The 57,671-nt window shown below is 57.3% G+C and carries 48 protein-coding genes and 1 pseudogene (1 of these 49 running past the window's edge); 5 read left to right on the top strand and 44 right to left on the bottom strand.

The window, feature by feature from the left end:
• A protein-coding gene (locus tag H522_RS0109700; RefSeq protein WP_026962160.1) for a DUF2614 family zinc ribbon-containing protein crosses the window boundary here: on the top strand, window positions 1-82 show its 3' end. The gene continues 221 nt to the left of window position 1, outside the view; 82 of the gene's 303 nt are visible here — the last part of the coding sequence; its start codon lies beyond the left edge, outside the window; its stop codon occupies window positions 80-82.
• A gap of 26 nt (window positions 83-108) precedes the next feature.
• On the opposite strand, the gene nth is transcribed toward H522_RS0109700, so the two are convergent.
• The 4 genes from nth to H522_RS0109680 form a co-directional block, all read right to left on the bottom strand.
• Window positions 109-783 (bottom strand): endonuclease III, encoded by a 675-nt coding sequence (gene nth / locus H522_RS0109695; RefSeq protein WP_026962159.1) that lies wholly within the window; start codon window positions 781-783, stop codon window positions 109-111.
• Window positions 784-837: 54 nt separating this feature from the next.
• Window positions 838-2,304, bottom strand: a complete 1,467-nt coding sequence (locus H522_RS18685) for a bifunctional metallophosphatase/5'-nucleotidase (protein WP_051344142.1) — start codon at window positions 2,302-2,304, stop codon at window positions 838-840.
• A 37-nt stretch (window positions 2,305-2,341) separates the two neighbouring features.
• The gene (locus H522_RS0109685) at window positions 2,342-2,914 is read right to left on the bottom strand and encodes an HD domain-containing protein (protein ID WP_026962158.1); all 573 of its coding nucleotides are present in this window, start codon (window positions 2,912-2,914) and stop codon (window positions 2,342-2,344) included.
• 181 nt (window positions 2,915-3,095) lie between these two features.
• The gene (locus H522_RS0109680) at window positions 3,096-3,722 is read right to left on the bottom strand and encodes a DUF1054 domain-containing protein (RefSeq protein WP_026962157.1); all 627 of its coding nucleotides are present in this window, start codon (window positions 3,720-3,722) and stop codon (window positions 3,096-3,098) included.
• A 260-nt stretch (window positions 3,723-3,982) separates the two neighbouring features.
• Between H522_RS0109680 and H522_RS18680 the strand changes: the two genes are divergently transcribed.
• A complete protein-coding gene (locus tag H522_RS18680; RefSeq protein ID WP_051344128.1) occupies window positions 3,983-7,456 on the top strand; it encodes an efflux RND transporter permease subunit in 3,474 nt (1,157 codons plus the stop codon).
• 77 nt (window positions 7,457-7,533) lie between these two features.
• Here H522_RS18680 and H522_RS18675 read toward each other — a convergent pair whose 3' ends face one another.
• Together H522_RS18675 and H522_RS18670 are read right to left on the bottom strand one after the other, a co-directional pair.
• Window positions 7,534-9,042, bottom strand: a complete 1,509-nt coding sequence (locus H522_RS18675; protein ID WP_051344127.1) for a ribonuclease H-like domain-containing protein — start codon at window positions 9,040-9,042, stop codon at window positions 7,534-7,536.
• Window positions 9,039-11,327 (bottom strand): DEAD/DEAH box helicase, encoded by a 2,289-nt coding sequence (locus tag H522_RS18670; protein ID WP_051344126.1) that lies wholly within the window; start codon window positions 11,325-11,327, stop codon window positions 9,039-9,041. Before H522_RS18670 ends, H522_RS18675 begins: the two co-directional genes overlap by 4 nt.
• A 228-nt stretch (window positions 11,328-11,555) precedes the next feature.
• Here H522_RS18670 and H522_RS0109660 point away from each other — a divergent pair, with 228 nt between their 5' ends.
• On the top strand, window positions 11,556-12,140 hold the full coding sequence (locus H522_RS0109660) for a transcriptional regulator (protein ID WP_026962156.1): 585 nt from the start codon (window positions 11,556-11,558) through the stop codon (window positions 12,138-12,140).
• A gap of 70 nt (window positions 12,141-12,210) precedes the next feature.
• Here the strand turns inward: H522_RS0109660 and H522_RS18665 are convergent, their stop codons facing one another.
• The 8 genes from H522_RS18665 to mutY all read right to left on the bottom strand — a co-directional run bounded on the left by H522_RS18665 (window position 12,211) and on the right by mutY (window position 20,281).
• Window positions 12,211-12,699: a DUF402 domain-containing protein gene (locus tag H522_RS18665; protein ID WP_051344125.1), complete on the bottom strand. Its 489-nt coding sequence runs from the start codon at window positions 12,697-12,699 to the stop codon at window positions 12,211-12,213.
• Window positions 12,696-13,886, bottom strand: a complete 1,191-nt coding sequence (ytvI, locus tag H522_RS18660; protein ID WP_245578073.1) for a sporulation integral membrane protein YtvI — start codon at window positions 13,884-13,886, stop codon at window positions 12,696-12,698. Before ytvI ends, H522_RS18665 begins: the two co-directional genes overlap by 4 nt.
• Before the next feature lie 152 nt (window positions 13,887-14,038).
• Window positions 14,039-14,233: a DUF5325 family protein gene (locus H522_RS0109645; RefSeq protein WP_026962155.1), complete on the bottom strand. Its 195-nt coding sequence runs from the start codon at window positions 14,231-14,233 to the stop codon at window positions 14,039-14,041.
• 236 nt (window positions 14,234-14,469) lie between these two features.
• Window positions 14,470-14,904 carry a hypothetical protein gene (locus H522_RS0109640; protein WP_026962154.1) on the bottom strand — a complete coding sequence of 145 codons (435 nt, stop codon included), beginning with the start codon at window positions 14,902-14,904 and terminating at the stop codon, window positions 14,470-14,472.
• Window positions 14,905-15,008: 104 nt separating this feature from the next.
• The gene (locus H522_RS0109635) at window positions 15,009-15,701 is read right to left on the bottom strand and encodes a FadR/GntR family transcriptional regulator (RefSeq protein ID WP_026962153.1); all 693 of its coding nucleotides are present in this window, start codon (window positions 15,699-15,701) and stop codon (window positions 15,009-15,011) included.
• 4 nt (window positions 15,702-15,705) lie between these two features.
• A complete protein-coding gene (gene leuS, locus H522_RS0109630; RefSeq protein ID WP_026962152.1) occupies window positions 15,706-18,135 on the bottom strand; it encodes a leucine--tRNA ligase in 2,430 nt (809 codons plus the stop codon).
• A gap of 282 nt (window positions 18,136-18,417) precedes the next feature.
• Window positions 18,418-19,059, bottom strand: coding sequence for a Bax inhibitor-1/YccA family protein (locus H522_RS0109625; protein ID WP_026962151.1), 642 nt, complete (start codon window positions 19,057-19,059; stop codon window positions 18,418-18,420).
• Window positions 19,060-19,117: 58 nt separating this feature from the next.
• Window positions 19,118-20,281, bottom strand: coding sequence for an A/G-specific adenine glycosylase (gene mutY, locus H522_RS18655; protein WP_035453359.1), 1,164 nt, complete (start codon window positions 20,279-20,281; stop codon window positions 19,118-19,120).
• 82 nt (window positions 20,282-20,363) lie between these two features.
• Here mutY and H522_RS0109615 point away from each other — a divergent pair, with 82 nt between their 5' ends.
• On the top strand, window positions 20,364-20,582 hold the full coding sequence (locus H522_RS0109615; RefSeq protein ID WP_026962150.1) for a hypothetical protein: 219 nt from the start codon (window positions 20,364-20,366) through the stop codon (window positions 20,580-20,582).
• Between the two features lie 101 nt (window positions 20,583-20,683).
• Here the strand turns inward: H522_RS0109615 and H522_RS0109610 are convergent, their stop codons facing one another.
• The 10 genes from H522_RS0109610 to H522_RS18640 all read right to left on the bottom strand — a co-directional run bounded on the left by H522_RS0109610 (window position 20,684) and on the right by H522_RS18640 (window position 30,238).
• A complete protein-coding gene (locus tag H522_RS0109610; protein ID WP_026962149.1) occupies window positions 20,684-21,208 on the bottom strand; it encodes a ribonuclease FAU-1 family protein in 525 nt (174 codons plus the stop codon).
• 147 nt (window positions 21,209-21,355) lie between these two features.
• The gene (locus H522_RS20530) at window positions 21,356-22,048 is read right to left on the bottom strand and encodes a hypothetical protein (protein WP_051344124.1); all 693 of its coding nucleotides are present in this window, start codon (window positions 22,046-22,048) and stop codon (window positions 21,356-21,358) included.
• A 99-nt stretch (window positions 22,049-22,147) separates the two neighbouring features.
• Complete coding sequence (locus H522_RS0109600) at window positions 22,148-22,405, bottom strand: HPr family phosphocarrier protein (protein ID WP_026962148.1); 258 nt, start codon at window positions 22,403-22,405, stop codon at window positions 22,148-22,150.
• Window positions 22,406-22,523: 118 nt separating this feature from the next.
• Window positions 22,524-23,465, bottom strand: a complete 942-nt coding sequence (gene whiA, locus H522_RS0109595; protein WP_026962147.1) for a DNA-binding protein WhiA — start codon at window positions 23,463-23,465, stop codon at window positions 22,524-22,526.
• A gap of 82 nt (window positions 23,466-23,547) precedes the next feature.
• The gene (locus tag H522_RS0109590; RefSeq protein WP_420535256.1) at window positions 23,548-24,627 is read right to left on the bottom strand and encodes a gluconeogenesis factor YvcK family protein; all 1,080 of its coding nucleotides are present in this window, start codon (window positions 24,625-24,627) and stop codon (window positions 23,548-23,550) included.
• 102 nt (window positions 24,628-24,729) lie between these two features.
• The gene (rapZ, locus tag H522_RS0109585; protein ID WP_155836323.1) at window positions 24,730-25,596 is read right to left on the bottom strand and encodes an RNase adapter RapZ; all 867 of its coding nucleotides are present in this window, start codon (window positions 25,594-25,596) and stop codon (window positions 24,730-24,732) included.
• Between the two features lie 85 nt (window positions 25,597-25,681).
• Entirely contained in the window at window positions 25,682-26,617 is a 936-nt protein-coding gene (locus H522_RS0109580) for an ROK family protein (RefSeq protein ID WP_035453356.1), read from the bottom strand.
• 44 nt (window positions 26,618-26,661) lie between these two features.
• The gene (locus H522_RS18645; protein ID WP_051344123.1) at window positions 26,662-27,174 is read right to left on the bottom strand and encodes an NUDIX domain-containing protein; all 513 of its coding nucleotides are present in this window, start codon (window positions 27,172-27,174) and stop codon (window positions 26,662-26,664) included.
• 336 nt (window positions 27,175-27,510) lie between these two features.
• Window positions 27,511-28,482 carry a thioredoxin-disulfide reductase gene (trxB, locus tag H522_RS0109570; protein ID WP_026962143.1) on the bottom strand — a complete coding sequence of 324 codons (972 nt, stop codon included), beginning with the start codon at window positions 28,480-28,482 and terminating at the stop codon, window positions 27,511-27,513.
• 28 nt (window positions 28,483-28,510) lie between these two features.
• Entirely contained in the window at window positions 28,511-30,238 is a 1,728-nt protein-coding gene (locus tag H522_RS18640; RefSeq protein ID WP_051344122.1) for a tetratricopeptide repeat protein, read from the bottom strand.
• 217 nt (window positions 30,239-30,455) lie between these two features.
• Between H522_RS18640 and argS the strand changes: the two genes are divergently transcribed.
• Window positions 30,456-32,159, top strand: a complete 1,704-nt coding sequence (gene argS, locus H522_RS0109560) for an arginine--tRNA ligase (RefSeq protein WP_026962142.1) — start codon at window positions 30,456-30,458, stop codon at window positions 32,157-32,159.
• Between the two features lie 148 nt (window positions 32,160-32,307).
• Here argS and hprK read toward each other — a convergent pair whose 3' ends face one another.
• The 20 genes and pseudogenes from hprK to H522_RS18620 form a co-directional block, all read right to left on the bottom strand.
• A complete protein-coding gene (gene hprK, locus H522_RS0109555; RefSeq protein ID WP_026962141.1) occupies window positions 32,308-33,249 on the bottom strand; it encodes an HPr(Ser) kinase/phosphatase in 942 nt (313 codons plus the stop codon).
• Window positions 33,250-33,416: 167 nt separating this feature from the next.
• Complete coding sequence (locus tag H522_RS0109550; protein ID WP_026962140.1) at window positions 33,417-34,550, bottom strand: ABC transporter ATP-binding protein; 1,134 nt, start codon at window positions 34,548-34,550, stop codon at window positions 33,417-33,419.
• A 167-nt stretch (window positions 34,551-34,717) separates the two neighbouring features.
• Window positions 34,718-35,830, bottom strand: coding sequence for a PucR family transcriptional regulator (locus H522_RS22120; RefSeq protein ID WP_026962139.1), 1,113 nt, complete (start codon window positions 35,828-35,830; stop codon window positions 34,718-34,720).
• A complete protein-coding gene (gene uvrA, locus H522_RS0109540; RefSeq protein ID WP_026962138.1) occupies window positions 35,830-38,718 on the bottom strand; it encodes an excinuclease ABC subunit UvrA in 2,889 nt (962 codons plus the stop codon). The genes H522_RS22120 and uvrA overlap by 1 nt, the downstream gene beginning before the upstream one ends.
• Before the next feature lie 70 nt (window positions 38,719-38,788).
• The gene (gene uvrB / locus H522_RS0109535; protein ID WP_425387015.1) at window positions 38,789-40,780 is read right to left on the bottom strand and encodes an excinuclease ABC subunit UvrB; all 1,992 of its coding nucleotides are present in this window, start codon (window positions 40,778-40,780) and stop codon (window positions 38,789-38,791) included.
• A gap of 155 nt (window positions 40,781-40,935) precedes the next feature.
• Window positions 40,936-41,925 carry an SPL family radical SAM protein gene (locus H522_RS18635; protein WP_051344121.1) on the bottom strand — a complete coding sequence of 330 codons (990 nt, stop codon included), beginning with the start codon at window positions 41,923-41,925 and terminating at the stop codon, window positions 40,936-40,938.
• Between the two features lie 238 nt (window positions 41,926-42,163).
• Window positions 42,164-43,081, bottom strand: coding sequence for an ROK family protein (locus tag H522_RS0109525; RefSeq protein ID WP_026962136.1), 918 nt, complete (start codon window positions 43,079-43,081; stop codon window positions 42,164-42,166).
• 51 nt (window positions 43,082-43,132) lie between these two features.
• On the bottom strand, window positions 43,133-45,592 hold the full coding sequence (locus H522_RS0109520) for a beta-mannosidase (RefSeq protein WP_342664397.1): 2,460 nt from the start codon (window positions 45,590-45,592) through the stop codon (window positions 43,133-43,135).
• 64 nt (window positions 45,593-45,656) lie between these two features.
• Entirely contained in the window at window positions 45,657-46,592 is a 936-nt protein-coding gene (locus tag H522_RS0109515; protein WP_026962134.1) for a glycoside hydrolase family 113, read from the bottom strand.
• Window positions 46,593-46,831: 239 nt separating this feature from the next.
• A complete protein-coding gene (locus tag H522_RS0109510; RefSeq protein WP_026962133.1) occupies window positions 46,832-47,284 on the bottom strand; it encodes a VOC family protein in 453 nt (150 codons plus the stop codon).
• Between the two features lie 379 nt (window positions 47,285-47,663).
• Complete coding sequence (locus tag H522_RS18630; RefSeq protein ID WP_051344120.1) at window positions 47,664-49,208, bottom strand: DHA2 family efflux MFS transporter permease subunit; 1,545 nt, start codon at window positions 49,206-49,208, stop codon at window positions 47,664-47,666.
• Window positions 49,209-49,696: 488 nt separating this feature from the next.
• Window positions 49,697-50,323 (bottom strand): isochorismatase family protein, encoded by a 627-nt coding sequence (locus tag H522_RS0109500; RefSeq protein ID WP_162143502.1) that lies wholly within the window; start codon window positions 50,321-50,323, stop codon window positions 49,697-49,699.
• Between the two features lie 121 nt (window positions 50,324-50,444).
• Entirely contained in the window at window positions 50,445-51,719 is a 1,275-nt protein-coding gene (locus H522_RS18625; RefSeq protein ID WP_035453352.1) for an MFS transporter, read from the bottom strand.
• A 269-nt stretch (window positions 51,720-51,988) separates the two neighbouring features.
• The gene (locus H522_RS0109490) at window positions 51,989-52,939 is read right to left on the bottom strand and encodes a catechol 2,3-dioxygenase (protein WP_026962131.1); all 951 of its coding nucleotides are present in this window, start codon (window positions 52,937-52,939) and stop codon (window positions 51,989-51,991) included.
• 192 nt (window positions 52,940-53,131) lie between these two features.
• Window positions 53,132-53,998, bottom strand: a complete 867-nt coding sequence (locus H522_RS0109485; protein WP_026962130.1) for an NAD(P)-dependent oxidoreductase — start codon at window positions 53,996-53,998, stop codon at window positions 53,132-53,134.
• 8 nt (window positions 53,999-54,006) lie between these two features.
• Window positions 54,007-54,342 (bottom strand): annotated as a pseudogene (locus H522_RS0109480) (alcohol dehydrogenase catalytic domain-containing protein); the annotation flags it as partial.
• Between the two features lie 110 nt (window positions 54,343-54,452).
• A complete protein-coding gene (locus H522_RS0109475; protein ID WP_026962128.1) occupies window positions 54,453-55,112 on the bottom strand; it encodes a GntR family transcriptional regulator in 660 nt (219 codons plus the stop codon).
• Between the two features lie 202 nt (window positions 55,113-55,314).
• A complete protein-coding gene (locus tag H522_RS0109470; RefSeq protein WP_026962127.1) occupies window positions 55,315-55,992 on the bottom strand; it encodes a 4-carboxy-4-hydroxy-2-oxoadipate aldolase/oxaloacetate decarboxylase in 678 nt (225 codons plus the stop codon).
• Complete coding sequence (locus tag H522_RS0109465) at window positions 55,989-56,708, bottom strand: PIG-L deacetylase family protein (RefSeq protein WP_026962126.1); 720 nt, start codon at window positions 56,706-56,708, stop codon at window positions 55,989-55,991. The genes H522_RS0109470 and H522_RS0109465 overlap by 4 nt, the downstream gene beginning before the upstream one ends.
• 645 nt (window positions 56,709-57,353) lie before the next feature.
• Window positions 57,354-57,671 (bottom strand): RNA-guided endonuclease TnpB family protein (locus H522_RS18620; protein ID WP_035453349.1); only part of this gene is annotated, 318 nt, incomplete at its 5' end.

Here is a 57,671-nt window from a genome sequence, read left to right as displayed (position 1 = left end):
CGGGCGGTACGATGCCTGCGCCGAATGTGGGCAGCCATTGCAGCGAACACCGGCCGGAACCTATGAACCCTATGCCAAATGAGCTATCGGCGCAAAGTGGTCGAAACCCTAGGCCGAGGAAGCTGGTCTTTTACCCGCCTTCTTCTGCTCCTGCTTATAATAGCGACACTCGGCCTGTAGGGGACATGAATCGCATTGCGGCTTGCGGGCCGTGCAGACTCGGCGTCCATGGTGAATCAACCAATGATGCGCGTTGGACCACAGCTTTTTCGGCACCAAACTGCACACCTGCTGCTCAATCTGCAGCGGATTGTCACTGTCCGCCAGGCCAATGCGGTTGGCCACGCGCGAGACGTGCGTGTCCACCGCCAAGGCGGGCACCCCAAACGCGACCGACAACACCACATTCGCCGTCTTTCGCCCCACCCCTGGCAGCTTCATCAGTTCCTCGCGGGAAACCGGGACCTGCCCACCGTATTGTTCCATCAGGATGCGGCACGCCGCTACAATGTTTTCTGCCTTGGACCGATACAACCCCAACTCTTTGATGTCTTCTTGCAGTATTTCCGGAGTCAGAGACGCGTAGTCCTCTGGCGTACGGTATTTTTGAAACAAGCCCTCCGTAACCTTGTTGACCCTTGCGTCGGTAGACTGGGCCGATAGTATCGTCGCTATGAGCAATTCAAAAGCGTTCTGATGATTAAGGGCACAGCGGGCATCGGGATACGCCTGTGCCAGCTTCTCCAACACCCGCTTCGCAGTCTGGCGTGAAATGAGAGTCATGATACAGCGCTCCTGTAGGTCGAAATAGGTTCTAGGCGTAATGGTCTACTAATCCTACGAGTGGGAATCCAGCGCGGGGCGCACGGTCGGCGCACCGGCATCCTGTACGCGATAGCGCGGACGACGAGCCGCCTGTACACAGGCGGGATCGGCCAAATACTTTTGCAACAGCTCGCGCACCAACGGCGGCATCACCTGAATGTCGCGGCCTCGCTGCATTTCCTCAAACACGGGCGACAGCCAGAGGTACTCGCACGTAATAATCCGGTAGTCTTGTTCCCGATGGAGCGGCCGCCCGCCAATCTGAATGGAACGGATGGCAGGTCCCTCTGGCTGCATGGCCACCTCCACCTGGCCACCGGCGATGGCTAGCCACCCGACCACCGCGCCGCGAAAGCCGAACCCAATGCCCGGGCGCAAGTGAAACTCTACACGCAGAGATTTCTCCAACACCTTCCAGATGTCTGCACCGGACAGGGTCATAAACAACGGCCGTGTTGGCGTGGAACAGGCGGCCAGGGTATGTCGACGCGTCACGGGACCGCTTAGCAGGCTAGCCGTGAGCGCCCCCGCCATCATGACGGCCAAATCACAGGGATACTCGTGATAGAGACTGTCGACCAACAGATTGGCAAAGTCCGACTCTCGGTCGTAAGCGACGGCCAAGGGTTGGGGCAACTCGGTAATGACACCCGACAAGGCTTGTTCAGCGACGGGAAGCCATCCACGATAGGCGGAGAGCATGGCCTGGTCCAAGGGACCATCGACATCAACCGGGACGGTCTCGCTAGCAACCTCCACGACTCGGCCTACCGTCTCATCCCAGGTGATTTGGGTGTGCCCGAACGCGAGCGCGTGCTTTCCCACCTGAAAGATGCTCGTCTTTCCCACTCGTTCCGGGGCCTGCATGAAGTGGTGCGTATGGCCCCCCAAAATCACGTCAATGCCAGGGACCTCGAGGGCCAACTGACGATCCGCATATAACCCGAGGTGGGACAACGCGATGATAATCTGGCAGCCCTCCGCCTTGAGCTGCTGAACCTGGTGCGCAGCCGCCGCGAATGGCTCTAATGGGTTGGCAGCCAAGAACTCGTAGGGTTTGGGATAGTCGGGCGTCAATCCAAATACGCCAATCCGCACAGACCCCGCTACAAACACAGCCCGCTCCTGAATGAACGAAAACCGTCCACCGTCGCTACGTTCCAGGTTGGCCACGAGAATCTTAGTTTCACTCCGCTCGAACAAGCGCGGCCAAACCTCAACCGGCACGGTCAACCCCTCGTTGTTTCCGAACACCCAAGCGTCACAGCCAAGGGCAGCCAACAGCGCCGCGTTCACTTCGCCCAGGGTACCTTCACTCTCGGGACGAACCCTGTCCACCAAGTCGCCAAGATCAAACGTTAGCGCAGGCTCGCCACGCCGCCGCACCTCATCCCGGCGCTGGCGAAGTATGGCCCCCAGGCGCATATAGTTTTCGAGTCTGCTGTGCACATCGTTGATATGAAATAGGTGAATCCGCACCATGACACCTCGGTCTCACTTGGCCCGCGCCTTATGTTTATGCACTTTCTGCCCCGTCCAGTCCGAGCCGCGAAGCAACACGAATCAGCGCGGAAATGACCTGTTGAATGTGTTCATCCAGTTCGATTCCCAGTTCTTCGGCCCCCCGATACACATCGTCGCGATTAACGCCGCGGGCAAACGCCTTATCCTTTAGCTTTTTCTTTACACTTTTTACTGACACGTCCTGAAGATTCCGGGTCGGCTTGACCATGGCGACCGCCATGACGAACCCGGACAACTCGTCACAAGCGTACAGCGTCTTCGCGAGTAAGGTGTCACGCGGAACTCCGTTGTGATCGTTATGGCCAAGAATGGCGTGTACGATTTCTTCTGGCCAGCCCTGCTCGCGCAAGATGCGGGCGCCGACCACGGTGTGTTGGCTCAGGTCTGGATAGCGTTCATAATCAAAGTCGTGCAGCAGCCCCGTCATCTCATACGTATCCGGGTCTTCCCCAAACCGCTCCGCATAGGCCCGCATTGCGGCCGCCACAGCGTACGCGTGACGGCGCAGCGATTCACTCTCCGTGTACTCGTGCAGCAGCGCGAGGGCATCTTCAATGGTTTTCACGACCCAACAACCTCCTTTTAAGGTGGTCCGAAAAGGTGTCAGAACTTCCGCCGGGCTATCGCCCGGCCTAAACGGGACAACAGTCCACTGGACTGTTGTCCTGGCGACCAGGCCCAGTTCGCATTTTGGCTAGTTTCCTGGCACTGCTTGGGTCTTACCTGACCCCTTTCCGGACTTACAATCAATCTATCGCGAGTTCGTAGAACGGGATGAGCCGATTAAACGTCTCTTTCACCCGTTCTTCAAAGCCAACCGCGCCCAGTTCCACGGCTTCCTCCCGCGGTATACAGATGCCGACCAGCAATTCTCCCTGCCGCGACTGCCCTAACCGCTCAAACAGTTCCACCAAGCGTTCCGTGTCCACCGAAACGGCCGGCAGGGACGCTGGATTGGTGTGATCCGGTATCCACACGTAATCATCGGACACCCAGGTCTTTACTTCTTCTACCCGCTGCAAAAGCCGCGCCGCGTATTGCGCGCGCCCTGGGCACTCCGAGATCACCCCAAATACGGCAAACGCGTGCGTTCGCCATGCGCCCACTTGAAAGTGAGGGTGTTTTTTATACCCACGACGCTCATGGCAAAAAGCCACCCAACTGTCATCCGGCGGATTCACGGTGCGTCGAGCGTGTTTTGCCACGTGCGCCCACATCGGTCGACCGAGCCGTTGTCTGAGGTATTCGGACAAATCCTGACCCAGCTGCTCCAGTTTTGGCCGCAGGCGAGCTTTCAGTTCTGCCATGCGCGGCTCCAAACCGGGAACGGCGAAGACTTCAAAATCGTCATCGGTAAACCCGCGAAATTCCATACCTATGCCTCCCCACGCACCACCTTCCGCTCTGTCTCCACGGCTTGGCACGGCGACGATGGTTCTCCTTACAACAGTAGACGAGAGCGGGATTGTCCGCAAGTCTGATAGCCGTGGGGCAGGCCATATCGTATCCATGGTCGGTCCTCCATCTCTATTTCACTGTAAAAATGTTTTATAACGTAAAAGGCATTGTCAGCGGACGCACCCTATGCTTACAATGAGGGAAAAATTGACCCTGTCCAACAAGGAGTGCCGACATGCGCTTTTTGACCCGTTTCGCCTTGAACAACCCGGTCGTCATTGCCATCCTTGTCGTACTGATTGCTATCGGTGGTATCCTATCTGGGCGACAGCTGCAGGAAGAACTGATGCCAGACATTTCCTTGCCGATGCTGTCTGTGGTCACTTCCTATCCAGGTGCCGGTCCAGAGCAGGTCGCCAATGATGTCACAGAGCCCCTCGAAAAGGCGGTCAAGGGCCTTGCAGGGGTAGACACGGTCTTATCCACATCCGTCGCCAACGTCTCGGAAGTAGAAATTCAGTTGACGATGGACGCGAATGTGAACGATGTCCAGCAAAAGGTGCAAGCGGCTGTTAACCAGGTCAAACTCCCAGATGGTGCCGGACAGCCAAGCGTGCAAGACTTCTCGTTTGAATCCTCCCCCATACTGTACCTGACCGTATCGGGCAGCCACATCAGCCCAAATAAACTCAAAGACGTGGTCAACAATACCGTGGTCCCCGCTCTGGAAGGGGTAAGCGGAGTCGCCAAGGTGAGCACAGCCGGTGCTGCCGCAGACCAAGTGGTCATGAACTTCCACCCCAAGCAGTTGAAGAAATACAACCTCACACTGGACGAGGTGCTGCAAGACCTACAGGCGGACGACACCGTAATGCCCCTCGGATCCACGGTGATGGGCGGAAAGGAACAGCCGGTGCAACTGGCCAGTTCCGTCGCCTCGCTGTCCGATTTACGCAAACTACGCATCCCTATCCCGCCGAACCCGAACGCGGGTCTCGAAAAGATGGGACAAGGCATGCAACAACTTGGCTCTGCCGTCGGTCAGGTGGCTTCTGGGCTTGGCCAGGTCGGGCAAGGACTTGGCTTGGTACAAACAGAAACACAACTGCTCAGCTCGCTGCAGACGGTGCAGGGTCAGCTGTTTGGGGCCGAGCTCGCCCTGAACCAGGAACTGCAAAAGCCTGCCAACTCGCGCGATCCGCACAAGATTGCGCAACTGCAAGCGGAGATTCAAGGGTTGGAAAAGACCCAGTCGCAGTTAACGAGCCAACTCTCGGCACTCCAAAAGCGGATGAGCGCCAGCTCCTCGGCGCAAAGCCATACAGGTACTGCGGTTCCGACCACGCCTGCAAAAAGCGCGACCGACCAGCAATCAAACACACTCAAAACGGTCGCCTTGAGCACTCTGGCGGATATCCAGCTGCAACCGCCGACAAGCGGCTCCATCAATCGCACCAATGGAAAACCCAGTGTGTTCATTGGGGTCAACAAGTCGCAAGACGCAAACACGGTAGCCGTCAGCCGGGCAGTGGCTGCCGAGTTGGCTCAACTGCAATCGCAGCTGCCATCGGGTGTACGTGTGCACACCCTGTTTGACAGCGCCGACATGATAACAGCGTCCCTGAACGGCACGATACGCGAGGCGGTGTTCGGTGCGTTGTTTGCTGTGCTGGTCATTCTGCTGTTCCTGCGCAGTGTCCGGACCACCGTTATCGCCATCGTATCGATCCCGTTATCTATCCTTATCGCCCTCGTCCTGCTGAACCGTTTCCACGTCACCCTGAACATCATGACGCTGGGCGGGATGGCGGTCGCGACGGGGCGCGTGGTCGACGACAGCATCGTTGTGATTGAAAACATTCACAGAAGGTGGCGCCGCCGCTTGGGAAGCGGAAGGGAGCTCGCCCTGGCGGCGACGGCCGAAGTTGGCCGAGCCATCACCTCGTCCACCATCACGACGGTGGCCGTTTTCCTGCCGCTCAGTCTGGTCGGCGGTCTTGTCGGGAAGATTTTCTTTCCCTTCGCTTTGACCGTGGTCTGTTCGCTCTTGTCTTCCCTGCTCGTCGCCTTGACCGTGGTGCCCTTGATGGCATGGCTGCTCGTCACGCGGCGCACCCCAAAATCCGAGCCAAGCCCGATTGACCAGGAGCCGACCTGGCGTCGGGTGTATCGACACACTCTCAACTGGTGTCTGGAACACAAGGCTGTCGTGCTCGGTTTGACCGGGGTGGCATTGGTGGCCTCCATCCTCGTACTGCCCCTGGCCGGCAGCACGTTCATTCCGCAAACGGAAGAAAAGTTTGCCACCATCTCCATCCAGATGCCGGTGGGAACAGCCCGTTCCGAAACGGATGCCAAGGCTCGGCAGATTGAGGATGTGGTAACCCGGTCCCCGGCCGTATCGCAGATCAACACCCAGGTGGGCGGAGACAGCGGAGAAATATCGATGAGCGGCAGTGTGAGCCAAAGTAATCAAGCCACCATCATGCTCAGACTGCAGCCGGATACCAATGTGGATGCGTTTTTGGCCAAACTGCGCGGTCAGGTCAAACCGTTGGCAGGGCCCGCGCAGATTCAAGTGAACAGCCTCTCGATGGGAGGTACGTCCGGATCGCTCGAGCTGATTGTGACTGGACCGAGCAATCAGGCCATTAAACAGGCTGCGGTGCAAATAACCAAATCTTTATCGCACGTACCCGGACTGGCCAACGTGACGAACAATCTCACCGCCACGCAGCCGCAGATAGAAATTCATACCGACGTCGCCAAGGCGGCCAAATACGGGTTGAGTGCCTACCAGATCGGAAACATCGTCAAGGACTACGTCGGCGGAAACCAGGTCGGTACCGTGCAGCTCGACCAGACCACGTACACGGTCGTGGCAAAACTGCGGCCTGAGAGTCGATTGGATGCGCTGAAGGCGTTGCGGAACCTGCCGATTCAAACCAGCACTGGACAGACCCTGCACCTGGCCGATGTGGCCTCCGTGCGCGTAGTGCAGTCTCCCATATCCGTTCAGCACCGCGACGGGCAGGCATACGCCTCGGTCACCGGGACCTTTACCGGCCAGAATACGGGGCGCACGACGCAGCTGGCATTGGCCAAGGTGCAATCCCTGCACCTGCCGCATGGGGTGAAAACCGAACTGTCCGGGGATAGTCAGCAGAAAAACCAGAGTTTCTCCCAGTTGATTGAAGCGATTGTGGTAAGTGTTGGCATCGTGTACCTGGTCATGCTGATTACGTTCGGGGGTTGGTCCGCTCCGTTTGCCATCTTGTTTTCGATGCCGGCAGCCTTAATTGGCGCCTTCTTCGGGACCGTCGTCACGCACCAGCCCGTGAGCGTGTCCTCTCTCATCGGCATTTTGATGCTGATGGGGATTGTGGTGACGAACGCGATTGTGCTCGTGGACCGGGTGGAACAACGGCGGCGTGAAGGCCAGTCCATCCGCTCGGCGTTATTGGAGGCTGGGGCCACCCGCCTGCGACCGATTCTGATGACGGCCGTCGCCACCGTTTGTGCCTTGCTTCCATTGGCGATTGGATTTACGGAAGGAGCATTGATTTCCCAGGGGCTGGCGGTGGTGGTCATCGGCGGATTAGTGACATCGACGCTGCTCACCCTGATTGTGGTTCCTGTCATGTACGAACTGCTGCATTTGCGCCAACACCGGCGCGAACGGCGGGAGGAGCTACCTGTCGCAGATTGAGCCACCATGTGAATCCGTGCAAAGGTTGCGAGCGATGAAAAACCATGGCCTATCCGGGTGATCTCGGTGCGTGCCGTTCAATCCGCGTTCTGTGCGTCAGGGTGTTTATCCTGGCGCATTTTTCGTTCCAGACGCTGCAAACGATGGAGTAGCTGCCCGCGAATACGTGCGCGCTGCGCATCGTCGTACACCGGCGCCTTCTCGGCTACAACTGCGCGCCAATTCGTCAGTGCGGATACGGTGCGAATGCCGTTTGAAGACAGACCGTGCCCATCCGGGCCCAATCTTGGCTTCTCTAATCTCGCCAGCGCGGTACGCGTCCAGTGCATGGCCTTTGACCAGTCCTTCTCACGGTGCTCCGCCAGTTTGGCCAGTTCCACCAGCGGTGCCACCGCCCAAGAGAATTGCTGCGCCATCTCTGTCCAGACTTCCTGTGCCTCCTGCCACCGCTGCTGCCGTTTCAGCAACAGACTGCGCAGCCAATACGCCTGCCACTCCGCATCCGGACAACCGACGGCGACCGCCAAACAGTGTTCCGCCAAGTCGTATTCGCCCCATTCTCCGTACCAACGGGCCAAGGCGGTGTATTCCGCCGCGGTCTCGACAGTCCGCCCTCCGTTCAGTGTCTCTGCCAGCACCGCGGCCAGACGCGCTAGACTCGACACGTCGGCTGCGTTATGGTCGCAAACCGGCTCCAATCGCGCCGCATCGCGGGTGGATACGAATTCAAAGTACCGCGCAGGGGCCTCATGCCCTGGCAAATCATTGATGCGGCGGACCCCTAAAATCTCCCCCTCGATGGCCGCCAGATTGGTGCGGCCGAGGCGCTTTTTCCACAGGCGACGGCACGGATACATCAAATCCAATTGCCGAACCTCAGTAGGCGCCGACAGCCGGTAGAGGACAAAGCGATTCAACAAAAGCGGCCAGTCAAAGCTGCGTCCGTTGTAGGAAACGACAACTGTTCCAGGCTCAAAGTGTCGCTGATGTAGGGTTGCCAAGAGGGTCGCTTCCTCCGTGTAATCGACCAGCAGGTACTGATGGATAACCCACTCGTCGCCTTCCACCAATCCGATGGCGTGCAAAAACGGAAATGTCCCGGCGCCACTGCCGAGACCGGTCGTCTCGGTATCGTAGAAACGCATCCGTTCCACCGCCGGAACCGGGTCAGACGCCGCCACGCGTTCACTTGACGTCTCGCCGGCGCGCACAGTCAGACGCATGAGACTGCGCAAATCGCACTCCAGGAGGTGGAGAAACCGGCCGTTTCCATGCCAGGTCAGGATGTCGTAGCGCAACTCTCGATGCCAAATCGGACCCAAGCCGTCGTCCTCCCGACAAAACCCGAGCTGCTCTAGGCCAGTTGCGGTAAACGTCGCCGCTCCAGACTGCGCGCCTCCAGCATCCGAGCTGGGTGATTGGTCCAAACCTGTACGGTCCACATCTGGACAATCCGCATCCACATCCGCACGGTCATTCGCATTACGGCCCGCGGACGCCGCAGGTTCCATCTTCCCCGAGGCGGGCGTCGGCCGGCGGACCGACTGTTCCAACGCGGCCAACCGCTCCAACAACGACCGACTCACCGGATGCTCACCTCTGCAGGCGTCGGATGAGTGACTGTAGACAGTAACACCTTCACCCACGCCTTGGCGTCCGGATCGTCCTGACCGGCTCCAATGCAGGACGGACACCCTGTCTCACAGGGGCATGCAGAGACCATGTCCCAGGCGGTCGCAAACACGTCTTCGGCAATTCGATATACGCGCTCGGCCAAGCCCACCCCGCCAGGGTACGCGTCGTATAAATATACGGTCGGACAGCCGGTGTGCGGGTCTTTGATGAACGCCGCCGCGTGCAGGTCCGAGGGCATGCACATGCAGTGCAGGGATGCGGCCTGGCGCAAGACATGGGCGGCGCCCTTCAACGCCGTTTCCCACTGACTGCGCCCTGGCAGCAGTTCCCCCGCCTGCCAGGCACACCAATAGCCGCTGGTGTGCAGCTCGGCCTCCGGCAGGTAAATCTTTCCCCAGCCCAGGTTCTCATGCGTGTCAAACTTGATCTTTTTAAACAGGGTCGGCACCGCGTTGACCATCACCTCCCCGAAGTGATGGCCCGCTGCCTCAGGCTGCGTGGCCTGCCGCGTGTTCAGTTCATCCAGGACCTGCAGGCGCACCGCCAGTTCGGCATCGGTATAGTAATCCACCGCGACTGGACGCACGAACGCCTTGCCGTTCTCCAGGTCCAATTTCTCCACCTGATAGACTTGCGATTGATGGAGATAAATGGCCTCCTCGTGCAGCATTGTCAAGGCGCTGAACCTGTCCATCTCGCCAATGACGACATGGTGCGCCTTTGACACATCGACGATGACCACATTGTCCTGGGCGGCGCTGCGCAAGGAAACCGAATGGCTAGGAAGCGAATCGGCCATCCAGTAATACCGTCCGTCTCCCCCTTTGTGCAGTACACGCGCCGCCTCCAGATAATCCAACAACTCGGCCGTCGTCTCCACACCAAACCGTTCGTCCGTCCGGAACGGCAATTCATACGCCGCGCACTTGAGGTGATCGACCAAGATGAGCAGATTGTCCGGATAGACACGGGCGGCCTCTGGCGTTCCGGCTAAGATGTACTGCGGGTGCGACACCACGTATTGATCCACGGCCGACGCATTGGCAATGAATAGAGACAAAGAGAGACCTTGCCGGCGCCCGGCACGCCCGGCTTGTTGGCGCAGGGAAGCGATGGTCCCCGGATAGCCGACCGAAATCGCCGCCTGCAGCGATCCAATGTCCACCCCCAGCTCCAGCGCATTCGTGCTGACCACACCCCGGATACGCCCGGATCGCAAGTCGCGTTCAATCTGCCGCCGTTCGTTAGGAAGATAGCCCCCGCGGTAGCCCATCACGCGGCCGTCTTCGCCTCCCCGCACGCCCCGTTTCCAATAGGTCGCAAGCAGTTCCACCTGATTGCGAGAGCGAACAAAAGCGATGGTGGAAATATCCTCGTTAATCAGTCGAATGCCAATCCGTCGCGCCTCAGTTAACGCGGATTTGCGCAGACCGAGCTGCTCATTGACCAACGGTGGATTGTAAATGATGGTATGCCGCTCTCCGTGCGGGGCTCCGGACTCGTCGACGAGGGATACCTCGGCTCCGATTAACTTCGCGCCGAGCTCCTCTGGATTCGCCAAGGTGGCGGAGCTGAGGATAAACTGCGGACTGCTCCCGTAAAATTCGCAGATCCGCCGCAACCGCCGCAGAACATTGGCCGTATGGCTACCAAAGACCCCACGATAGATATGCGCCTCGTCAACGACCACGTAGCGCAGGTTCTCAAACAGGCGCAGCCACTTGGTATGATGCGGGAGAATCGCACTGTGCAGCATGTCGGGGTTGGTGACGACGATATGTCCGGCTTCGCGAATCTTGTTGCGCGCGTGAATCGGCGTATCGCCATCATAGGTAAAGGAGTGAACCGTCGTTTTTAGGTGGCGCACCAGGTCGTTCAGTTCCGCCACCTGGTCTTGTGCCAAGGCTTTCGTTGGGAAGATATATAACGCCCGACTCTCCGGATTTTTGCACACCGCATCCAATACCGGCAGGTTGTAACACAAGGTCTTCCCACTCGCAGTGGGTGTTGTGACCATGACGTGTTGACCCAGATGCACCCGCTCCACGGCTTCCTGCTGATGCGAATATAAGCCGCGAATCCCGCGCGCCATCAAGGCGGAGCGGACTTCGTCATGAAGCCAGTCAGGCAGCGGGCGAATCCGTCCGGGGCGAGCCGGTTGAACCTGCCAACTGGCAACCTGGCGCATGAACGCCTCGCTCCGACGCCATTCGTCCAGCAAAAGTGCCAATTCCATGGGTTCCCTAACCTCTTTCAATCATCACCGCGTCTGGTGTACGTTTATACTTTTCTTTTCGCGATCCGCCCGCGAACTCCTGTTCGTACCTCTCTACGACTTTCTGCGGCCAAGGTCACGATTTCCCGACTCTTACATAGCATAGTAGTGGGTTTTTTACCTGACAGGGTATTAATCTCGTACACCTTGGAAATAAATGATAGCAGCCAGTAGAAGGAGGAATTTGTTATGGAAGGTGTAGAACGCTGGTCGACCCGGTCAGACGCCTGGACGCCCAGCGATGACGAACGGCTGGCTGAGATTGTCCTTCGTCACATTCGCACCGGAAGCACGCAGCTGAAAGCGTTCGAAGAGGCTGCAGCCGAACTCGGCCGCACAGCCGCTGCCTGTGGCTACCGCTGGAATGGTGTTCTCCGTAAGGAACGCCGCGATGACATCGAACTTGCCAAAAAGGAGCGTAAGTCGGCACAAAATATGAGCGCGACCAATTCTTCCTACAAAGAACCGACCCCCTTCATGACCATGACCGCATCCGAATCGATGCAGGACGTTATCAAGTTTCTCCAGGCGTTCGACGCCGGATACCAAAAGCTTCGCCAACAGCTGGAACAGGTAGAATCCGAGCGAGACGAATTAGCCACAAAAGTCCGTGAACTGGAGGCGCAGTTGGCCAGAAATCCAGTAGGCGACTTGGGCCCAGTCACGGTAGAACAGTTGGAACAAGACTCGAAGACGTTGTTCGCGATTATGGAACGAGCACGCAAACTGCTCGATCCGGACCTTCGCGGCGGCCAGAAAGAAAACGACGCGTGACATGGCTTCCCGAATGCATCGGGAGGCCGTCAACAAACCGAGCGCCTACCAGCATACTGAGAGGCCGTTGTCATCCGCGACGTTTCAGCCAGGCACGCCAGCGATGAGCAAGGCTAGGGGAAAACGGGCCGCTTTGGGCATAAGCGGCCTCCACCAACCTGTCCCGCGCGGCCAATGCCGCAGCTACCCATGTGGACGGGTACAATGAGCTGCGCACCTGAAACTCATCTTCGTCTGCCACCTTCAGCACGCCCTGCATCCGCAGCACGTCAATATCCAGGTCGTGAAAGCGCACCCCTGCCTGCGGGTCATACACGGGCGGTGTGATCACATTGCAGTAATAATCCGTGCCAGCATCTCGCATCAAGAGACACGCTTGATAGAACTCGCCCGGCCAAAACAGGAGCAAGACCGGATCAGAGTCTGACCAGCAGCGTCCATCCGCCTCCATCACCGGACTGCCTGGAGGAATGAAAAACGCCCAAGGGTCATCCGTCACTTCGGCGCGAAGCCAGGTACGGTGTGGGCGACCGTCGCCGTGCAGACTTGTAATTTTCATTCCTCGTCCCTCCGCGGTTCAGAACCCGACTTCTCGACCTCGGACGTATTCCCAGCGGACGCGTCGACCACCGGTTGAACCAGCGGATCGCCCACCGGCTGCGCTTCGGCCGGCAGAAAATCGACAAACAGTCGAATCCGCAGCAGCGATTTGACGGCGATGAGCGCAATCGGACCGACAAACAAACCTACAACTCCGAGCAGCTTCATTCCTATGTACAGAGCAAACAGGGTTGACAGCGTATCCAAACCGACACTGTCCGCCAGAATCTTCGGCTCAACGAGGTGGCGAATGAACGAAATCACCACTTGAATCAAAAGCACCTTGATGGCCATGGGCAGGTCACCCAGGAGAAGCGCCCCAGCCGCCCAAGGTACCGTCATAACCGCCGAACCGAGAACCGGAATCAGGCCGGAAATGCCGAACAACAGACCGAGAATCAGGGCGTAGGGAATGTTCAGCACCCACATCCCGAGTACGCCCAAGACTGCGGATAGAATCATCAGGATGACCTGTACGCGAATCGTGCCAATGAACGCGCGCACGACGTCGTTGACAACGACCTGCACCTTGCCGGACCAACCGGGCGGGAGGATGCGCAGAAAGCTACCGTACATGCGCTCCCGGCGCACAAGCATAAAAAAGGTGGCAATCAAAGCGATGACAACCACAAACGTCCATTCGGGCAACATGGTGAGTGAATTCAAGATAAAGGTGGCGAGGTTATTGAACCACCCTTCTATCGCTTTCAGGACATGGCTCACTGCGTCCTGGAGTCCCGAGGTAATCTGGGGCGGAAGCTGCCCGTAGGCTGCCATGGCTTGTTGCAGGCGTTGTTGTGCCCACCCTTGCGCCTGCGTGAAATACTCCGGCAGCTTTGCGGTAAGTGTTGTGGCCTCTTTGGCGATAGCGATGGCTAAATATGTAAAAATGAGCAAAAACAAGACGACAATACCCACCATCACGGTAAGTACAGCGACTGTGCGGCCCATTCCCAGGTGCTCACACCAACGCACCAAGGGCAGCAGAATCATCGCCAGCACGCCGCCAATCACGAACGGAAAAATGTAAGGCCATGCGAACGCGAAGGCCGCCAGCAGTACGACCACCAAGGCCAACAGCGACATCACTTCAACGACGCGCCAGAGGTATCGGCGCATTTCCGTTTGTTTCGGGGAAACGCCCACGGCCCAACCACCTTTTCCGTCAAGTGCTGGGACAGTCAACGTGCCACTTCACAGACCGCTCGCAGGGCAATCCATTTCCGACAAAAATGCGCAAAGGGCTTTTTCGTGATGTCCGATCCTATGAAGGCCCACCGCTACGGGCGCGCATGCGGCTACAGCCGCTGGGTACTGTGGCGGAGAATACGCTTGCGCGTTATAAACCCAATCCCGGTTAATAGAATGGCTGCAACGAACAACAGGGCGGCCACTCCGCCGCGTTCCTCAGCCAGCATCACACTACCCACAGCAAAACAAGCCATGGTTATGACCGCCAGACAAAAAAACGTCACTTTTTGCAGCTGCGACATACGGTCACCTTCTTGCCAGGTTCATATCAAGTTGATAATACCATATCCCAACCACAGCCGCCGCACACGGATTCAAAGTCGCCGAAAAATAAAACCTTCCCTACGATGCGGTAGCTAAACCGACCGTCAGAGAAGGAGGTTGTTCACGCTCAATTATGTCCTGGCATCGCCAGCATCTAGGTTAACCGGCCAAGCGTTACGCTTACGTGAGATCACAAGGCGTTTGCTTCGCATGCTCAAGCCGGCATGTGCTTGGGCAAATACCGATACAGTTGCGCCCACGCCGCCTCCATTCCCGAAGCGACTATTACCTGATGGGCCCCCAAGCGGCGAAACATGCGACGGTGCGCCCGGTTGTCTGTAACCACCAGCACCTCCGGTACACCCGCTTGACAAAGGGATTGCACCACCAGTGCGGTGCGAACCAAATCCACGTCCGCGTGTACAATGGCCACATCTAGACCTTCACGCGCTACTGCCTCCCGCACGGCCACACGATTGCCCTCCGTGGTCAAAAGGTTCTGCGCACCGTACGTTTCACGCAGTTGGCGGTGGTATATGTCGAAACAATCCAGGACGCGTACGCGTGCACCAAGCTGCTGGGCCCGTCGTACGTAATCCACACCTACATCCGAAAACGCAACCACAAGTAGTTCGTACTTCCCGTGCATATCCGATCATCTCCCCAGTTGGTGTGGGAGTTCATGATTCTGATAGCGCTTACATCGTTATTATACACCGTTATCCTGAAATTGAAAACGGATTTTGACCTTGTCTAGGATCCGTTTGTCCGCGACTCAATCCGCTGTACCATGGTTTGCCCATACGCATAAAGAATCTCGCGAGCTCTATGGGCGTCTCCGGCCAGCACCGCGTCGTAAACCGCCCGGCAAGTGTTGACCCCACTTTGCCACTCGTCCGCCACAAGGCGTAGGGCGCTGCGCAACGCTTCTTGCGTCACACGCAGTGCATTTTCCAATACCTCGTTACCCGAGCATGCCGCGAGCGTCAAATAAAAGGCCATATCGGCCGCAATCGCATCCTCGCCGCGCGGGTAGGCGCATTCCACTTGGAACATCGCCTGGGTCAAAGGGGCAAAATCTGTCTCCTCGGCACGTGCAGCCGCAACGCTGGCGATGCCCGCCAAGAGAGCGGTCATCGCCTCCAGCAGCTGCCTGATTTCGCCTTGTCCGAGAAGAAGCGCCGCCTCCAGCGGCTCCATCCACATTTGCACCGCTGCCGTGCGGACATAGGTGCCGTTGCCATGGCGAAACTCCACCAGCCCTTGACCGCGCAGGGCACCCAAAGCCTCCCGCACCGTGGCTCGGCTGCAGCCAAACTGCTCCGCCAGCTCGGCCAGAGGGGGCAGCCGGTCTCCCGGCCTGAGCACCCCTTCTTCAATCATACCGCGAATCTGTTGGGCAATCCGGTAGTACAGCTTATGCTCATCGGCCTGGACGGGAGGCATGGTGTCACCCCTTCACAACCAGATTGACCAATCGTCCCGGCACATAGATCTCCTTCACAATCTCTTTTCCAACCAACCACTCGGCGATTTCGGGGGTTTGTCGGACCTGCGCGAGAACCTCCTCCTTGCCCGCCTCCACAGACACCACCGCGTGGCCGCGTACTCGCCCATTTACCTGCACCGCAATCTCGACTTCCTCATCCTTGAGCCAGCGCTCCTCGTAATCCGGCCAGGAAGCATTGAACACCGACTCCGGATGGCCCAGTTGAGACCATAACTCCTCACCCAGATGCGGAGCAAACGGGGCAATCGTCACCGCCATCGTTTCCAATGTGGCTTTGTCCAGTCCTCCGTTGCGCGCCTCCTCAGTAAGGGCGTTGGTGTATTCCATAAAGGCACTGATGGCCGTGTTCAGCTTAAAGTTTTCCATCCGCTCGGAAAGGGTAGCGACAAACCGGTGCCGCAGGCGCGTCAACGATTCGCGCTCCACAGCAGGGTTCTCCCGAGAGGCGGCAAATAACCGATAGTACCGGTTCAAGAAGCGGCTTACACCCTCCAGGCCGTTGGTGCTCCACTCGGCATCGTCTTCTGGTGGACCGACAAACAGCTCATAGACCCGTAGCGCGTCTACGCCGAACTTGTCAATAATGTCGTCCGGATTGACCACATTGCCTTTTGACTTGCTCATCTTCGCCCCGTTCAGCGTCAACATGCCTTGGTTGAACAGGCGCTGGAACGGCTCGTCAAAATCAATCAGGCCCAGGTCATGAATCACTTTCGTAAAGAAGCGCGCGTACAACAGATGCAGAACCGCGTGCTCAACGCCGCCAATATACATATCGACCGGCAGCCAACGGTTGGCCGCTTCCTTGCTGAACGGCGCCGAATCGTTGTGCGGATCGGCATAGCGCAGGAAATACCAGCTCGATCCCGCCCACTGCGGCATCGTATCGGTCTCTCTTCGGGCCGGCCCACCACACTTGGGACACGTGGTATGGACAAACGATTCAATCGCTGCCAGCGGCGACTCGCCCGTTCCAGTTGGCTCATACCGCTCGACATCCGGGAGCGTTACGGGCAGCTGGTCATCAGGTACGGGCACTGTCCCGCACTGGGGACAATAAATAATGGGAATCGGTTCGCCCCAATACCTCTGCCGGGCAAACACCCAGTCGCGCATGCGGTAGTTGACGGTCGCATCCCCCAGTCCTTTCGCCTTGAGCCGTTCAATCATCGCCTTTTTGCCGGCCTCGACATCGAGGCCGTCCAGGTCGCCAGAGTGAATCAGGCGCCCCGGCCCTGTATAAAGGCCGTCTTTGACCTCTTTCGCCACTTCCGGATCAAACGGCTCAATTACCTGGCGGATGGGCAGATGAAACGCTTGCGCAAACTCGTAGTCCCGTTCGTCGTGGGCGGGGACAGCCATGATGGCACCCGTGCCGTAGTCCATCAGAACGTAGTCGGAGATCCAAATCGGCAACGCTTCGCCGGTCAACGGGTGTTCGGCATAGGCGCCGATGAACACGCCCGTCTTGGTCTTGTCGACCACCTGCCGATCAATCGACGACTTTTTCAGCGTCTCTGCCACGTATTCCTCGACCTGCGCGCGTTGTTCCGGCGCCGTTATCCGGTTCACCAGTGGGTGTTCTGGCGCCAACACCATGTACGTGGCCCCATACAGGGTATCCGGGCGGGTGGAGAACACCTCAATCGTCTCCTGCTCATGCCCCTTAACCCGAAACAGGATACGCGCGCCTTCGGAGCGGCCAATCCAGGCCCGTTGCATGCGTTTTACCTTATCCGGCCAGTCCAGCTTGTCTAGGTCTTCCAAGAGCCTGTCCGCATACGCGGTGATGCGCAGCATCCACTGTTCCATCTCGCGTTTGGTGACATCGCTGCCACAGCGGTCACACTTTCCGTCGACGACTTCTTCATTGGCCAATCCGGTTTTACAGCTGGGGCACCAGTTGATGGGCATCTTCTTTTTGTACGCTAAACCACGCTCAAACATCTTTGTAAAAAAGTATTGGGTCCACTTGTAAAACTCCGGACTGCTCGTGTTAATTTCTCGATCCCAGTCGTACATCGCGCCGATTTCTTCAAGTTGGCGCTTAAAATTGGCCACGTTTTCGGCCGTCGAGACCGCCGGATGGACGCCGTGGGAAATCGCGTAGTTTTCGGCGGGCAAGCCAAACGCGTCCCAGCCCATCGGGTGTAGCACCTCATAGCCTTGCAACTTTTTATAGCGGCTCCACACGTCGGAAATCGTATACCCGCGCCAGTGCCCCACGTGCAGACCACTTCCGGACGGATACGGGAACATGTCCAAACAGTAGTACTTGGGCTTTCCGCTCGCTTCGTTCACCTTGTGAGCGCCTTGTTCGCGCCAGCGCTGCTTCCACTTTTTCTCTACCGCTCGTACGTTGTATTCCATATTTCGCGTCGACTCCTTCGGTAAACAAAAAGCCCCCATCCCCGCGCGGACGAGAGGCGAAACCCCATCCGTTTCAAACTGACCGGTGGCGGTCATGTGATATTGCCAGATATTATAGCGAGTGGCGCGGATGCACGCAAATGGCGGATCGCGGCCATCCGGCCAAAAACGACGGTCCCCGACGCGCTAGCAAAGCTTCAGCTGCTCCGTGTTTAGCTTTCTGTGGCCTGGGGAAAAGGTAGCCAGGTGATAGCCTCCTTTTCCGAACAACCCTTGTACACGTCAGTCCCGGGAGGACTGCAGCACCCCCATCAAGCGCAGGATAAACAGGAACAGGTTGATAATGTCCAGATATAAGGAGAGCACGACCCAGGCCACCTGGTCTTCCGCCACGCCGTGATGAGCCATACGATTCACGTCAAACAGGACGTAGCCGACAAAAATGGCGATGCCGAGGACACAATAGATCAGCTCCGCGACCGTTGAAAAACTGATAAACAGCGAGACTATGCCCGTTAAGAGCAGGGCCAACAAGCCAATGAACAAAAAGCCGGCCAAGAATGAAAAGTCGAAGTCGCTACGGGCGGCCACCAAGGCCGAGATCAAGAACGTCGCGGCAGTCACCCCTGCCGCTTCAAGGACCAAGGTCGCTCCGAGCTGGGAGATCTTCACGGAGATAATCGGGTACAACGTCAGCCCAGAAATAAACGTGAAGGCCATGACAAAACCCATACCGATGCGACGAGAGCGCTGAATGAACATGGCCACCACAATCATGACCAACTCCGCGACCATGGCGACCACTATCAAAGCCGGCGGGAGATAGCAACCGACCCCGAGCCCCACAAACGCAGACAATAAGCTCAGAAACAGTCCGAAGAATACCTTGCTCATCAACTGATTGCGACTGAGCGTGAGCTCCATGCGACACCCCTCCAAACGTGGTTTGTCCTTTCGTTTTGGTCGATGGCCATCTCATCGGTTACCCATTCATTCGCACAGGTCCTTTGACATTCCTACCTGCTGGTATCGACTCGAGCAATTTTTCATATACCCGAGGCAAGGCAAACGCCTCGAGGTCATCTAGGTGAGCAAACTCGTATCCCGGCTTCAGACGCCGCGGAAAGCCCACAACAGAGACCGGGCGATAGACAAATACGTCCCACTCGACATGAGAAAAGATGTGTTTATCGCGCCCGACCAGCGCGAATTCGATCTCGTTTGCCTCTGCCACCCGGTCCGCCTTTATGAAGCACTCCGATTTCCCGCCCATGCACGAGAGTTCGGCCAGCTTCACCGCTGCGGCCTGTTGGCGCCCCCGTTCATCCACCCCTTCATCCGTCAGCTCAACCGCCGGTAGCTGCCACATACTCGCGAGTAACCCGGCGTCCGGACGCTGCTCCAGCAACACGCCCCGCTCATCCTCACACCACAGAGCCACAACGGTGACCTGTCGCCGCGGCTTCGCCTTCGTTCTTTGCGGCAACTCGTGCACTCGGTCTATGCGAAGCGCCTCACAGTCAGCTTGTAGTGGACACTTGTCACAACGAGGATTTCTCGGGATACATACCAAAGCCCCCAGTTCCATCAGGGCTTGAGTCAGCTTGGCTGGGGTTGTCTCTGTGAGCCACGACTCGACGGCATCGTGGACCACGCGTTTCGCGGCCTGCGATTGAATCGGCTTATCTACGCCCAAATAGCGCGCCATCACCCGTAGGACATTCCCGTCCACTGCGGGTACTGGCTGGTTGAAAGCGATGGACAAAATGGCTCCCAACGTATACGGGCCTATTCCCGGTAGTGTAGCCAAAAACGCGGCCTCGGATGGAATGGAACCTCCGTACCGCTCCACAACCAGTTTCGCCGCCTTGTGTAAGTTACGAGCGCGGGAGTAGTAGCCCAATCCCTGCCACATTTTGAGAACTTCTGCTTCATCCGCTGCGGCCAGTTGCTGAATCGTCGGGAACCTTGCCAAAAACTCGTGATAATACGGGATAACCGTCTCAACCCGGGTTTGTTGCAACATCGTTTCACTGAGCCAAATGGCGTACGGATCGGTCGTATGACGCCAAGGCAGGTCACGGCAATTTTGCTCGTACCATGTTATAAGTCTATGCGCCGGATGGGGACACTTGTCTGTCTGCACACACTTCCTCCTCACGCACGGTTCCAATTTCATCAATAGCAAATTCCGCGTTTGGGTACAATACGCCCGGGAGGTGCTGGCCATGTGGGACCTGATGAATGGAATGGCTGATGGTGTCCGTCACCGCATGATGCCTAGACGGAGAAACGGCATCAACACGATGACCGCCATGTTGGTAGGTGCAAGTGTCGGAATTGCCGCTTGGGAGGCGTTTCGCAGGGGCGGGCAGCGTCTGATGCAAAGCGGCAGCAATGTAGCGGCCGAAAAGGTCGCTGAACAGGTGATGGAACAAATCGAATAGCCGTATCCGTCCTGTGTCCACGCAGTCAGCAGACAGGGTGCGGCTGAAACGCCGCCTCTGTCTTCCCATCTGCCCTGCCTCAAGTGAGTGGATTTCAACAGCTACGGCCGACGCGGGAGATGGGGTCTGGCGCCATACTTTTGTTTCCAGACCTGATACGACAGGCGGCTGCGCTTGATGCCATCGACAAACCGCTGCGTATTCTCCATCACCCGGCTTGCCTCTGCGGCGCTAATCTGGCGATTGTACAACGCCTCGCCAAACTCCTCTAAATCAATGACATGATAGTATGCCCGCTCAAAAATGAGCACATCGACGTACATGTCCTCGACATAGATGTAGTCCTGGTCTTCCCAGACCTTGACCAAGTCCACGTAGTGGTCAAAATGCAGACGTGGGTGTTTTACTGGTTGTCCATCGACCAGGCATGTACTGACGCCAATCCCCCACTGGGGATAGATTTCACGCATCTGCTGAGTGTAACCGCCCTCCAGGGCAGGTCGGCGGATGGTGATGAGCCCCTGACGGCGTGTAAACCGTTCAATCACAAACGGCTCATTCGTGCGGTCAATACCGCGGTTTTCACGTTTATGGATCCGTTGTACGCGCCCTGGTCTTAGCCCCATCGGCCGCCTCATTCCTCCTGGTTCTGCCTTTTCTCTAGGGTATCACGCTCAAGGCGCAGGGGCAAAATCCCATTGCGAATTCAGTTCAGATAAATAGCCGTCCCGAAGGAGCGGCCGCGAAAAACCGAAACCATATCAGTTGCTCAATTAACGCCGCCAGCGTGCTCTGCGGGTACGGAATCTCCCTGTCTGGCGCGGGGGCAAAACGAGAAAACTCACAAGGCCTTTGAAAACCGGCAGGAATCCAGGTGAGCTGCGCCACCGTTTCGTACGCCAGCGAATCCGTACCGGTTTTGCATTCATCTTGGCCGCTGCGAATCTGGAGCTGGACCGCGAAAGGGCCACGGGTCGCGGCCGCACGGACTTAAACCGGTATTTGCGCAGCGCCTTCCTGCGCTGCCAAACCAGGGCCAGGAAGGCGAGGGCTGCGGTGAGAATACCCACGAGCCAAGTAATCGGAATCGCTGCAAGGGGGTACGCAAACGTCAACGTACTGGCCGTATGCCCCTCCAAGACGACAAAGCGCCCGTCTAAGTCAAGGACGCGGGCACTTGGGGGCAATAAGACGGTCTCGCCGCCTCCCTCCTGGAAGAACTTCAGGTATCCTTCCGGATCTTGCCCTCCATATCGCCAGTCACCAATGACCGTTTGATCAATCGTGACCTCTCTCCACAAAGGGTTGAAGGATTGCGACGGATTGACAGCGCTATACACTTCATAGAATGCAACCAACAGAAACAGGGCGGCTGCAACCCCCGCCCACAACGAACCTCGTTTGCGTACCGTTTGGACCCGAAAGCGGTGCTGCCGGTGCACTGGCCCGCGAGACCGCCCCTGCATGTCGCTCCCCCCATCCAGGTGCCTCATCACCACATCCTATGAGACAAGGGGGTGAGAGAGAACCAACAGGGGGATTATAGGCTATCGGGCATTTACAGTTTATTCCTCGCGGCTGACCATCTCCACCAGGTGCCGCAGCGCTTCCTCAGCATCCGGTCCATCGGCGCGAATGGTGATTTCCTGGCCGTGCGCGATGGCCAAAGACATAATGCCCATAATGCTCTTCGCGTTCACCGATTTTCCGTCTTTCTCCACGAACGTTTCACTGGTGAACCGATTTGCTTCTTGAACAAACAACGCAGCTGGACGGGCCAACAAGCCCGAACGCAGGCGTACAGTAACGGTTTGCTCAACCATACAATGACCTCCCCACCATCCCATTGTAGAAAGTATAGCATGTTCGCAAGTCTGAACCAATTCTCGGCCACCGGAAGCTGGAAGCGCTGTTGGACGACTGTCGACGGTTCGTCACAACCTAACTGGACCATGGCTGCCCCTGGCGCAGTCGGTTAGCGATTTCCTCCAAGCGGCGAAATCGATGGTTGAGCCCCGATTTCGTCACTTTATGCGGCATCCTCGCCGCCAACTCCTGCAGATTGACGTCCGGGTAACGAATCCGCATTTCAGCCACCTCACGCAGGTGGTCTGGCAGCTTGGCGAGGCCGATGCGTTCCTCGATGTAGCGAATGACCTCCAACTGTCGTACCGCCGCACTGATGGTTTTATTCAGGTTGGCCGTCTCACAGTTGACCAAGCGGTTGACCTGATTACGCATTCCCTTTAGAATACGAATATCCTCAAATTTTAACAGGGCCTGGTGGGCCCCGATAATGCTGAGGAATTCGACAATCTTCTCGCCTTCTTTCAGGTAAAGGACAAACCCTTTTTTGCGCGCGAGCATCCGTGCGTGCAAGCCGTATCCGTTCAGTAGCCCTAACAAGGTGTGGGCCGCCCGCTCATCCTGAATCCCAATTTCCAAGTGGTACGAATTACTGCCCGGGTCGTTCACCGATCCGCCCGCAAGAAACGCTCCCCGTAAAAACGCTCGTTTACAGCAAGGTTTGTGCGCCCGAGAAGCCACAAGTTGCACCGACTCCCCAACCTCGGCGGCGAAGCCAAGAGACGCCAGGACTTCTGCAACGCGTACCGAGACCCGCACACAATACACGTTGTTCTTCTTCAGGCGCATCTTACGCCGCACCAGGACTTCCGGCCGGACGCTGAGGACCTCTTTCATCAGCGTATAGATGCGCCTAGCAATTGCCACGTTTTCCGTTTCCACGTCCAGAACCGGCCTGCCCTCAAGCTCAGTCAGGCGACCACTTCCCAAAATCAAGGCCTCCAATTCAGCCTGACGGCAGCAGGCCGGTTCTTGCACTAGTGTCAACTCTTTTTTGGTGCGTGCCGCGAACGACAGGACTCGTCACCTCCTCCCCAGCCGCCGTCAACCTGCGCGAGCTTGCATGGTGAAAGTCTGCGCAGCCCGTGCAAGCCTCGCTTTACGTCGTAACCGGCGCCGGATTTTGCCGCTCATACCCAATCAAGCTGACAATCTGTTCCGCGACCAGGCGGCTGTCGTGGCGAGCGTAGGTTGCATAGTGGACGAAATCACGGGCAATCACTCGCAGCCCCAACCGATGCAAAGCCTCCATATCCACCTGCACTGGATACGCATCCTGAGACTGGTACTTCTCCAGTGCCTCTTTGGGCAACGCGGCGCCATTGACGATGATGTAGTCAAACAACCTCCGCCCAACGTGTTGATAGATGACCTCCACGTGGCGAGAGGCCGAAAACGAGTCCGTCTCTCCCGGTTGCGTCATCACGTTGCAGACGAAAATCTTTTTCGCCGGACTTTCCGCAATCGCGCTCGCCAGCCCGGGTACCAGCAAGTTCGGCAGAATGCTTGTATACAGGCTGCCCGGCCCCACAACAATCGCGTCCGCCTGGGCAATCGCCTCTAACGCTTCCGGCAGCGGCTCCACCTCGGAGGGCACAAGCTCCACCCGCCGTATGGGCCTGTCAGCGTTCGGAATGTTGGATTCGCCATCCACAACCGTTCCATCCTCCAGCACCGCCCGCAGCGTCACATTTTCCTTCACGGCCGGCAGCACGCGCCCGCGTACCGCCAGGACGCGGCTGGTTTCGCGAATGGCCGATTCAAAATCACCCATGATATGAGTCATTGCCGCCAAGAACAGGTTGCCAAAGCTGTGACCGGCCAACCCCTCACCCGTAGGAAAACGAAACTGCAATAGCCGCTCCAACAGCGGTTCGGTATCGGCCAGGGCGACCAGGCAGTTCCGGATGTCCCCAGGCGGGGGCATCGCAAAGTCCGAACGAAGGCGCCCTGAGCTACCGCCATCGTCCGCCACCGTCACAATCGCCGTCAGGTCGACGTCAAACTCCTTCAAGCCGCGAAGGATGACCGACAGCCCCGTTCCGCCGCCAATCGCGACAATTCTTGGCCGCCGCTGCAGGTGTTTCACCCGTTTCCGGCTCTCCAGAATGGACCTCCACCAGCCAAATGCCAAGAGCAGCATGGCGAGTGCCAACACGGCGGAGCCAAGCCAGAACATATCGTTCGGCCCTACCGCCCGCCGCCAGCCCATGGCACCCGCGAGGATACCACAACCAAAAATGCCGAGGGTCCAAGCCAACAACCACCATCGTTTCACATCCTAGCCCTCCCGCCCCGAATCTCGATGGGTCAGGTAAACCTCTGCTTTGGGGCGGATGTGCCGCTCCAAGTGACGGGCCACCGCAACCGAACGGTGCTTGCCGCCCGTACAGCCAATCCCAATCACCAGGTGACTCTTTCCCTCGCGCAGGTATTGGGGAATTAGAAAATCCACCAAATCCTCCATTCGGCGTAAGAACTCCTGTGTCGCCGACCATTGCATCACGTAGTCGTAGACCGGACTGTCCTCCCCGGTATACGGCCGCAGGGCCTCAATGTAGTGCGGGTTGGGCAGGAAACGGACGTCGAAAATCATGTCCGCGTCAATCGGCACGCCATATTTGAAACCAAATGAAATGATATGAACCGGCAATGAGCGCTTGCCTTCGCCGAATCGCTGGACAATTTCATCCTTGAGCTGCGCCGGCTTCCACCCCGACGTGTCAATGATGACATCCGACTCTTCGCGGACCTTGGCCAATGCGGCGCGCTCCGCCTGAATTGCGTCCAGCAGACGGGTGTTTTCGACAAACGGATGCCGTCTGCGGGTCTCCTTGTAACGGCGTACCAACGTCTCGTCGTCGCCGTCAAAAAAGACCAAAGTCACCGCGACATCCGGTTCATTGCGTAACCCCCGCACCGTATCGACCAACGGCTGGAACAAGTCGCCGCCACGCAGGTCGCAGACCAGAGCCGTCTTCCGCAGCGTCTCCCCAGATTGGCGAATGAGTTCGATAAACTTGGGAATCAGTGCGGGTGGCAGGTTATCGACGCAGTAGTAGCCCATGTCCTCCAGAGCCTGCATAGCGAGCGATTTGCCCGCGCCTGACATCCCGGTAAGAATCAGAATCTGCAACGCCGCCGCCACACTCCTGTCCCCCCTTTTCGCACCCATTTTGCCACGTCGGGTCGACACATTCGAAAAGCCCTGGCTCGGCTCTGCCACTTTACACCTAGGCCCCAAACGACTGCGCAGCAAGGCGTGCGGCGCCCACGACCCCGGCGTCATTCTCTAAGGTCGCGAGCCGAATGTCTGTGCCTTCATGGACCCGTGATGCCGAGTATTCCACGAACGCCTCCCGCACCGGCCGCAACAGCTCCTCACCGGCTTTCGAGACGCCGCCGCCGACGACAATCACGTCCGGGTTCATCACCGTCGCCGTGATGGCTAACCCGTATCCTAGCCAATGCCCAGCATCCCAGATGATGCCTGCCGCAACTTTGTTCCCCGACTCTGCCAAGGCAAAGATCGGTTGGGCCCCATCTATCTCCACGTCAGCCGGAAGTTCACCGATAGACTGCAATCGCTTCGCTTCTCGCACCAACGCCGTGGCGGAGGCGAGCGTCTCCATACAGCCGTGGTTGCCACAGTTGCACAGCAACCCGCCCGGCCGTATGACAATATGCCCAATTTCCCCGGCCGATCCGTTCACGCCGCGATAAATTTTCCCGTCGATGACAATCCCGGCGCCAATGCCGGTTCCTACGGTCACGCATAGCGCCGTGTGCGCCCCGGCGCCCGCCCCTTTCCAGGCCTCGCCCAAGCCAGCCACGTTCGCATCGTTGTCGATACAAACGGGTTTGCCGAGGGCCTCTTCTAGGTACCTGCGCAGGGGCACATTGTGCCAACCCAAGTTGACCGCTTCGACAATCACGTCCCCGTCCAAGAATGCAGGTACCCCGACCCCAACGCCCCGTACCTGGTCCGTCGTAATCCCTGCCTGACGACAAACCTCCGCCAAGTTATCCCGCAGACGCTGCGCCAAGTCCTCAAATCCACGTTCCGCCTTGGTCGCGAACTCGCGTTTAGCAACAATTTCCCCATATGCATCTACAATGGCCGTCTTTACTGACGTGCCGCCGACGTCAACCCCATAGTACCAGCTCACCAGTCCCTTCAGACTCCTCTCAACCAACTACTGGTAAGTTCAAATTACCGCAGGCCAATCTCCAAGGCCGCAGCGATATCCGTTTCTGGCAGCAGACGCCAGTCGAGCAGCTGATGTTCTGCTGTGTAGCGGAATTTCCCGTAGAAAAGCGTATCCAAACCTTGCGCGTCAGCCCGCAGAACCGCCTCGACCATACGGCGATCCCCCTCATTCATCGGCTGATGCGCAACTTCCTCCGGTTTGACGATAGCAACATGTCCTTCTTTGGACTGAGTGAGCAGGTTGCCAGTGGCCCGCGCTGCGGAGAATTGAATAATGGCCTGTTCCCGCCCTTCGACGTCCGGCCCCGGCTCAATCTGCACAAGGTGAATCCCGCGCAGACGCAGATCCTGCACCGCCAACCCCGTTTCCTCCAAAACCTCGCGAGCAGCCGCCTCAATCCAAATCTCTCCCGGATCCACCTTGCCTCCCGGAAGGTACCACCATCCGCGGCGCGGCTTTTGGATCATGACAATGCCACCCTGCCAGTACACACAGCAGTTGACGATGATCTGCACGCCCCTCACCCCTCCGCAACTAGCATATCACGGCGCAGTCGGAGGGCTCAAACCATAAACGCAGGGTGAAACCTCGTGATATTTGTTGACGTGTGGCTCTGGGAAGAGTGGGTCTTGACAGCTTCAAACTAGACGGGTTTTCGCTCTGGCTCACCTTGTCCAATGAGCAACAAGCTATACGAAAAAAGCAAAAAAAGCGGCGCCGAAGTCCGGCGCCCAACAAGCATCTATATCAATAAGGGGGTCAAATGTGATGCATCTTTATCCTACAACGGTCATATTTCATGCGTATTACATCCGCTTTAAAAATGTGTGACACCATGAATTTTCTTTTCGTCAATGCTCGGCGGCCACTTCACTGGGCCGTGCGGACGCCTTATCGTCCACATCATTCCCGTCCGCTAGGGACTCCACGTAGTGGTATGCGGACATCGCCGCAATCGCACCGTCTGAAGCCGCCGTGATGATTTGCCGCAGCCCTTTGGCCCGCACGTCCCCGGCTGCGAACACACCTGGAATCGACGTCTTCATGTCCTCGTCCGTGACGACATAGCCCCCCTCATCGAGAATGGGGCTGTCCTTAAGGAACGAAGTGATAGGGTCGAATCCGATGTAGATGAACAAGCCGTCCACGTTCAAAGTCTGCTCTTCGCCGGTCTCGACATGCTGGATGCGGATACCGGTCACCTTGTTCTCGCCCAACACCTCAACGACTTGATGGTTCCAAATGAACTCCATCTTTTCATTCTCAAACGCGCGTTTTTGCAAGATGGGCTGCGCACGCAGTTTATCCCGCCTGTGAATCAGTGTCACCTTCTCGCCAAACCGCGTCAGGAAGACGCCCTCTTCACAAGCACTATCGCCACCGCCAACGACGGCAATCTGCTTATTGCGGAAAAACGCGCCATCGCACACCGCACACCAACTGACACCGCGGCCAGACAGCTTGTCTTCACCCGGAATGCCCAAGCGGCGCGGGGTAGCGCCAGTGGCGATAATGACAGATTTTGCGGTCAGCTCCCCTTCACTGGTATAGACCCGTTTCGGCTGCCCTTCCAGGTCCACGCGTTCAACCTCGGCCATCTTGAACTCAACTCCCAGCGCGTCTGCATGCTCGCGCATCGATTCCGACAGCTCTGGCCCGAGGATCATCTTGATACCGGTGTAGTTCTCCACCTCTTGTGTATTCTGCATCTGTCCGCCAGGCAGGCCGCGCTCGACGATAAGCGTCTTCAGATTCGCGCGTGCCGCGTACACACCCGCAGAAAGTCCTGCCGGACCGCCACCAATGATAATGACGTCGTACATACATCCACCCCCAGCTCCAGCTGCGAATTTATCCTTCAAACAAGGGCTGCAAACGCACGGCCGCCTTGCGCACCGAAGAAATGGATACCCCATAACGCAGCGCAGCATCCTTCTGCCGTATTTTCAGCCCGTCTATCTTCAACTGGCAATAGTATAATCCAGCTGCCCAGATTTCGGGTTTCACCATGCGCACATCATCTCGTAGAAAGAGACGGCGAAGAAACGTGAGCCACACTCGCTTGGCCTTCGCCAAGGATTCCTCGCCAACGTGTTCGGAAAGGCCGAACTCGGTCAATTGCCAGACGCGCTGCCACAAAGGCTCCGCCTCCAAGAGCAGGTCCCACGGCAGCTCGCGCAGCTTTGCCGTATGCATTTGCCCGTCTTGATACCATTCTACGTCGGCTTGATCATCACACGTCTTTAGGGCACAAAGAGCCGCCGCCTTGAGGGCCCAGTCGATGTCGGCCCGTTTCACAAACAAGCGCAAGGCCTGTTGCGCATCCTCGTCGCCGATGAGCGCCAGGGTGCGAATCACCGCTTTGCGCGTCACGGACGTACCGTGTCGCAGTCCCCAATACAGGGACGCCCTGAGCAGTGCGTCATCCCGCCACTCTGACGGATTGGCTTGACGAAGGCGCTCCTTCATCGCCCGCAACTGCTGCTGCAGCGGATAGTCGTACTGGTAACTGACGCGCAGGAGCGGCTGTCCATGGGCAATGGCCGCCTCTACCTTATCTAAGTAGTAACGCGCCACTTCGTGCATCCCCGGCGATTGGCACAGTGCCTGCCAATACCGGCGCGCCGTCCGCAGTCGACCCGAGTTGGCCGCAGCCGCCGCCAACGAATGCAGCAAAATCGGTTCCACTTCGTCGACCAAACGCGCCAAGCCACGAAAGATCCGGTACGCCGTATCATGCTCTCCGACAATCCCCAGTGTCGTGGCCACCTTCATCGCCTGGTCGTAGTGCAACGGGAACACCTTTTTCAGCCGCTCGATGCAGTGATATAGGCGCAATACCGGCCCGCAACGGGCGCAGAAGATGGCCAGGTTGCACAAGGCGTGAATGTTGTCCGGTTCAGTTTCCAGGACCGCCTCCGCGGTGGCGATAGCCTTATCGTAATGACCCGTGTAATAGTAGGCGAGCGACAAGTTGTTTCGTGCCGCCAGGTTGTCCGGCTCCTGTACCAGCAACTGCTCCAGGCATTCGACCGCCGCCTCAAACTGGCCGTCCTCCAACAACTGGCGGCCGTCGCGGCGGGCGGCTGCCCGCTCCTGCTCAATCGCCCGCGCCTTCCACGTTTCGTATACCTTGCCGCCGCCGAACTCTTCGACGAGAATCGTCAGCATTTCGCGGGCTTCCTGGGCGAATTCCCCGTCCGGATCAGCATCCAGATAGCGCAGCACGTACTCTTCCGCAGCTTCGTAATCGCCCATGTTGGCGTAGTTGTTTGCCATGTAGAACTGGCACTCCACCATCGACGGGTCTAAGTCATGCAAAATATGAAGAAGAATCCGATTGGATTCCTCAAAATTCCCAAGCTCAGATAAAACGCCAGCCAAGTTACAATGGTTGACCGGATTGTCCGGCTCGTATTCCACGGTCTTGCGAAACGCCCGCAGGGCTTTTTCCAGGTTGTTGCGCTCCAGATACGTGAGTCCCCGCTCCAAGAAGAAATCAGCGTCGTGCCGCAGGGAAATCACATTTCCTCGTCGATCCGCCTGAACCTGGTTGTCCGATGTGGCCGTTCGTTTCACGTGACCACCTCCCGTGCGATTGCCCGCGGTCCATCCAGACTGTACAAAGTTATGTGAACCACCGGAGTGTGACTGCAGTATACCACACTGCTGGAAACGGGTGAAGGCGGCTGGGAACCCGGACATGACCATGGTATAATTCTAGAATTATGACATGCGGCAGGCCAGTGTTTTGCCTGGACGGCTTGCCTCTCGGATGGTTGGAGGAGATAATCGGATGAAATCACAAAAACATGCCGTCGCGGAGTGCGCGGCACCGATTCTCGGGGCGTCGGCGGACGAGATCGCGGCTTTGATTGAATACCCACCGCAGCCGGAAATGGGCGACCTGGCGCTGCCCTGTTTTCGGTTTTCCAAGCAGCTGCGCAAAAGCCCGCAGGTGATTGCCGCTGAGGTCGCGGAGGCGCTGCGCGCAAGTGGTCGCTTCACCGCGGTTGACGTGGCCGGTGCTTACGTCAACATTCGACTGAATCGCGCCCAAGTGGCCAGCGAGTTTGTCGAACTGGCGCTGCGCGACCCGGAATCCTTGTTTTCGTCCCACCGTCATCGCGGTGAAACGGCGGCGATTGACTATTCATCCCCCAATATCGCCAAGCCGTTCGGTGTAGGGCATCTGCGCTCAACGATGATTGGCCAGTCCCTGGCGCGAATGATGCGCGCTGACGGCTTTACGGTCGTCGGGGTCAACCACTTGGGTGATTGGGGCACCCAGTTTGGTAAGAACATCGCCGCCTACCTGCGCTGGGGTGACGAGGAGACGGTTCGCAAAAACCCGGTGCGGGAACTGCTGCGCCTGTACGTCCGTTTCCACGAAGAGGCGGAGAACAATCCTGAACTCGAAGAGGAAGGGCGTACCTGGTTCAAGAAACTCGAAGAGGGCGACGAACAGGCGGTCCGTTTATGGCGGTGGTTTATCGACGAAAGCCTCAAAGCATTCCGACAGACGTATGACCTTTTGGGTGTGGAATTTGATCATTACCTTGGCGAAAGCTTCTACAACGACAAGATGCAGGCGGTCATCGTTGAACTGCGGGCCAAAAACCTGCTTGTAGAAAGCCAAGGCGCGGAAGTCGTCGACTTGTCGGACGTGGACATGCCTCCGTGCATCATCGTCAAGTCGGACGGGACCAGCATCTACGCAACGCGCGACCTGGCGGCCGCCATCTACCGGCATGACGTCCTCGGGGCCAACCACCTAATTTACGTCGTTGGGGCGGAACAAAAACTCCACTTTGCCCAGGTGTTTGAGGTGCTGCGCCGGATGGGCCGGACGTGGGCGGATAACTGCCGACATGTCGCGTTCGGGTTGATGAAATACAACGGCAAGCGCCTGTCCACCCGCCGTGGTCAGGTGGTCTACCTGGAAGACGTGCTGGAGCAGGCGATTGGCGAAGCCAGGCGGATTATTGAAGAAAAGAATCCGTCCTTGCCGAACAAGGAGCAGGTGGCCAAGGATGTGGGCATCGGCGCGGTCATCTTCAACGACCTAAAGAACTACCGCATGCATGAGGTAGACTTCCGGTTTGAGGACGTCCTCAACTTTGACGGCGAGACAGGCCCGTATGTGCAGTACACGCATGCGCGGGCGTGCAGCGTTCTGCGCAAGGCCGAGTCGGAAGGCGTACAGGTACCGGAGCAGGTTTCCTTCACAGAGGTCACAGAAAGCGAATGGACGTTAGTGCGGCTGTTTGCGCAGGCCAACGAGGTGTTTGAACGCGCGCTGGAAGATATGGATCCATCCCAGGTTGCACGATACGCGCTGGATGTTTGCCACGCGTTCAACCGCTTCTACCACGACGCCCCGATTCTGGCTGCGGACGCGCCGCTGCGCGGCCAGCGCCTGGCCCTCACCGACGCCACACGCCGGGTGCTCGCGTTTAGCCTGTACCTGCTCGGCCTCAAGGCACCGGAAGCGATGTGAGTTGGAATCCGTGGGTTCTCCATAAGTAAAAGTTGCTTATTTCACCCAAAATCATACAACGGCCTAAATCGCCTTGCAGGCGCTCACCCTCCAATTGTGATGGATGAGCGCCTGTCAATCCTGAATAGAAATCCACATAACGGCGGTTTTATGGGCGATTCTCCGCCATAATCGCTTGCGTCAACTGGTCGGAAAACTCCCGGGCCGCATTGTAACCCAATACTTTCAATCGATAATTCATCGCCGCCACCTCAATGATGACCGCCAGGTTGCGGCCTGGACGCACTGGGATGGTCAGGGACGGCAACTCCGTATCCAAAATGCGGACCTTTTCTTCATCAATGCCGAGTCGGTCATACGCCACATCCTCGCGCCAGGCCTCCAAGTGAATGACCATCGCCAGCTTCTTATGGGTCCGCACGGCTCCGGCCCCAAATAACGTCATTGCATTGAGAACTCCCAACCCGCGAATCTCCAATAGGTGCTGCAGCAGCTCCGGCGCGCTCCCGACCAGCGTGTTGTCGGAGATTTGGCGAATGACCACGGCGTCGTCAGCCACCAGCCGATGCCCGCGTTTGACCAGCTCCAGCGCCGTCTCACTTTTCCCGATCCCGCTCGATCCGGTGATTAAGATGCCAATGCCGTAGACGTCGACCAGGACACCATGCACTAGCGTCTCCGGTGCCAATCGGGCCTCAAGAAAGCTTGAAATGACCGCCGCCGCACGCGTCGTTACCATGTCGGTACCAAGCACCGCCAATCCACGGCTCTCCGCCTCTCGGAGCAAGGCCTCCGGCGGCGTTTGTCCGCGCGAAACCACCACGCACGGCGTTTGGTCATAAGAACAAAAAGCAAACAACCGCAGCGCCTGTTCGCGGCTGTCCATGCCCGCCAAGAAAGACAGCTCGGTCCGTCCCAAGAGCTGAATCCGGTCCGCCGGATGGTACTTCAAGTATCCGGCCAATGCCAGCCCTGGACGATTAATGTCTATCGTCGAAACCAGTCGTCCAAAGTCCGCATCCTCGGTGAACACGCGCAGATTGAGCCCGTCCACCAGTTCTGCGACACTCACCCCTCGCTCTTTGCTCAACCTTCGTCACCTCTTCCAGCGCCGTACGTCAGGCCTACTGTACCCGCACGCGTAGGCCCACTCGAACAGAATGCCGGCCCACATGGCGGGCCGGCCGGACACTCCGAATCGATCCGTATGTTTATTGTGACACGGAGCACGAAGGGAGAGCAATGCCCTCGTAAGGATTACGCATGCTGCAACTGCCGCTGCAAGGGCACCGCTTCTTCCGTCTCCGCGTCGAAGATGTGAATCTTGTTGCCATCCAGCGCCAGCTTAATTTCGTCGCCCGGCTGGGCTTGACTGCGCGCGCTGATGCGGGCCACAATCGACTGACCACCCTTGTTGGTGTGCAGGTACAACTCCGACCCCATATTCTCGACGACCTCCACTCGGGCCGTAAACGCTGTGTCCGGATAGGCGGACAAGAACACTTCTTCATTATGCAGGTCTTCCGGGCGAATACCAAGCACGACCGCCTTGCCGATAACCCCAGCGTCGCGCAGTGCCGGGTACCGTCCCTCTGGAATCAGGAGGCTCAATTCAGGCGCCCGGAAGTAAACCTTGCCGCCCTCCTCCACCAGATCCCCACGCAGGAAGTTCATGGCAGGGGAACCGATGAATCCAGCGACGAATAGGTTTGCCGGATAGTTGTAGACGTTTTGCGGCGTGTCGACTTGCTGAATGACCCCGTCCCGCATGACCACAATCCGGTCGCCCATCGTCATGGCTTCCGTCTGGTCGTGTGTAACGTAGACGACCGTGGTCTGAATCCGCTGGTGCAGCTTACGGATTTCGGCACGCATCTGGACACGCAGCTTCGCGTCCAGGTTGGACAGAGGTTCGTCCATCAAGAACACCTGTGGCTCGCGGACGATGGCGCGCCCTAAAGCAACACGCTGCCGTTGACCACCAGAGAGCGCTTTCGGCTTGCGGTCGAGCAAATGCTCAATATCGAGAATCCGCGCGGCCTCACGTACGCGCTGGTCGATTTCGGCCTTGGGCACCTTGCGTAACTTCAAACCAAAAGCCATGTTCTGATACACGCTCATATGCGGGTACAACGCGTAGTTCTGGAACACCATCGCGATGTCCCGGTCTTTCGGAGCGACATCGTTGACGCGTCGGCCACCGATGTACAAATCACCTTCGGAAATGTCCTCCAGCCCTGCAATCATGCGCAGGGTCGTGGTCTTTCCGCAGCCCGACGGACCGACGAAAACCACAAATTCCTTGTCCTGAATGTCCAGGTTAAAGTTCTTAACGGCGGTCACTTCATTATTGTAACGCTTGTAGATGTTCTTCAGAATGACTTCTGCCATGCTGCACCCTCCTCAGGGACTAAAACGGTTTCACATGAAACGTGAGAAATCCGACAAGTTCCGCTTGTTTTCGAATATATCAACCCATGTCCAAAAACCCAATGAACAAGTTGCCTGAATCGGTGACAAGGCATTGGGCAGATTGCCTAGAGTGCCGTTTTCAACCCTTAACGATGACGAAGGAATAATTGAGCCAAGTAGAGAGTCATCGCATCGGCAAAGTTCCGCGGGTCGTACCCGGTCAGATCCCGAATCCGATCAATCCGGTGCAGCAGCGTATTGCGATGTAGGTACAACAGTCGAGCCGCCTCGCTGACGTTCAAGTTGGCGTGTACCAACCCAACCAAGGCCGCCTGCAGGTCGTCCGGCAGGGCACATGTTTCCACCTCGGACGCGGCTGCGTGCAGCCTCATGGCCATTGCCTGCAGGAACATCTGGATGGACGAATTCGTCTGGATGACCAGCAGGGTGTCCAACGGGTTTTCCTGCCAAATGTATAAACGGTTCGACCCATGCATCAGGTGACGTCTCTGCCAAGTCAGAACGGTCGTATAAAGGGCGAAGGGGAGGTCTTCGGCGCTGCAAGCCAGTGCCCCAACCGCCGCCTCATAGGCCACAAACAGGTCAGCACCGAAAGCCTGGAGAAGCTGTGTTAGGCGGCACCGCATCTCGGTCAAATCTAGCCCAGATGGGATACCGTCCGCCGCCCCTTTGGGCGTCGGAACGCCCTCACCGATGGCCGGCCAAAACAACCACACGCCTGCCGATCCGTCATCCAGCGTCAGCCAACCGGCCTCCACCGTCTCGTTCACTTCATGGACGACCTCCATCAACAGCGCTTGGATGTCGTCCTCATCCTCGCGCCGAGACGCCGGATGCACCGGATACGGCTGCAGCCAGATCAGACGACCCGCTTCCGCACGGAACGGCCATTGTGGTGCGGCCGCAAGTGGACGCGCCAGCGCCGCCACGGTCTCGTCCGGACACGTTTGCAACCGACGGCGGAGCTCCGCTTCAAGCCACCGGTAGCCCGTTTCTCCTTCCTCTGCCGCCCATTGGTGGACAAGCCAGGTTAAGGTCAATCTCGTCACTTCGTCCGGCGCCCGGTCAAAACGGGCAAACACCGCGTCGTCCAGGTGTAGACACCAAGTGTGCCCCTGTTTCCACCAATCGCCAGGACTACGGCGCCGCTCTGGCGCAGGGTAGTGATCTAGTACCACCTTGCACCCGGTCACTTCCGCCCACTCCCATAAAGGCGCGTACCACGAACCTGCTTCCATCACGAGGTAACCCCCAGCACGGTCGCCGTCTCCTCCTGGGCTTGCCGCGCCTGTGCCCGCGCTTTGTCGCGCTGCAGGATAGGGGCCAGAAACTTGCCCGTCCACGACCGCTCCACCTGACAGACCTCTTCGGGCGTTCCGGTTGCCACCAGTTCACCGCCCTGGTCGCCACCTTCAGGCCCCAGGTCAATCAGATAGTCGGCCGTCTTGATGACATCCAGGTTGTGTTCAATGACCAATACCGTGTCACCCGCGTCAACCAAACGATGTAGCACGGCCAGCAGCTTCTCAATGTCGGCCACGTGTAACCCCGTGGTGGGTTCGTCCAGGATGTACAAGGTGCGTCCATTGCTGCGACGATGCAACTCGGAAGCCAGCTTAACCCGCTGCGCCTCGCCGCCGGAGAGGGTGGTTGCCGGCTGCCCGAGTCGAATGTAACCAAGCCCTACGTCCTCTAACGTTTGCAGCTTGCGCTGGATGCGCGGAATGTTTTCGAAAAACTTCAGCGCATCGCTGACCGTCATGTCGAGGACCTCGGCGATGTTCTTGCCCTTGTAGCGTACTTCCAGGGTTTCCCGGTTGTAGCGTTTGCCTTTGCAAACCTCGCACGGAACGTAGACATCCGGCAGAAAGTGCATCTCAATCTTGATGATGCCATCTCCCCGGCACGCCTCGCAGCGGCCGCCGCGCACGTTGAAGCTGAAGCGCCCCTTCTTGTAGCCGCGCATCTTCGCCTCGTTGGTCGTGGCAAACAGGTCCCGGATGTCATCGAAGACTCCCGTGTAGGTGGCTGGATTGGACCGCGGCGTGCGCCCGATAGGCGATTGGTCGATGTCCACCACCTTGTCTAGGTGCTCAAGCCCATCGATGCCGTCGCAGGCACCCGGGCGCACGCGCGCGCGATTCAAGTCACGCGCCAAGGTCTTGTACACAATCTCATTGACAAACGTCGACTTGCCGGACCCCGACACCCCGGTCACACACGTGAATACCCCAATCGGAATCTTAACGTTGATTTTTTTCAGGTTGTTCTCCCGCGCCTTTTTGACCTTCAGCCAGCGCCCGTTTGGCTTCCGTCGTTTTTCCGGGACCGGAATGAATCGTTTGCCGGACAGGTACTGTCCCGTCAACGACCGTTCGTCCGCCATGACCTCCTGCGGCGTTCCGGCGCTTACGACGCGTCCCCCTAAGTCACCCGCTCCGGGTCCCATATCGATGATGTAATCCGCAGCAAGCATGGTGTCTTCGTCATGCTCCACGACAATCAGGGTATTGCCCAAGTCGCGCATGTGCTCCAACGTCCGGATGAGCCGTTCATTATCCCGTTGATGCAAGCCGATGCTCGGCTCGTCCAGGATATAGAGTACACCCATCAGGCTTGATCCCAGCTGCGTCGCTAGGCGAATACGTTGTGCCTCGCCGCCGGATAAGGTCCCGGCGGATCGACTCAAGGTCAAATACTCCAACCCGACGTCACGCAGAAACCCGAGTCGGGAAGAGATCTCGCGCAGAATCAAGCGGGCAATCGCGGCCTCTTTTTCGCTCAACTCGAGGTGGGCGAAGAAGGACAGCGCATCTTGAACCGATAGGTCGGTCACTTCGGCGATATCCTTGCCGCCCACCTTGACCGCAAGGCTCTCCGGCCGCAGCCGCTTGCCGCGGCACGCCGGACACGGGCTCGCAGCCATGAACTCCTCGATAAACTCGCGAATCGAGTCGGATGACGTATCGCGGTAACGACGCTCCAGGTTCGGGATGACTCCTTCAAACGGAATCTCCGCCGTCTTTGTCTGGCCAAAGTCGTTTTCGTAGGTGAATCGGATCTTCTGTCCGTTGCCGTATAACAATTTGTCCAGCTGGTCGGAGGGAATCTCCGCCACTGGGACATCCATGTCGATGCCGAAGGTGCGGCAGGCAGCGGCTAACAGCTGGGGATAATACGTAGAAAAACTGCCGGCCCACGGGGCAATTGCTCCATCCGCAATCGATCGAGTCTTGTCGGGGATGACCAGCGCTTTATCCACTTCCATGTGCACGCCCAGACCCGAGCAGGCCTCGCACGCCCCAAACGGACTGTTAAAGGAGAACATCCGGGGCGCCAGCTCACCGACGCTGAATCCACAGTTCGGGCAGGCCAGGTTCTGGCTGAACAACAGCTCCTCCCCATCGCGCATCAGGTCAATGAGGACAATCCCGCCCGCCAGACCCAGGGCCGTCTCCAACGAATCGGCCAAACGAGCCCCCACATCCGGCCGAATGATAATCCGGTCGACGACCACCTCGATGTTGTGCTTGCGGTTTTTCTCCAGTTGAATCGGTTCTCCCACTTCGTGCGTCTGGCCATCCACCCGCACGCGCACGTACCCACTCTTCTTCAGGTCCTCAAGCAGCTTCTGGTGTTCCCCTTTGCGACCGCGGACGACCGGAGCCAACACCTGCAGGCGCGTCCCTTCCGGATAGGCCAGCAGACGGTCCACCATCTGTTCCACCGTCTGCGACGTGATGGGAATGTGACAATTCGGGCAGTACGGCCGGCCGACTCGGGCAAACAAGAGGCGCAGGTAGTCGTAGATCTCTGTCACCGTGCCGACCGTGGAACGCGGGTTGCGGCTGGTCGTTTTTTGGTCGATGGAAATCGCCGGTGATAGACCGTCAATCGAATCGACGTCCGGCTTGTCCATCTGTCCAAGAAACTGCCGCGCATAGGCGGACAGCGACTCCACGTAGCGGCGCTGTCCCTCCGCGTAGATGGTATCAAAGGCGAGCGAGGACTTGCCCGATCCGCTCAGTCCAGTGACCACCACGAATTTGTCACGCGGAATCGACACGTCGATGTTTTTTAAGTTGTGGGCTCGTGCCCCTTTGACGACGATACGATCTTGTGACATCCCAAGCCTCCTCATTTCTACCCGAGCTTATCCGGACACGCACAATCAGCCGCTCGGCGCTGTCTCCGCGTCAGGCAGACACCGATTCGGACAACTCGACAATCATGTCGCGCAGCTCGGCAGCCCGTTCAAACTGCAACTGCTTGGCAGCCTCTTTCATTTCCTTCTCCAGCTTCTGAATCAACGACTTGCGGTCTTTCGCCGACATCTTATGCGCCTGTTCCACAACGCTGATGTATTCCGACTTCTCTTCCGCAGCTCGCGTGGCCTCAATCACATCGCGCACCGCTTTTTGAATCGTTTGCGGGGTAATGCCGTGCGCCTCGTTGTACGCCTGTTGCTTGCGCCGACGCCGCTCCGTCTCCTCAATCGCCACCCGCATCGATTCGGTGATCTGGTCCGCATACATGATAACCTGGCCATGCGCGTTGCGGGCTGCGCGGCCAATCGTCTGAATAAGCGAGCGCTCCGCGCGCAGGAAGCCTTCCTTGTCCGCGTCCAGGATAGCCACCAGCGACACCTCTGGCAAGTCCAAGCCTTCCCGCAGGAGGTTGATGCCCACCAGGACGTCGAACGTGCCCAGACGCAACTCGCGGAGGATCTTCATCCGCTCAATGGTCTTAATGTCCGAGTGCAGATACCGAACCTTGATGCCCAATTCCTTCAGGTAGTCGGTCAGGTCTTCGGCCATCTTCTTGGTCAGCGTGGTCACGAGCACCCGCTCGTCGCGGCGGATGCGCTGGTTGATCTCGCCCACCAAGTCATCAATCTGGCCCTTAATGGGCCGGACAAAGATCTCCGGATCGAGCAATCCGGTCGGGCGGATGATTTGCTCGACCAACTGCTGCTGGTGCTCCAGTTCATACGGTCCTGGCGTTGCCGAGACAAAGATGACCTGGCCGAGACGCTGCTCAAACTCCTCGAATGTCAAGGGCCGGTTGTCCGCGGCAGACGGCAGCCGGAAGCCGTGCGAGATCAGCGTTTCCTTGCGCGTCCGGTCGCCACCGTACATCCCCCGCACCTGTGGCAGAGTCACGTGGGATTCATCAATTAAAGTCAAAAAGTCGTCCGGAAAGTAGTCGAGGAGGGTATGCGGCGGCTCCCCGGCAGCCCGCCCCTCCAAGTGCCGGGAGTAGTTCTCAATGCCAGAACAGTAGCCTATCTCCAGCATCATCTCAATGTCATAGTTTGTGCGCTGTTCCAGTCGCTGTGCCTCCAACAGTTTTCCCTCGCCGCGCAGCTCTTCCAGCCGCTCGGCCAACTCCTGACGGATGCGCTCAATCGCCCGCTCCAACCGTTCACGCGAGGTGACAAAGTGAGAGGCTGGGTAAATCCCCACGTGCTCCCGCACACCCAACACCTCACCGGTCAACACGTCAATCTCCGTGATACGGTCAATCTCATCGCCAAACAATTCCACGCGAATCGCCTGTTCGCCGCGTGAAGCCGGAAAGATTTCCACCGTGTCGCCACGCACGCGAAACGTGCCGCGGGTGAAATTGATGTCATTGCGCTCGTACTGCATATCGACCAGCCGGCGCAGGATATCGTCGCGGCTGCGCACCATACCCGTGCGGAGTGACAGCACGTGGCCGCGGTACTCGTCCGGATCGCCCAAACCGTAGATGGCCGAGACACTGGCCACCACGATGACGTCCCGGCGTTCCAACAGGGACGCGGTCGCCGAGTGGCGCAGTTTGTCGATCTCGTCATTGATCTTGGCATCCTTTTCGATATACGTATCGGTCGACGGAATGTACGCCTCCGGCTGATAATAGTCGTAATAACTCACGAAATACTCGACCGCGTTGTTTGGAAAGAACTCTTTAAACTCAGCCGCCAGCTGCGCGGCAAGCGTCTTGTTATGTGCAATGACCAAGGTCGGCCGATTGACCCGGGCCACGATATTCGCCATCGTGAACGTTTTCCCAGATCCGGTAACACCTAACAGAGTTTGGTAACGCAAGTTGGATTCCAGTCCACGGACTAGCTGCTCAATCGCCTCCGGCTGATCGCCGGTCGGTTTGTAGTCCGAAACCAGTTCAAAACGACCGTTGTCGATGGACAACACGGATCGCCCCTCTTGTAGTGAGTGTCCGCATGCCTCACTTACATGCCGAGCACATCACGGGAAATGCCGCGGCACCCTGCCACGGCGTACTGTCTTTATGTTACCATAACGACAAAAGGGGAACAATTGTTCTGCACGGAAATCCTTCAGATGGGCAGCTCCAACTGCTGGCTGATCCGGGCCAAAGCCCCGTTTGTACAAGTTGTTGAACCACCGCTCCCTGCGTTTGGTGTCATGGGTGCAGACTCCGCCCTTGTCCGAATATACCCGCTCAGTCCAAACTCTTCCATCACGCTCTGTGCTCGCCGCAAGACCGGTCGGGCATACGTCACGGGCGGATATACCCCTCGATACAGTCGCTGGTACGGTACCACAAGTTCTGGATAACGCTGGCACAGAACCTGCATGAACCACCGCTTGACCTCGGGGGTGAGACGCAGGATGGACGGCACCAAGAAACGAGCTCCGACAACGGCCGCGGCTTCAACAACGGCCCGCAAGTGTGACATCGAGTCGGTCAGATAAGGAACGATGGGCGCTAGAAACACCCCTGCTGGGAGACCGTTGGCGACCAATTCGCGTACCGCAGTCAATCGTTTTTCGGGCGCTGGAGTCGCCGGCTCGAGATTGCGCCAGACTTGTTTATCCAGAGTATGCACGCTGATATTGATGGAATGCAAACGCATTCTCTTGAGGATGGGGAGGTCGCGAAGGATGAGCGGCGAGCGGGTCGTAATAGAGGTGGGCACCTGGTATTCCGCCAGCACCTCAAGACACTGCCGTGTAATCTGGCGCTTCGCCTCAATCGGCTGATACGGGTCCGTGGCGGTACCGATGGTCACCAGACCGATTTCTGCCGCCAAACGCTCCAAGTCGCCGCCAAGGCGGCGCAGCCTGCGCTCCAGCTGCTGCTCCAGCGCCTCCGCGGCGTTGGCTTTCACCAGAATGTTGCTGCGAAAGGAGTCATCCGCCTCCATGCCCAGGTAGGTGTGCGTCACGCGCGCGTAACAAAAGCTGCATCCGTGCGTACAACCCCGATACGGATTGATAGACCAATCGAACGGCATGCCCGGGGCAGTCACCCGGTTCATCGTCTGCTTGGTTGCAATGTCCTCGTAGATCGGCGGTTGACGCATGAGCCCCATCCCTTCTCTATATCCAGACCGTGTTCCACCACCACGGTACGCATGATACGAACATATGTTCCCATAACCCATTATACAGTGCCCTCACCGGTTTGCAAGCGTATAAAAAGGCCGGCTCATCCAAGAGCCAGCCTTGCTGTCGATTGCGTACCTATTGCCCACGTCCGTGACAACCAGCTTTGGCCGTGACGGCGTCATACCATCCCCGCCAATATAGGGGCCGAGGGCTTTACGCCTGTTCGCTAGCCAGCCACGGCAGCGCGGCGGCGCCGATGACGCCCGCCTTGGTGCCGAGGCGGGCCGGTACAATCGGCACGTCCATCCCGTAGTTCCGGCGGAAGTCGTTGTGCATGAGCGCCTCGTGGATTGCGTCAAACAGGGGCTGACCGATGCGCGCCACTCCGCCGCCGATGACAATCAGGTCCGGATCGAACAGATTGACGATGTTCACCACGCCGATGCCCAGGTAGCGAAACGCCGTGTCGAGCACCTGCCTGGCCTTGGCGTTCCCGCCTGCGGCCAAATCCGCCACTTCCTGTGCGGTCAGGCCGCGGCCGAACGCCTCGGTGGCCATGCGCGCAATCGCCGTCCCGGAGGCGACCGCCTCCAGGCAGCCCCGGTTGCCGCAGTTGCAGGGGACGCCGGACGGATCGACAATCATGTGGCCAATCTCGGCAAAACCGCCGGCCGCCCCCTGGCGCACTTGGCCGTCAATCACGACGCCACCCCCGATGCCGGTGCTGACGGTAATGTAGACCATGTTCCGACTCCCCTGACCGGCGCCAAACCGGTGCTCCGCGACGGCCGCAGCATTGGCGTCATTCTCCAGGTACACCGGCAGCCCGTACACCGCTTGCAGCTCGTCCCGCAAGGGGATGCAGTCCCACCCCGGCAGATTGGGCGGTCCCAGCACCGTGCCGGTATGCGGATTGAGCGGCCCTGGAGCGCCTACGCCGAGACCCAGAACGTTGGCGCGACCTACCCGGTTGAGCATCTCATCCACCGTGCTGCGGATGCGCTGAATGACGGCCTCCGGCCCCCTGGCGGCCAGCGTAGGCACCTCCAAGGTATGGTGCAACTCGCCCTGCTCATCGAGCACACCGGTTAAGATTTTCGTACCTCCCAAGTCAACCCCAATGCTGTACAAGGCGGGTAATCCTCCATTTCCAGCGCCGGCGGCGCACCCGCCAGGCGTCTGTCATTCGTGGTCATACGTATCGTAAAGACTGGTTACCTGCAGCGACTTCGAGAACTCAGCCAAAGACATTGGTTGAGACAGAGAAGACTTGGGCACGGTGACTGTGCGCGGCGCATCCGCCGACAGGTCAAAGAAATTGTCGCTGAATACCGCATCCGCCCCTACCAAATCGAGAGCTACGTACTTCGCGTAGGCCTCTGCGGAAACGCGCACCGCGAAGGCGTCGCCAAGGTCCTCCACCGCCGCGGACAGGTGCGGATCGGCAAACTCAAAGTGTTTCGCCGGCACAAACAGCAGCGTTCCCTGTCGAACCCCTTCCACCGTCTCGAGGGTGTATTCCAAATACGTCCGGCGGCGGGTGTCCATGTCTGCAAAGAAGTCCGACAAATCAAGGTCGACCACTTTTTCCGCGCTCAGAGCGGCAACCGTAATCGTCTCATCGCCAGCCCGCAGCACTCGCGACCGCTCATCCAGAACCCGCCAGCGCACCGTCCCGGAAACCTGCTGGAGCCGATCATTGGTCACCCATAGCCCCACCTGGCTCCCCTCCTCGCAGGCCGAGATGAGGATGGGATCAAAAAACCGCTTGGCGAAGTAGTGCAGAGCTTTCCATCGACCATAATAATCAATGCTCGACCAGGAAGCGACCGGCCAGCAGTCGTTCAGCTGCCAGTAGATGGCCCCCATGCAGCGGCCGCGATGGCGCCGCCAGTGCTCCACACCGTACTTGATGGCCTCAGCCTGGAGAATCTGCGACGTGTACGCAAGTGCCGCCAGGTCCTTGGGATAACGGAAGTTTTCCGCTAAATAGTAAAGGATCTTACCATTGGCCGATCCGTTCTTCTGATGGTTCTCCATCACATACGAGAACACGTTGCGGTCCTCTGGCTCGGTGAAGGTCTCAATCGTCTTCAGCGAAGGGAACGATTGAAAACCGAACTCGGAGCAGAAGCGAAAGTGGAACTTCCGGTATTCGGTGAACGGCTTGAGTCCGTGCCAGACATCCCAATAGTGGACATCGCCACGGTTCTCGTCGTTCGGGTTGTCAAAACCGCCCCCGGACGAAGGTGAGGCCGGCCAGTAGTCTACTTGCGGCGCCTCCGCCCGCGCCACTTCGGCGAGAACCTGTTCAAACATGCGCAGGTAATCCTGACGCAGGTCGTCTGATTTCGGGAACTGCCATTCCACCCAGGCAACTTCCATCTCGTTATTGCCGCAGAGGAGTCCGAGGCTTGCATGGTGACGCAAGCGGCGCAGGTTGTCGATGGCTTCTTGACGGATGTTGGCTTCAAATTCCGGGGTCAATCGGTAGACTCCGCAGGCAAACATGAAGTCCTGCCAGACCACCAGCCCCAGCTCGTCACACAAGTCGTAGAAATAATCCTCCGGGTAGAGTCCACCGCCCCAGACGCGGATGAAGTTGAAGTTGGCTGCCACACAGTCCTCCAAGAGGCGCCGCGTCTTCTCCAGGCTGCGTCGCGACAACAGGTTGTCCTCCGGGATGTAGTTGGCGCCGCAGGCAAAGATGCGCAATCCATTGACCTCAAACAGGAACGATTCGCCCCACGCATCCGATTCGCGCACCAGGCGAATCGTACGCAAGCCGATGCGCAGATTTCGTTCGTCACGGGTCTGGCCGCCCTGTTCGAGACGCACCTGAACGTCATACAACGGCTGCTCCCCGTACCCGTTGGGCCACCAGAGCTTCGGATTCTCAATCTCCACCGTCACCAGGCCACCCACACCGGCCACGCGCCGCACCGATTGAACCTGTCCATCGGGTGCCGTGACCTCCACCACGAGGTCGAGGGCCGCGTCCTGCCACACCTCTACGTCCACGTGCACGTCCAGCGTAACCTGGCCCGCTCGGTGATGCTGATCGATGCGCACATCCTCAATCCGGCCCGTCTCATAGCCACGGATGTAAATGTCCCGCCAGATGCCCAAATCTGGGATCTTCGGTCCCCAGTCCCAGCCAAACATGTAGTGACCCTTGCGTAGATGCGGGAAACCTTCCACCGAATCCTCCGGTCCCCAGAGCGGATCGTCCGCGTTCTTATCGAGGATGTAGTTTAGGGCCGAGCGGAACACGACTCGAATTCGATTTTGTCCCACTTGCAGCAGCGACTTGATCTCGAACTCGTAGGTTCGGTGCATGTTGTCGGTCCGCGCCACAGGCGTGCCGTTGATCTCGATTTCCGCCAGCGTGTCCAGCCCCAGACAGGTTAAGAGCACCCGGTCACAAGCCATGAGCCGTTCATCGACCGAAAACTCGCGCTCATATACGTAGTCCTGTTTGGCAACGTCAAAGACGCGCAACTCATTATCCCGATAAAACGGATCCGGAATACGTCCGGCGCGCAACAGGTCCAGATAGACCGAACCCGGTACCTGCGCCGGCAGCCACTCCTCCCCGTTTACGGATTTCATCCGCCAATTCCCGTTTAAGTCGATCAACAAAGGAAGTCCTCCTATCTCTTTCCGCCTGCACCATACCGTTCAAATATTACCCCGCTGGTCGGGCTCAACGCGTCGCCTTCGCGGCATAGTGTTCAAAGATCCGCCGCGCGGCGGGCTTTCCGTACACGCAGTAGCCGCGGTCGTTGGCCGCCTGCGTCAGTGGATACAGGCGCGCCGGCCAGTCCCACAGCATGTACCCGTAAAACCACGGCTCGTCTTCCAGGGCTGCAAACATCACGCGATAGAATTCATCCTGCTCCGTCACGTTAATCGCACCAGGGTGCGTCCAGTCGTACGGTACCTGGGCCGATCCGCTCCGGCTCGGACAACCGACCTCCATGAAGAAAAACGGTTTCTGCCAACGCTCTGCAAACGCCCGCAGCTCTGGGACACGCACCGGCCAACGGTCGAGCGCGTAGTAGCCACTGGAGGAAATCACATCCACCGCATCCCAGAACTGCACGTGCTCTTCCTGATACTTGTCGCAGTTGTACGTGACCAGGCCCGAGTACACGTCACGAACGCGGGCAATCAACCGCCGCCAATCGTCCACTCGCCTGTCGGCCTGCACCATCTCGCAACCGACGCAGAACATCTCGCACCCGGTCTCCTCGGCCATAACCGCGTAGTGCAGAATGAACGCCTCGTAACTCTGCCACCATGCGCTCCAGCCGGGCTCGCCCGGGACCTCGTGGTCAAAGAAGTTGATGTGCGCCCGCCAAGTGCCGTCCCGGCAGTTCACCACCGGTTTCAGACAGACCTTGATGCCCCGGTCGTGGAACCGGCGAATCGCCCAGCGAATGTCCGCATCCTCCAGCGTATCTCCGCCGCCGAAGTCAATCTGCGTCGACTGCGGCTTATCCTGCAGACCCTGGAAGGCAATCGTCACCCAGTTAATCCCCAGCTTGACGGCTTCCTCAATTGAGTGCTCTGCCTCTGGGGTTCCCCACGTGCCGGGAATCCCCACCCAACCCCAGGTCATCCCGCGAATATATTCCATACCCGCACCTCTCCCGGTTCGCCGTCACCGCATTCTACAGGCAGGCCGTGCGTGCTTGGCCTCCTGACCACACTCTATCGAAATCGGTTTCAGGCGAACATGAACAAAATGAATATTTATGGTGTTTCTTTCGTCTATATCCAATATGTTTTCCTAACAAACAACTAACCAAGAAAACATACGTCACCCTCGGAGCACCTCAATCGCGTGCTCGAGTCCAAAAGTCAGGCGTAATCGACTCAATCGTTCTCAAGCAGTTCAATGATGAGCTTCAATGCATGGCTTGCGTCCACGTAAGCATAACGTCCGCCTTCATAATCCCCCCGCTGCAAACGCGGAAAGCCGAGTGTGCGGAGCCTCTCCAGTTTGCCCTGCATGTCCTTGATGACAAACGCAATGTGATGAACGCCTTCGCCATGGGTATCGAGAAATTCCTGCCAAGTACTCGGACCACCAACCGGTTCGATAAGCTCAATGTCCACTGATCCCATATGGAAGAACGCCAGCTTCGCCCGCGCTTCGGTCGGACGGCCCTGGTACGCTGTGTGCGCCTTGTCCGGACCGTCCGTCAATTGCCAGGCGGGGGTTTCGACCCCAAAAAACTCCGCGTATGCCTTCGCGGTTGCTTCAATATCACGGACGATGATGCCAATCTGCGTGATCACCCGGGTACCCAGTATGCCTTCAGCCACTCGCGGTTTCCCCCTTTTCAAAAAGGGCGTTATTCTGTAAACAGGTTCCCTGAAAGATGCTGAGGGCGGCGCCCCGCCAGACGTTGTTCAGGCTCGCGAGGCGCCGCCACGACTCTACCTTTATACGTAATTGATTGTACCGTTCCACGAGTTAAAAACAATTGATATTCCGGGCAAGTATGGTCATCTTGTGACCTTCCGCGGAACAAGCCTGCCATCATCAATGTAAGAAACCCGTTAAGTCTGTGACAGAGAGGCGGGAATACCATCTTCTCATACACAGGCACAGCAAAAGCGGCAGCCCTGGTTTGGACCGCCGCTTGTCTGCTTCCCACACGTCTGTAGGATTTTCGGTTCGTCCCATACACCGGTTGGTCGGTCAGTCTCGTACGCCCCAGGCCACGCGCCGAGGTCCACCGACCTGCCGTTTGCGAGCATCCGAAATCAAGTCCGGCATGGGAGTGGTCTTTTTCAGGAAGAAAGACAAAATCCACGCAATCACCAAGAGACCGGTGGCAATCATGAACGCATCATTGATGCCCATGACCATCGCCTGCTTGCTGAGGGCAATCGCCTGGGCCTTCTCTGTGGGTAGAACGTGCTGGATCGCCATCAAGTCTTTCAGGTGTACGGCCGTCCGGTCGGCCATGATGCTGACTAATGAAGCCATCCCCACTGCTCCGGCCACCATCCGCAGCGTGTTCGACATGGCCGTACCATGCGGATAATAGCGTTTGGGCAGCTGATTCAAACCGGCCGTCATGATGGGCATCATGAGAATCGACATACCGAACATGCGTGCCGTGTAGACGGCGGTCACATACAGGAAGGTGGTATCCAACTGCAACCGCGTCAGGCAGTAGTTGGTGGCCGTCGTTATGGCCAAGCCGACCACGGCCAACCAACGCGCCCCTATCTTATCGAACAAACGACCGGTAATCGGAGACATGATGCCCATGACTACGCCGCCCGGAAGCAGCATGAAGCCGGACAAAAGGGGCGAAAACCCGCGCACGTTCTGCATGTAGATGGGCATCAACAGCATTCCGGCGAACATCGCCATCGTGACAATCAACAGGATGATTGTCGTCAGGCTGAACATGGAATAGCGGAAAATACGGAACTCGAGAATGGGCTGATCAATCGAAAGTTGCCTCCAGACGAAACACAGCAGGCAGATTCCGCCCACCGCGAAGGCAATCACCACGTCGGACGCACCCCAGCCGGCACTGCCGGCGGTGCTGAAACCGTACAGAATGCCGCCGAAACCTAAGCTGGACAGAATTACGCCCAGTACATCGAGCTTCGTATTGCGCGTCTCCGTGACATTGCGCAAGAAGATGGTCGATATAATCAAGTCTGCCACGGCGATGGGCAGAATGATAAAGAACAAAATCCGCCAGGAGTGGCTTTCGACAATCCACCCGGACAATGTGGGGCCCAGCGCCGGCGCAAAGTTTAACGCAATGCCGAAAATCCCCATCGCCCAACCACGGCGTTCCACAGGAAACAGCGAGAAGATGACGTTAGTCACCAAGGGCATCAGGACACCGGCTCCTGCCGCTTGAATCACACGTCCCACCAACAAGGCGATGAAATTCGGTGCGACCCCGCAAACCAACGTCCCAACGGCAAACAACGCCATCGACGCAAGGTATAGTTGACGCGTTGTAAACCGTTCAAGCAGAAACGCGGTGACGGGGATAACCACCCCGTTGACCAACATGTAAATGGTCGCCAACCAATCCCCCGTGGTTGCACTGATGTTCAACCGATCCATAATCTGCGGCAGCGCGACATTTATCAACGTCTGGTTCAAGAACGCCACAAACGCGCCCGCAATCATTAAGGCGAAGATGGACGCCACCCGGACAGTACCGTTCTCTGTCTCCGAACTTCGAAGAACCATCTGTTCTTGTGTCATACACACCTCTCCCTCCGGCAGTGTTTTTCTCCTTTTTCATGCGCCGGAAATTCCGGTTTTCGGAAAACTGAGCAGCACTCAAAATCCGGAAAACACTAGCGCTCTACCCTTCCTAAAGTCAGAACTGTCAAGGCTATCCTTCTTGGACAGCAAAAACGGCCGTACCAATGCTCGTCAATCCGACCTCCAGTCGAATACCTAAACCATTTTCGCTGCTGTCTCAGTTTGTGGGGAAACTGAAAGTGGAATTCGTGTGCGCTTAAACACCCGGGACGTAGACTTCCATGGGATTTACGACAGCGGGTCTTTGCAGAAGAAAACAGTCCCCCATTGGATGCCATGCACCCCGGAGACCGTTCAGACCCACACATATGTCACGTTCTCTAGGTTACCACGAAATCCCGGACTGACAAGAGGAAAGCTGTGAACGAAATGTTAATCCACACGCAGAGGGCAGAGAAGCGTTCGCCCCTTGAAGCCAGCGACGCCTAGCTACTGAGCAACTCCTTTACAACCGTATCGGTGTCGGTCACGCGGCCAAAGGCGCGTCGGATAGTTGTCAAAGTGGCTTGCTGGGATGTCTCATCAAAACCGCCGTTGGCGTCACTCACAAATACAACCTTAAAATCACGCATGTAGGCGCTGCGGGCGGTGCTCTCACAACAAATATTGGTCACAGTCCCCGTAATGATGACCGTGTCCACCTGGCCCGGACCGCCCACGGTACGCAGGAGGGTTTCCAATGGCGTATTATAAAACGCATCGTAGCGATGCTTGGGCACCACAATCTCGCCAGGCAGTGGCCTGAGGTCCGATACAATTTCGACGCCGTCTGTTCCTGCACGAATCCCAGCCTTCCGCAATTGCGGTTGAATCGCGATCTCGAGCGGGGATACGTTCAGGTGCGGATAAAGAATGTGCTGAGTAAACAGAACCGGGACTTCCAACCGGCGACAGACCTCAACCAACCGCTGCATGTTGGGTAAAAGCTGACGGGCCATTGGAACCTCCATCGGGGCCCCCGGTCGCACAAAGTCATTCTGCATGTCGATGACCAACAAGGCTGTTCGATCCGGCCGGACTCTCCAAGTGATTGGATGAGCAGATTCAGACACATTCATCCCCCCGTCGTTCCATACACTTACCCACAACATTGTTAACAAGTTATGTGAAAATCGCGCAGCATCTTCCATTACTGAAGAGGCAACTCTCCTGCTGAAGGGAATCATCCCGATTTCAGTTCAAGGAAGTGGCCGTGCTCTCCTCAAGCCCAGCCTTCACAGAGTGAGTTTTGATGGGGGCCGTCTCTCTGAGTCCGAAGGCCAATAAGGCACTCACAAACGAACCCGCCGCGGCAATCCACAGCGGAGCCTGCAGGCCCCAATGGTCAGCCGCCACACCGCCCAGCCACGGCGCCACGGTGCCGCCAATCAGCTCACCAATCAGCTGAGTCAAACCCACTGCGGTCCCCACGTATTTGACCGGCAGGGACTCCCCGGGAACCGCGACCAGAAAAATAGGGAAGCAAGCCTGACCGACCGTGGTTAGAAAGCCGAGCAACATCATGACGCCAACGCTGGCGTGGACCAAGGCAAGGCAAATTGGAGATAGACACGTGATAAGTCCGAACACAATCAGTGTCGGTTTGCGGCCAAAACGGTCCGAGATGGCCGGACCCACAAATCCCCACACGAACGATCCGAGGCCTACGGCAGCCATAATCCACCCCATCGCTGTGGCCGAATAGTGGCCGACCTCTGTGAGATAGGTGGGTGCAAAGGTCGTGAACGCGAACAACCAGGTCATGAAAAACATGGCGATAAGCATGCAAAACCAGACGTTGCGCGAGCGAAGAACGACCTTCAGGTCCTCACCGCGCATCTTGCCATGCTCCGCTGACGCAACACTGCCCGTCGAATTCTTGACCGGATCGCGCATCCATTTGAGCAGGACAAAGAACATGATGATCCCGGGAATCCCGACGAGATAGAAGGCGGCGTGCCAGGAGTAATGGACCGCTACATAAGTGACAATCACCGGAGTCAAGGTGGAACCGATAATCCCCAAGGAACTCTGCACAAACCCGACGTTAAAGCCTCTCCGTTCTGGCGACGAGTCGGCAATCACACTGGCCTGGGCGATGGGCAGCACCGGCCCTTCGGAAACACCCATAAGGGCCCGAATCGCCAACATCGAACCGAAGGTCTTCGCGATACCGGACAAGAAAGAGAATAGCGAGAAAGCCAAGGTGATGGGCAGCAGGACCTTCTTGCGGGAACCAATCAGGTCCGAAACGGAGCCAAATACAAACCCGGACACTGCCCAACACACTGCCAAGACGGAAACAATCAATCCGGTCTGCGCATTATCCAGCTTCAAGTCGGGTGCGATAAACGGGAACAGGTACACCACGCTCAAGCGCTCCATAAAGACGAACCCAAAGGTAAAAAACATCATCGCAACGATAGCGTTTTCATAACGAAAAAATGATTTCTTCGATCCGTCTGTCATTCTGTACACCATCCTATCCCCATGGTATTTCCATATGAATAACTCCAAAACGACGATACTCTCTGCATGCATGTTAGTAACCGTTTTCAGACCTGACTACGAAACACCCCCCTCCGTCTTTCGATGAAAACTTTATCCCCAATATTCCGCTTGAGGGAACTATGCCGTTCCTCTATGCGGAATAACAAACAAAAAATCCGCCGCAAATACCCGCGCATGCGGCGGAATGGTCATGGAACTACCTAATAAATAATTGGATCAAAACCCGGCTACACCACCGGTGTACCGTAGCGATGAAAACTTGCCACCGTTTGATTCCCCCAAGCCTGGCCCCGTTTACGCTCTGTCTCTGTCCACGTAATCGGCTCCCAGTCGGGCGCAAGAACCAGATATCCTCCGGAACACACCTCGATTCGGTTCCCCCCGGGCTCATAAACGTACACAAAGTATGTCTGGTTAATCGCATGCTTGCTCGGAGCAAATTCGATATAGACGTCGTGATCGACAAACAAATCAGCCGCGCGCCAAATGGATTCATTCGTATCTACACGAAACGCAATGTGGTGCAGCCTCCCTTTGGCACCGGTTTCATCATAGGTATATACGAGATCGTACGATTTGTTGCCGACCCGATACCAAAGACCCGCATGCCGACCGTTGTCCAGCACAATCTGTTCGGTCAGCCGCAGACCAAGGACCTGCTCAACCATCTCGCCGTCTGCTTCTGGATGAGAGGAAAGGTAATTGATATGGTCGAGAGTCTTCACCGCTGCACCGCGACCGGTAAACTTCTGGGGCTGATTTTTCAGCGTCGGACGAAGTTCTGCCGGTGGTTTGTAGTAGGTCGTGTCATAATACAGTTCCATGAGGTGACCGTCCGGACCGTAAAACTGATACGCAGGACCGTGTCCACAATCGCCGTCCACCCAGTTCCCAATGACCCCCCGATTTTGGAGGACCTCAACCCTCCGGTCCAACGCCTCCCGACTCATCGTTCGCAATGCAGTGTGGCCTACGCCAGGTTCTGGTGATTGGGTCACCTTCAACGAGTAGCGTTCATAGTCTCCCCAACACCGCATGTAGACAGAGGCGCCCTGTTCATCGACCACTTCCATACCCAACACATCATGAAAAAACCACACGCTCTTCTCCAACACCGGCGTAAGCAGCTCGACATGACCAAGATGGGCGATTTCAAACATCGGTTCAGCCACAAACATCACTCCTCGTTTCGCTTCACCTGAAATATCAATCGCATGTGTCAGGATAGTGTTAGGTCCCCTGGCCTTAGACGTGCGAAGGAAGAAAATGTAGCAATTCGAGATGAATCTCAGCGGCTCGCTCAGGAGTGATGACTTCGGACGGATCTACTTTTTTCACGGAAGCGCTGGTCTCATCTACGTAAAATGGAACTATTGGCCTGCGGTGAGAAGTGACTGCACCCACTCCTGGTACGACTCGACCTCACCCCGTGTGTGTGCTGGACGGGCCTGAGCCGCGCAAGCTAATCGCTCGGCCGCTCCGCCCACAGCGAGTGGAGCCACCCCCAACTCTTTGAAAGTTGCTGTGACTTCCTTCATCTCTTCGGCACGTCTAATGCCATGGACTATGTTTCTGTCCAATAAATATTTGATTAATTCAGATAGTTGGTACTCGGGAAAGGACGCATCAAGGGATGTCAGCACCTGCTCGCCCACTCCCACGGATTCAGCCGCCATCAGAGCCTCGACAAATAGGGCCTCCATACCCTTCAGAATGGCACTTCGACACATTTTCAGTGTGGCTGCAGCTCCCACTGGCCCTGGGAGAACGTCAATACGCATACCGTAAGGACTCAGGGACGCCTGCAGTCGCGGTGCTCCCGGTCCGTCAGCTACCATTGGCACCCGATGCTTCAACGGTGGTACAGCCGACATCACCGCCACACCCGCAAACGCAATGTCCCGCCCCAATTCGTCCATAACGCTCGCAATCGCCTGTTTTGTACGAGGCGAGCAAGAATTCAGATCCGCATAGATAGCGCCGGGCCTCAAATACTTAACGGCGTTCTTGGCGACCGACAAGGCGGAGGCGGCCGTCACCATGGAGAGGACAATATCACTAGATTCCGCCAGGTCGTTTAAGCTTTGGGTAAGGGTGACTTTAGCCGCCGATGCTCGTTCGCGAAGGGTTGCGTTGTCTACCACATCAAATGCCATCATCCCCGTCAAGCCTGCACTATGAAGACCACTCGCTATCGCTGACGCAGCCTCACCAAAACCAATGAATCCAACGCGCATTATACATCACAGTTCCGACAACGCCCACAGGCGATATTAAAGGGCACGGAGACCAAATCGCCCTTTTTGATGAACTCGACGTCTCGCCCGACCTCTACCACCTCGCCAGTAATCTCATGGCCCAACACTAGACCCACGGGCGCCGTTGTGCGCCCTCGTACCATGTGCTGATCGCCGCCGCAGATATTGGTCGACACCACCTTCAGAATGACACCGTGTTCGCATTTTCTTCCCACATTCGATGGATGCACTCCGGGGCCATCCTTCAGTACGAGTTCTGGATAGTCAATATTCTGCACCTCCACATGACCTGGCCCCATGTACACAACGGCCCTGTTTCCCATTCAGCATCACCCCTGAACGTAAAATACTCGAATTTCGACATACGCCGTTCACCCAATGCCGGTCCCCTGTTCCAAAAGTCAGAAATCGGGTACCTCCGCAAAATGAGGCACTATACCTTCTGGTTCATGGTGCGCAACGTATCGCAAACATGGGAGAGGTGAATTTTCATCGCCTTCTCAGCACCGTCAGGGTCTTTGGCAGCAATCGCCGTGACAATCTCTGTGTGCTCCCGCAGAGAGTGTTCGGGTCGCCCCTGACTCATGATGGTACGGTATTGAAACCGGACACTCTGTGAGTTCAAGGTATCCAATAATCGCTTTGCTGTACCGTGATTCGCTATCGTCGCCAACTTGCGATGCAAAGCGGCGTTCTGCTCCGAATATCCCAAGAGGTCGTTCCGCTCGTAACAAGCGCGGAGTCTCGCCAAAATTTGATTCAGCTCAACGATATCGTCTTCGGTTGCGCGCAATGCCGCGTGCCTTGCAATCAGAGATTCCAGGGCGGCGCGAACCTCAAGAATTTCGACCGCCTCCTCTTGAGATATGCGACGAACACGAGCCCCCCGGTACCGCTCACGCTCGACGAGTCCTTCCTGCTCTAGCCGTGCCAAGACCGTGCGTATGGTGGCACGGCTCGCATTAAATGACTTGACTAAGTCCATCTCCACCAGGTGCTGATTCGGCATCAAAGTACCGTCGATAATCGAATTTCGAAGCTGTCGATAGCACTCTTCCTCAGTTAATAAGCCGGATTGAGATGTCATAGACATGAGTCGGCTTCCCGTCCTCTGCTTGCAAAATTACGTTCCTCTCCCCGGGTTATACCACATCCGTCGTGGATATTGCATATCTCTGCACAAACGAAACTGCTGTTTTACAATCAAATTTTCTGTTACATTATAGTAAATTACTTAGATCCCTTATATCCATAATCGTCTGATCCGGATAAATGACCCAACTAAAACAACAACATCAATCTTGATAGACCACCCCCAATGACGCCAACTTCTCCCGGAGTCCATAGATGTCTAACCCCAGTTCTCCTTGAGCCAAGCGCTCCCTGGTTTGGTCCTCACGACACGTTCGAGACTGAGCCGCTTGGATAACCTCGTTGACCCGTTCTTTCGGCACCACGACCACGCCATCCCTGTCAGCAACGATGGCATCCCCTGGATTCACCAGGACTCCGGCACAAACCACGGGAATGTTCACAGACCCTGGGGTTGACTTTACGGTTCCCTGCGCGGAAATGGCTTTGGCCCAGACAGGGAATTGCATGTTAGTCAATTCGGCGGTGTCACGCACACCAGCTTCAATGATCAGTCCCTGAACCCCGTGGGCCCGGGCTGAAACACCCAACAATTCGCCAAACATGCCATCCGTAGAATCGGAGGTAACCGTGACTACGAGCACATCCCCTGGCCGACAGACCTCAATCGCAGCGTGTATCATGAGGTTGTCCCCTGGGTGGCAGGAAACAGTGACCGCAGACCCACAAACTCTGGCGGTATCGTAAATGGGGCGCAGATAAGGCTTCATGAGTCCACTTCGTCCCATGGCCTCATGCAGTGTCGCAGTTCCGAAGTTCTGCAGTTCCCGTAAAGCCGTGGGGTCTACGCGCTCAATGTTCCTGACAATCTTATGACTCACACAAACTCACCTCCTACATAGGGATATACCCGCTGATAAGCCTCTCCGTATTTGATGGTAGTACCAGAGTTGCGCCCCGCCTGCACACCCCGACGTTTCGCCACATCGGTGTAGTACTCCCACAGGTGTTCCTGAGCCTCCATGCATTCCATCGCCTTACGCTTGCGTTCGAAGACCGGCGTAATGTCCAGCAACACGTCGACTCGGAAGTTGCACTGCTCCGTTTGATGAGGCTCGTACAGAAAAACAGGAGGAGCACCAATGACGTCTAGGTCCGATGGGTACCCGTGCGCCTGAGCAAGGATGCGACATTCCAAGACGAGTTGCGTCGTCCGAACGTGATCGACGTTGTAGGGGTCTTGTAATGAATGCGTGAGGATGAATTTTGGACGGTATTCTCGGAATTCCTGAACAAGGGCATCGCGAAGCTCATTCGTCACATCCAGCGGGTAATCCCCGGCATCAAAGAAACGAACTTCTGCCCCAAGGATTTCTGCCGCTCGTTCGGCCTCGCGCCTGCGAATGGCCTTGATTTCTTCCAACGATTTTCCCAGTTTCCACAGACGGGCCGACTCACCCCGCTCACCAAAAGACAAACAGAGTACGCGCACACGATATCCCATATCGTGATAGAGTGCGATGGCTCCGCCCGCGCGCCATACGAAATCCGCTGAGTGGGCACTGACAACAGTGATGGTCTCGTTTGCGTGTGTCATGCTCGTATTCCTCCGATTGTTCACGCGTTATCTGAAGCAACGCAAATTTGGCCCTCAATCCCTCGACTATCTCTCAAAATGCTTCGCCAAGAACCCCATGACACAACGATTAAAATCGTCTGGGTTTTCATTCGGGATGAAATGCCCTCCTGGCAATATGACCATTTCGGAATCAGGAAGCAGGGCATGCAGAGCTTTCCCCAACTCCAGGTCGTTTACATCATCTTCAGCCCCCAGATGACAAGAACTGGACATTCTATGTGTGGCAAGCGACGCCGCAGTCCGTATCGCACCCGATTCACCGGATGATTCATGTGTTTCAAAACCCGTTGACAGGACTCCAACGCCCCTGATAACTGAGTCCTGTGGTACCAACGCCGTGCAAGATTCATCGCGTCGGAGCCACGTAGCGCGGAAGTCTTTAAGATTTGATTCAAGATGTCATCCATCGCAGGGGGGGTTAAACGAGGTCATGGTCGAGAGTGTGCGTTCCGCCATGCCTCCGCTACCCAAGCACAATCTCCGCCATAATCTGAATCAACCTTCCCGGAATTTTTTCTTGGCGAATCTACCGCGCATCCATTTACCGTTCTGCGATTCATGGACAAATATCCACTCGTCGCTTCCTGCTTCGATGAGCCATGACTAGCGGCGTGTCGCCGCCCCGCCAGAGGACTCTCCACAGGCGTGAATTCCCGCGGAACTCGCGGTACTGAACTTCAAAAGATTCCGAGCCGCATTCACGTCACGGTCGTGGTGCGTGTTGCACGTTGGACACGTCCATTCGCGCACCGAAAGCGGCAACTCGTCCAACACATGCCCGCATACGGAGCATGTCTTACTGCTCGCGTAAAAGCGCGGCACGACCGTCAGCGTTGATCCATACCATGTGCACTTGTACGCGAGCATTCGGCGAAACTCGCCCCATCCGGTGTCCGAAATGGCGCGCGCCAGCTTCCGATT

The sequence above is a fragment of the Alicyclobacillus herbarius DSM 13609 genome, assembly GCF_000430585.1.
In the GTDB taxonomy this organism is placed as follows: Bacteria; Bacillota; Bacilli; order Alicyclobacillales; family Alicyclobacillaceae; genus Alicyclobacillus_G; species Alicyclobacillus_G herbarius.
Note: the sequence above shows the minus strand (reverse complement) of the source record. Positions and strands in the feature narration are given on the sequence as shown.

Coding starts and splice junctions, on each gene's coding strand:
- uvrA (WP_026962138.1), bottom strand. CDS start 38,718: ATGTCACAAGATCGTATCGTCGTCAAAGGGGCACGAGCCCACAACTTA.
- H522_RS18635 (WP_051344121.1), bottom strand. CDS start 41,925: ATGCGTCAACCGCCGATCTACGAGGACATTGCAACCAAGCAGACGATG.
- H522_RS0109610 (WP_026962149.1), bottom strand. CDS start 21,208: ATGGGGCTAAGACCAGGGCGCGTACAACGGATCCATAAACGTGAAAAC.
- H522_RS0109465 (WP_026962126.1), bottom strand. CDS start 56,708: ATGACACACGCAAACGAGACCATCACTGTTGTCAGTGCCCACTCAGCG.
- H522_RS22120 (WP_026962139.1), bottom strand. CDS start 35,830: ATGGAAGCAGGTTCGTGGTACGCGCCTTTATGGGAGTGGGCGGAAGTG.
- H522_RS0109590 (WP_420535256.1), bottom strand. CDS start 24,627: ATGTTCTGGCTTGGCTCCGCCGTGTTGGCACTCGCCATGCTGCTCTTG.
- nth (WP_026962159.1), bottom strand. CDS start 783: ATGACTCTCATTTCACGCCAGACTGCGAAGCGGGTGTTGGAGAAGCTG.
- H522_RS0109635 (WP_026962153.1), bottom strand. CDS start 15,701: ATGCCTCCCGTCCAGGCCGATGAGCATAAGCTGTACTACCGGATTGCC.
- H522_RS0109515 (WP_026962134.1), bottom strand. CDS start 46,592: ATGGAATATATTCGCGGGATGACCTGGGGTTGGGTGGGGATTCCCGGC.
- H522_RS0109645 (WP_026962155.1), bottom strand. CDS start 14,233: ATGTCGCAGCTGCAAAAAGTGACGTTTTTTTGTCTGGCGGTCATAACC.
- H522_RS0109485 (WP_026962130.1), bottom strand. CDS start 53,998: ATGCGCGTTGGATTCATTGGTTTTGGTGAGGCTGCGTCAGCGATAGCG.
- H522_RS0109680 (WP_026962157.1), bottom strand. CDS start 3,722: ATGGAATTTCGCGGGTTTACCGATGACGATTTTGAAGTCTTCGCCGTT.
- H522_RS0109490 (WP_026962131.1), bottom strand. CDS start 52,939: ATGTTTGTGGCTGAACCGATGTTTGAAATCGCCCATCTTGGTCATGTC.
- H522_RS20530 (WP_051344124.1), bottom strand. CDS start 22,048: ATGCAGGGGCGGTCTCGCGGGCCAGTGCACCGGCAGCACCGCTTTCGG.
- H522_RS18630 (WP_051344120.1), bottom strand. CDS start 49,208: ATGACACAAGAACAGATGGTTCTTCGAAGTTCGGAGACAGAGAACGGT.
- H522_RS0109550 (WP_026962140.1), bottom strand. CDS start 34,550: ATGGCAGAAGTCATTCTGAAGAACATCTACAAGCGTTACAATAATGAA.
- H522_RS18665 (WP_051344125.1), bottom strand. CDS start 12,699: ATGAAAATTACAAGTCTGCACGGCGACGGTCGCCCACACCGTACCTGG.
- H522_RS0109600 (WP_026962148.1), bottom strand. CDS start 22,405: ATGGTTGAGCAAACCGTTACTGTACGCCTGCGTTCGGGCTTGTTGGCC.
- trxB (WP_026962143.1), bottom strand. CDS start 28,482: ATGTACGACGTCATTATCATTGGTGGCGGTCCGGCAGGACTTTCTGCG.
- H522_RS18680 (WP_051344128.1), top strand. CDS start 3,983: ATGCGCTTTTTGACCCGTTTCGCCTTGAACAACCCGGTCGTCATTGCC.
- argS (WP_026962142.1), top strand. CDS start 30,456: ATGAAATCACAAAAACATGCCGTCGCGGAGTGCGCGGCACCGATTCTC.
- H522_RS18670 (WP_051344126.1), bottom strand. CDS start 11,327: ATGGAATTGGCACTTTTGCTGGACGAATGGCGTCGGAGCGAGGCGTTC.
- H522_RS18625 (WP_035453352.1), bottom strand. CDS start 51,719: ATGACAGACGGATCGAAGAAATCATTTTTTCGTTATGAAAACGCTATC.
- H522_RS0109660 (WP_026962156.1), top strand. CDS start 11,556: ATGGAAGGTGTAGAACGCTGGTCGACCCGGTCAGACGCCTGGACGCCC.
- H522_RS0109640 (WP_026962154.1), bottom strand. CDS start 14,904: ATGCACGGGAAGTACGAACTACTTGTGGTTGCGTTTTCGGATGTAGGT.
- H522_RS0109625 (WP_026962151.1), bottom strand. CDS start 19,059: ATGGAGCTCACGCTCAGTCGCAATCAGTTGATGAGCAAGGTATTCTTC.
- H522_RS0109615 (WP_026962150.1), top strand. CDS start 20,364: ATGTGGGACCTGATGAATGGAATGGCTGATGGTGTCCGTCACCGCATG.
- leuS (WP_026962152.1), bottom strand. CDS start 18,135: ATGGAATACAACGTACGAGCGGTAGAGAAAAAGTGGAAGCAGCGCTGG.
- H522_RS0109475 (WP_026962128.1), bottom strand. CDS start 55,112: ATGTCTATGACATCTCAATCCGGCTTATTAACTGAGGAAGAGTGCTAT.